The organism is Iodobacter sp. CM08, from assembly GCF_033446605.1.
Classification (GTDB): Bacteria; Pseudomonadota; Gammaproteobacteria; order Burkholderiales; family Chitinibacteraceae; genus Iodobacter.
The window spans coordinates 115,344-173,014 of sequence record NZ_JAWQUO010000003.1 but is presented as its reverse complement, the minus strand read 5'-3'; the positions used below and the strand labels follow the sequence as shown (position 1 = coordinate 173,014).

General features: G+C 47.9%; 49 protein-coding genes (1 of these 49 only partly in view). 29 read left to right on the top strand and 20 right to left on the bottom strand.

Going from position 1 to position 57,671, the window contains the following annotated elements; all coding sequences use genetic code 11:
• Position 1 precedes the first annotated feature (1 nt).
• Positions 2-442 carry a DciA family protein gene (locus tag R6242_RS02630; RefSeq protein WP_318423391.1) on the bottom strand — a complete coding sequence of 147 codons (441 nt, stop codon included), beginning with the start codon at positions 440-442 and terminating at the stop codon, positions 2-4.
• A 27-nt stretch (positions 443-469) separates the two neighbouring features.
• On the opposite strand from R6242_RS02630, the gene R6242_RS02625 reads away from it, so the two are divergent.
• Positions 470-1,369 (top strand): M23 family metallopeptidase, encoded by a 900-nt coding sequence (locus R6242_RS02625; RefSeq protein ID WP_318423389.1) that lies wholly within the window; start codon positions 470-472, stop codon positions 1,367-1,369.
• Positions 1,370-1,469: 100 nt separating this feature from the next.
• A complete protein-coding gene (secA, locus tag R6242_RS02620) occupies positions 1,470-4,214 on the top strand; it encodes a preprotein translocase subunit SecA (protein ID WP_318423387.1) in 2,745 nt (914 codons plus the stop codon).
• Between the two features lie 59 nt (positions 4,215-4,273).
• Here the strand turns inward: secA and R6242_RS02615 are convergent, their stop codons facing one another.
• The 11 genes from R6242_RS02615 to R6242_RS02565 all read right to left on the bottom strand — a co-directional run bounded on the left by R6242_RS02615 (position 4,274) and on the right by R6242_RS02565 (position 17,191).
• Positions 4,274-5,017 carry a type II secretion system protein gene (locus R6242_RS02615; RefSeq protein ID WP_318423386.1) on the bottom strand — a complete coding sequence of 248 codons (744 nt, stop codon included), beginning with the start codon at positions 5,015-5,017 and terminating at the stop codon, positions 4,274-4,276.
• Positions 5,014-6,549 carry a hypothetical protein gene (locus R6242_RS02610; protein ID WP_318423384.1) on the bottom strand — a complete coding sequence of 512 codons (1,536 nt, stop codon included), beginning with the start codon at positions 6,547-6,549 and terminating at the stop codon, positions 5,014-5,016. The genes R6242_RS02615 and R6242_RS02610 overlap by 4 nt, the downstream gene beginning before the upstream one ends.
• Before the next feature lie 2 nt (positions 6,550-6,551).
• Positions 6,552-6,857: a hypothetical protein gene (locus tag R6242_RS02605; RefSeq protein ID WP_318423382.1), complete on the bottom strand. Its 306-nt coding sequence runs from the start codon at positions 6,855-6,857 to the stop codon at positions 6,552-6,554.
• Complete coding sequence (locus R6242_RS02600) at positions 6,854-7,441, bottom strand: hypothetical protein (RefSeq protein WP_318423380.1); 588 nt, start codon at positions 7,439-7,441, stop codon at positions 6,854-6,856. Before R6242_RS02600 ends, R6242_RS02605 begins: the two co-directional genes overlap by 4 nt.
• Complete coding sequence (locus R6242_RS02595) at positions 7,438-8,991, bottom strand: hypothetical protein (RefSeq protein ID WP_318423379.1); 1,554 nt, start codon at positions 8,989-8,991, stop codon at positions 7,438-7,440. The genes R6242_RS02600 and R6242_RS02595 overlap by 4 nt, the downstream gene beginning before the upstream one ends.
• Positions 8,988-10,184, bottom strand: coding sequence for a type II secretion system F family protein (locus R6242_RS02590; RefSeq protein WP_318423377.1), 1,197 nt, complete (start codon positions 10,182-10,184; stop codon positions 8,988-8,990). The genes R6242_RS02595 and R6242_RS02590 overlap by 4 nt, the downstream gene beginning before the upstream one ends.
• 73 nt (positions 10,185-10,257) lie before the next feature.
• Positions 10,258-10,755: a hypothetical protein gene (locus tag R6242_RS02585; protein WP_318423375.1), complete on the bottom strand. Its 498-nt coding sequence runs from the start codon at positions 10,753-10,755 to the stop codon at positions 10,258-10,260.
• A 20-nt stretch (positions 10,756-10,775) separates the two neighbouring features.
• Positions 10,776-12,482 carry a GspE/PulE family protein gene (locus R6242_RS02580; protein ID WP_318423373.1) on the bottom strand — a complete coding sequence of 569 codons (1,707 nt, stop codon included), beginning with the start codon at positions 12,480-12,482 and terminating at the stop codon, positions 10,776-10,778.
• Positions 12,479-13,927: a tetratricopeptide repeat protein gene (locus R6242_RS02575; protein ID WP_318423372.1), complete on the bottom strand. Its 1,449-nt coding sequence runs from the start codon at positions 13,925-13,927 to the stop codon at positions 12,479-12,481. The genes R6242_RS02580 and R6242_RS02575 overlap by 4 nt, the downstream gene beginning before the upstream one ends.
• Complete coding sequence (gene mshL, locus R6242_RS02570) at positions 13,924-15,774, bottom strand: pilus (MSHA type) biogenesis protein MshL (protein WP_318423371.1); 1,851 nt, start codon at positions 15,772-15,774, stop codon at positions 13,924-13,926. The genes R6242_RS02575 and mshL overlap by 4 nt, the downstream gene beginning before the upstream one ends.
• 64 nt (positions 15,775-15,838) lie before the next feature.
• Positions 15,839-17,191: an ExeA family protein gene (locus R6242_RS02565; protein WP_318423369.1), complete on the bottom strand. Its 1,353-nt coding sequence runs from the start codon at positions 17,189-17,191 to the stop codon at positions 15,839-15,841.
• Positions 17,192-17,541: 350 nt separating this feature from the next.
• Between R6242_RS02565 and R6242_RS02560 the strand changes: the two genes are divergently transcribed.
• From R6242_RS02560 to R6242_RS02465, 20 genes are all read left to right on the top strand, one after another.
• A complete protein-coding gene (locus R6242_RS02560) occupies positions 17,542-18,345 on the top strand; it encodes an ABC transporter ATP-binding protein (RefSeq protein WP_412099456.1) in 804 nt (267 codons plus the stop codon).
• The gene (gene mlaE, locus R6242_RS02555) at positions 18,338-19,132 is read left to right on the top strand and encodes a lipid asymmetry maintenance ABC transporter permease subunit MlaE (RefSeq protein WP_293931922.1); all 795 of its coding nucleotides are present in this window, start codon (positions 18,338-18,340) and stop codon (positions 19,130-19,132) included. The genes R6242_RS02560 and mlaE overlap by 8 nt, the downstream gene beginning before the upstream one ends.
• Before the next feature lie 82 nt (positions 19,133-19,214).
• The gene (mlaD, locus tag R6242_RS02550; protein ID WP_412099454.1) at positions 19,215-19,685 is read left to right on the top strand and encodes an outer membrane lipid asymmetry maintenance protein MlaD; all 471 of its coding nucleotides are present in this window, start codon (positions 19,215-19,217) and stop codon (positions 19,683-19,685) included.
• Positions 19,685-20,287, top strand: coding sequence for a phospholipid-binding protein MlaC (locus tag R6242_RS02545; RefSeq protein WP_293931925.1), 603 nt, complete (start codon positions 19,685-19,687; stop codon positions 20,285-20,287). The genes mlaD and R6242_RS02545 overlap by 1 nt, the downstream gene beginning before the upstream one ends.
• Positions 20,284-20,550 (top strand): lipid asymmetry maintenance protein MlaB, encoded by a 267-nt coding sequence (locus R6242_RS02540; protein WP_318423366.1) that lies wholly within the window; start codon positions 20,284-20,286, stop codon positions 20,548-20,550. The genes R6242_RS02545 and R6242_RS02540 overlap by 4 nt, the downstream gene beginning before the upstream one ends.
• Before the next feature lie 186 nt (positions 20,551-20,736).
• The gene (locus R6242_RS02535) at positions 20,737-21,528 is read left to right on the top strand and encodes a VacJ family lipoprotein (protein ID WP_318423365.1); all 792 of its coding nucleotides are present in this window, start codon (positions 20,737-20,739) and stop codon (positions 21,526-21,528) included.
• A complete protein-coding gene (locus R6242_RS02530; RefSeq protein ID WP_318423363.1) occupies positions 21,525-22,415 on the top strand; it encodes an ABC transporter ATP-binding protein in 891 nt (296 codons plus the stop codon). Before R6242_RS02535 ends, R6242_RS02530 begins: the two co-directional genes overlap by 4 nt.
• Before the next feature lie 263 nt (positions 22,416-22,678).
• Complete coding sequence (locus R6242_RS02525; protein WP_318423361.1) at positions 22,679-23,434, top strand: ABC transporter permease; 756 nt, start codon at positions 22,679-22,681, stop codon at positions 23,432-23,434.
• A 7-nt stretch (positions 23,435-23,441) separates the two neighbouring features.
• The gene (locus tag R6242_RS02520; protein WP_318423359.1) at positions 23,442-23,687 is read left to right on the top strand and encodes a BolA family protein; all 246 of its coding nucleotides are present in this window, start codon (positions 23,442-23,444) and stop codon (positions 23,685-23,687) included.
• Positions 23,684-23,863, top strand: a complete 180-nt coding sequence (locus R6242_RS02515) for a hypothetical protein (protein WP_318423357.1) — start codon at positions 23,684-23,686, stop codon at positions 23,861-23,863. The genes R6242_RS02520 and R6242_RS02515 overlap by 4 nt, the downstream gene beginning before the upstream one ends.
• Positions 23,864-23,966: 103 nt before the next feature.
• Positions 23,967-25,217, top strand: coding sequence for a UDP-N-acetylglucosamine 1-carboxyvinyltransferase (murA, locus tag R6242_RS02510; RefSeq protein ID WP_318423355.1), 1,251 nt, complete (start codon positions 23,967-23,969; stop codon positions 25,215-25,217).
• A 46-nt stretch (positions 25,218-25,263) separates the two neighbouring features.
• A complete protein-coding gene (locus tag R6242_RS02505) occupies positions 25,264-25,668 on the top strand; it encodes a DUF4870 domain-containing protein (RefSeq protein WP_293931942.1) in 405 nt (134 codons plus the stop codon).
• Between the two features lie 133 nt (positions 25,669-25,801).
• Positions 25,802-26,449 (top strand): ATP phosphoribosyltransferase, encoded by a 648-nt coding sequence (gene hisG / locus R6242_RS02500; RefSeq protein ID WP_318423353.1) that lies wholly within the window; start codon positions 25,802-25,804, stop codon positions 26,447-26,449.
• Between the two features lie 654 nt (positions 26,450-27,103).
• Complete coding sequence (locus R6242_RS02495) at positions 27,104-27,442, top strand: hypothetical protein (RefSeq protein ID WP_318423352.1); 339 nt, start codon at positions 27,104-27,106, stop codon at positions 27,440-27,442.
• A 411-nt stretch (positions 27,443-27,853) separates the two neighbouring features.
• The gene (gene mgtA / locus R6242_RS02490; protein WP_318423350.1) at positions 27,854-30,472 is read left to right on the top strand and encodes a magnesium-translocating P-type ATPase; all 2,619 of its coding nucleotides are present in this window, start codon (positions 27,854-27,856) and stop codon (positions 30,470-30,472) included.
• Between the two features lie 362 nt (positions 30,473-30,834).
• Positions 30,835-33,621 (top strand): type VI secretion system Vgr family protein, encoded by a 2,787-nt coding sequence (locus tag R6242_RS02485; protein ID WP_318423348.1) that lies wholly within the window; start codon positions 30,835-30,837, stop codon positions 33,619-33,621.
• 3 nt (positions 33,622-33,624) lie between these two features.
• Positions 33,625-35,019 (top strand): hypothetical protein, encoded by a 1,395-nt coding sequence (locus R6242_RS02480; protein WP_318423347.1) that lies wholly within the window; start codon positions 33,625-33,627, stop codon positions 35,017-35,019.
• Complete coding sequence (locus tag R6242_RS02475) at positions 35,013-35,777, top strand: hypothetical protein (RefSeq protein WP_318423345.1); 765 nt, start codon at positions 35,013-35,015, stop codon at positions 35,775-35,777. Before R6242_RS02480 ends, R6242_RS02475 begins: the two co-directional genes overlap by 7 nt.
• A gap of 19 nt (positions 35,778-35,796) precedes the next feature.
• Positions 35,797-36,564, top strand: a complete 768-nt coding sequence (locus R6242_RS02470) for a hypothetical protein (RefSeq protein WP_318423343.1) — start codon at positions 35,797-35,799, stop codon at positions 36,562-36,564.
• 474 nt (positions 36,565-37,038) lie between these two features.
• Positions 37,039-37,593, top strand: coding sequence for a hypothetical protein (locus R6242_RS02465; RefSeq protein WP_318423341.1), 555 nt, complete (start codon positions 37,039-37,041; stop codon positions 37,591-37,593).
• Positions 37,594-38,050: 457 nt separating this feature from the next.
• On the opposite strand, the gene R6242_RS02460 is transcribed toward R6242_RS02465, so the two are convergent.
• Both R6242_RS02460 and R6242_RS02455 read right to left on the bottom strand, forming a co-directional pair.
• Entirely contained in the window at positions 38,051-38,644 is a 594-nt protein-coding gene (locus tag R6242_RS02460; RefSeq protein WP_293931956.1) for a response regulator transcription factor, read from the bottom strand.
• On the bottom strand, positions 38,641-40,539 hold the full coding sequence (locus R6242_RS02455; RefSeq protein ID WP_318423337.1) for a sensor histidine kinase: 1,899 nt from the start codon (positions 40,537-40,539) through the stop codon (positions 38,641-38,643). Before R6242_RS02455 ends, R6242_RS02460 begins: the two co-directional genes overlap by 4 nt.
• A 126-nt stretch (positions 40,540-40,665) precedes the next feature.
• On the opposite strand from R6242_RS02455, the gene R6242_RS02450 reads away from it, so the two are divergent.
• The 7 genes from R6242_RS02450 to R6242_RS02420 all read left to right on the top strand — a co-directional run bounded on the left by R6242_RS02450 (position 40,666) and on the right by R6242_RS02420 (position 47,842).
• On the top strand, positions 40,666-41,661 hold the full coding sequence (locus tag R6242_RS02450; RefSeq protein ID WP_318423336.1) for a TRAP transporter substrate-binding protein: 996 nt from the start codon (positions 40,666-40,668) through the stop codon (positions 41,659-41,661).
• A 425-nt stretch (positions 41,662-42,086) separates the two neighbouring features.
• Positions 42,087-42,689: a TRAP transporter small permease gene (locus R6242_RS02445; RefSeq protein ID WP_318423334.1), complete on the top strand. Its 603-nt coding sequence runs from the start codon at positions 42,087-42,089 to the stop codon at positions 42,687-42,689.
• The gene (locus R6242_RS02440; RefSeq protein ID WP_318423332.1) at positions 42,686-44,071 is read left to right on the top strand and encodes a TRAP transporter large permease subunit; all 1,386 of its coding nucleotides are present in this window, start codon (positions 42,686-42,688) and stop codon (positions 44,069-44,071) included. The genes R6242_RS02445 and R6242_RS02440 overlap by 4 nt, the downstream gene beginning before the upstream one ends.
• 96 nt (positions 44,072-44,167) lie before the next feature.
• Complete coding sequence (locus R6242_RS02435) at positions 44,168-44,785, top strand: nucleoside/nucleotide kinase family protein (protein WP_318423331.1); 618 nt, start codon at positions 44,168-44,170, stop codon at positions 44,783-44,785.
• A 101-nt stretch (positions 44,786-44,886) separates the two neighbouring features.
• Positions 44,887-45,399 (top strand): energy transducer TonB, encoded by a 513-nt coding sequence (locus R6242_RS02430; RefSeq protein ID WP_318423329.1) that lies wholly within the window; start codon positions 44,887-44,889, stop codon positions 45,397-45,399.
• A 112-nt stretch (positions 45,400-45,511) separates the two neighbouring features.
• Positions 45,512-46,807: a histidinol dehydrogenase gene (hisD, locus tag R6242_RS02425; protein ID WP_412099445.1), complete on the top strand. Its 1,296-nt coding sequence runs from the start codon at positions 45,512-45,514 to the stop codon at positions 46,805-46,807.
• 252 nt (positions 46,808-47,059) lie between these two features.
• Positions 47,060-47,842 carry a helix-turn-helix transcriptional regulator gene (locus R6242_RS02420; protein ID WP_293932208.1) on the top strand — a complete coding sequence of 261 codons (783 nt, stop codon included), beginning with the start codon at positions 47,060-47,062 and terminating at the stop codon, positions 47,840-47,842.
• Positions 47,843-47,897: 55 nt separating this feature from the next.
• On the opposite strand, the gene R6242_RS02415 is transcribed toward R6242_RS02420, so the two are convergent.
• The 6 genes from R6242_RS02415 to R6242_RS02390 form a co-directional block, all read right to left on the bottom strand.
• On the bottom strand, positions 47,898-50,099 hold the full coding sequence (locus R6242_RS02415; protein WP_318423328.1) for a carbohydrate-binding protein: 2,202 nt from the start codon (positions 50,097-50,099) through the stop codon (positions 47,898-47,900).
• A 200-nt stretch (positions 50,100-50,299) separates the two neighbouring features.
• On the bottom strand, positions 50,300-51,907 hold the full coding sequence (locus R6242_RS02410; protein ID WP_318423326.1) for a glycoside hydrolase family 3 protein: 1,608 nt from the start codon (positions 51,905-51,907) through the stop codon (positions 50,300-50,302).
• Positions 51,908-52,186: 279 nt separating this feature from the next.
• On the bottom strand, positions 52,187-53,167 hold the full coding sequence (locus tag R6242_RS02405) for an ABC transporter permease (protein WP_293932214.1): 981 nt from the start codon (positions 53,165-53,167) through the stop codon (positions 52,187-52,189).
• A 245-nt stretch (positions 53,168-53,412) separates the two neighbouring features.
• Positions 53,413-54,891, bottom strand: a complete 1,479-nt coding sequence (locus R6242_RS02400) for a sugar ABC transporter ATP-binding protein (RefSeq protein WP_293932216.1) — start codon at positions 54,889-54,891, stop codon at positions 53,413-53,415.
• A gap of 239 nt (positions 54,892-55,130) precedes the next feature.
• Entirely contained in the window at positions 55,131-56,192 is a 1,062-nt protein-coding gene (locus R6242_RS02395) for a substrate-binding domain-containing protein (RefSeq protein WP_318423324.1), read from the bottom strand.
• Between the two features lie 225 nt (positions 56,193-56,417).
• Positions 56,418-57,671, bottom strand: partial view of an ABC transporter substrate-binding protein gene (locus R6242_RS02390; protein ID WP_293932220.1) — the 3' portion only. The gene runs 21 nt beyond the window's last position; 1,254 of the gene's 1,275 nt are visible here — the last part of the coding sequence; the start codon falls outside the window, past its right edge — the gene reads right to left on this strand; the stop codon is at positions 56,418-56,420.

Below are 57,671 nucleotides of genomic sequence, written 5' to 3'. Positions count from 1 at the left end.
GTCAGCTGTCTTTAGGTGCGTGTCGGTTTAATAATGACGTAATTGCCTCCCTTAAAGGCCCATCCTCCAAAGTGGCAGATAGCTCAGAAAAAGCCACGCAAGCACCCGCTTTTAAATGTAAGTCTTTGCTTCGCATGGCCTTTGTGCTTTGCAGGCCAACTTGCACCTTGGGCAAGATTGCGGTAGCTTTCCACCCGCCGGCTTGCAGTGCGGCCAAAATCTGTGGGGCTAATTGACGCACCCTTGATGCAGCAGCACTGCCACTCACACCAATTAATATAGTCTCGCCGGACCAAGCCACTCCAAGGCAATGACTCGCCATCGCTGGCGGTAGCACACCCCGCACTTGGGCTAAAACGCTCGCCAAATCGTCCACCTGATGCATCAGGCTGGCGAGCTGTCGATCATTTCCGACCTGCTTTAGAGTGGTTTTTTTCAGCATTAAGATGGTTCGCAAAGGTTAAATTCAATGAATATCATTGTGATGTCTAATCGGCTAGGCAAAGCGGTTTCGCTCGATAGCCGACAAATTATATGTCTAGCCCTGCTTATGCTTTTGCTAGTGGCATCGATCGCTTTCGCCTTGGGCTCGCTGATCAAACCCAGCTCTAATCAAGCCTTATGGCGATTAATGCCGGGCAACAATAATACCCGCCAGACTGAAATCGACGCACTCGCCATTCGTGTGGGCGAGCTGCAGGCCAAATTACTGCGTTTAGATGGCCTAGCCAGCCAAGTTGGCAATAAAACCGGCATTGATATCAAGCCGTTTTTATCTAACCAACCCGTGCCACGGGGCGGGATCCAACACACTGGCACACCGTTAACGGCCGCAACCCTTGGCCGTGAAATTGATGCGGCGAGCAGCAGTTTAAATGCGAGGCTAGATCAGCTCGCTTTAGCAGAAAGCGTCTTACTGCAGCCAAAAGCATGGCAACTCCCTTCCAAAGCGCCGCTTAATGTAGGATTACAATCCTCTAGCTTTGGCAAAAGGATAGACCCGTTTAACGGCAACCAAGTCTTTCATGAAGGGATCGATTTTGTGGGGGAAACTGGCACGCCCATTATGGCCGCAGCCAGTGGTAAAGTCAGCTTTGCGGCCTTCCACCCCCAATATGGTAATATGGTTGACTTAGATCATGGCAACGGAATCACCAGCCGCTATGCTCATGCATCCAAATTGGACGTAAAAGTAGGTGAGCAAATCAACGCTGGCCAGACCATTGCCTTACTAGGAAGCACAGGGCGCTCAACGGGGCCACATCTGCATTTTGAGATTCGCTACAAGGGAATTGCACAAAACCCTTTACGCTTTATTGGCCCTGCAAACAAAATGATTAACTTTGCTGAGATAAAATCTGGCGATTGATCTTGAATTTTAATTGAAATGGTCGCATATACGGCGGATTAGGATGTTCTAACCGCCGTTGTCACACTAACCGGGCCTTGCCCATTGCTGGTAGCTTTAGATGATTGCAAATTTGCTCAAAAAAGTTTTCGGAAGTCGTAATGACCGCCTGCTCAAACAATATGGCACCATCGTAAAGCAGATCAACGCGCTCGAAGCCGGTATTGCAGCGCTATCTGATGATGACCTGCGGGCTAAAACGGAAGAATTCCGAGCACGCGTCGCCAAGGGTGAGACGCTTGATCAAATTCTGCCAGAAGCCTTTGCTGTTTGTCGCGAAGGCTCTAAACGCAGCTTAAGCATGCGTCACTTTGACGTACAGCTCATGGGTGGCTTAGCGCTACACCAAGGCAAGATTTCTGAAATGCGTACCGGTGAAGGCAAAACACTGGTTGCAACCTTGCCCGCCTACTTAAATGCCTTATCAGGCAATGGCGTGCACGTCATTACCGTGAATGATTACTTGGCCAGCCGTGATGCGGCCACGATGAGCAAGCTCTACAACTTCTTAGGGCTAACTTGCGGCGTGAACTTGGGCCAAATGCAGCACGACGATAAGCAACAAGCTTACGCTTGCGACATTACTTACGGCACCAACAATGAATTCGGCTTTGATTACCTGCGCGACAATATGGTGTTCACCGTGGGTGAACGCGTGCAGCGCAAACTCAACTACGCCATTGTCGATGAAGTGGATTCGATTCTGATCGATGAAGCGCGCACCCCTTTGATCATCTCTGGCCCTGCTGAAGACAGCATCGAGATGTATCAACTGGTTAACGATATCCCTGGCCAGCTGGTTCGCCAAAGCGAAGAAGAATCTGAAGGCGATTTCTGGGTAGATGAAAAAGCCCACTCGGTACTGCTATCTGAAGCAGGGCACGAGAAAGTTGAGGCTATCCTCAGCCAAAAAGGCCTGCTCAAAGAAGGCGACAGCCTTTATTCCGCGATCAATATCAGCTTGGTTCACCACCTTTACGCGGCAATGCGCGCGCATTCATTATTCCTGCGCGATCAGCATTATGTAGTGACCGACGAAGGCGAAATTGTCATTGTTGACGAGTTCACTGGCCGTTTAATGTCTGGCCGCCGCTGGTCTGAAGGTTTGCATCAAGCGGTTGAAGCCAAAGAAGGCGTAGAAATCAATCAAGAGAATCAAACTCTTGCCACGATTACTCTGCAAAATTACTTCCGCATGTATACCAAGCTATCAGGTATGACCGGTACGGCCGATACTGAAGCTTACGAATTCCAGCAAATTTACGGCCTAGAAACCGTGATCGTGCCAACCAATCGCCCGATGGTGCGTGACGATAGACAAGATCAGGTTTACAAAACCGCCGGCGAAAAATACAACGCCATCATTGCCGATATCAAGGGCTGCCAAGAGCGTAAACAACCCGTCTTGGTCGGTACAACCTCGATTGAGCAATCTGAGCTGCTCTCTGAAATGCTAGAAAAAGACGGCTTCAAGCACAATGTGTTGAACGCCAAACAGCACGCACGTGAAGCCGATATCGTGGCCCAAGCGGGCTCGCCTGGCGTGATTACCATTGCCACAAATATGGCGGGCCGTGGTACGGATATCGTACTGGGCGGTAATATTGAGCGCGAAATCAAAGCGGTTGAGCAAGACGCTGAGCTGAGTGACGCCGAAAAACTCGCCAAAATTGCAGCCATGAAAGCCGATTGGAAAATCATCCATGATGCGGTAGTGGCCGCGGGCGGCTTGCATATTATTGGTACCGAGCGCCACGAATCACGCCGTATTGATAACCAGCTGCGTGGCCGCTCTGGTCGTCAGGGTGATCCTGGTTCCAGCCGTTTTTATCTATCGCTAGAAGACTCCTTACTGCGTATTTTTGCCGGCGATCGCGTGGCAATGGTGATGGATCGCTTAAAAATGCCTGAAGGCGAGCCAATTGAAGCGGGTATGGTTTCCCGCGCGATTGAATCCGCGCAGCGCAAAGTTGAAGGCCGCAACTTCGATATTCGTAAGCAATTGCTGGAATACGATGATGTATCTAACGAGCAACGCAAGGCTATTTACGGTCAGCGTAATGAAATCTTAGAAAGCGAAGAAGTCAGCGATACCATTAGTGCCATGCGTGACAGCATGATTGGCGACCTATTCAATTTGCACATTCCTACCGATTCTATGGAAGAGCAGTGGGATGTGGCTGGCTTAGAGCGTGCCTTGAGCGAGCTAAATATCCAGCTAGATATTGCTGACTGGGTTAAAAACGATACCACGCTCACCATTGAAGCCATGAAAGAGCGCGTGCAAGTAGCAGCGGCAGAAAGCTATAACGCCAAAGTTGAATTAGCTGGTGAAACTACTTTCCGCCAGTTTGAGCGCTCGGTACTGCTGCAACACGTAGATCAAAGCTGGCGTGAGCATTTGTCGTCGCTCGATCATTTACGCCAAGGTATTCATTTGCGCGGCTATGCACAAAAGAACCCTAAGCAAGAATACAAACGTGAAGCGTTCGAGCTGTTCTCGCAATTGCTAGAAAACATCAAGCGTGAGGTCATGCAAATTGTAATGACCGTGCAAGTACGCTCGCCAGAAGATGTAGAAGCCGTGCGCCCACAAGAAATCCCAGCGTCGGCACTGCAATTTAACCACGCCGATCTAGAAGCCATCTTAGCCAGTGGTGACGATGAGCAGATCAAAGCAGCCTTAATGCAGGCAATGCAAGCAGAAGGTGGCCCAAAGCTGCAATTCTCTGGCGTAGCCCGTAACGATGCCTGCCCATGCGGCTCTGGCAAGAAGTTTAAACACTGCCACGGCCAAGTTGCTTAAAGCGCTTAGCCCTAAGAAAAACCCCACAGCGCGCTGTGGGGTTTTTTATGCTTCACCCATTAAGGCAACTTACCTGCCGCCAGCATTTTTGCAATCAAGATGGAGGGGCTGATCCAGTCTGTTATATCGTCGTATTCTTCATCCACTGGCGTGGCCGGATTATCATCGACGCGTAATTTACTAATAAAGGTGGTGTTGATACTGGTGTTTTCTTGCTCATCCACCGATCCCGCACCTGCATTAGGTGGGCCGTGGCGAAAATGCATCACGATCACCGCCACCAGCTGTGAAGCCAATGGCGTTGCTGCACCTGAGGTTGGTAAAACAGAAATATCCCCGCGTGAACAAAGCATAAAACTGATGCCAGCCGCAGCCGCACTACCAACCGGGCATCCTCCCAAGGTTTGATTGCTATCCGTAATCAGCGGGGGAGCTGAGGCGGGGCCATTATCGGCAAAGTCGGTGCTCACCCGATAAGTAAACGGCTGGCCATAGGGATCAGTTGATTTGGCGAGACCTAGGCTTGCACCAGGAACGCGGCCTTGAGCACGGTTGCACGTACCGTTAGCCGCGCGATCCTCCACAAAGGTCGTCAGGGCAGGGTTTGCAGGGCAAGGCAGATGGCCATTTTGTACGGCAAAGCCTAGTAAAGATTCTTTAATCTCAGCCAATTGCGCACGGCCCTCATTGCTGCGCTGCGCGTCAGTTTGCGCCTTAAAGGCTCCCAGCCCACCCGCCAGCATAATGCCAACAATCACCAACACAATGGCAATTTCGGCCAGAGTAAAGCCACTCTGCTTCATGGTCTATCCTTTGGGGCATATAGCCATTTGGATGTGGCGGGAAGTGCGCTAGAGGTATAGCGATAATACAAAGCATCATTACCCACATCCGTAGCCTGCATCTTGGCATAGCGGTTGCTTGGTAGCGGTAGTAAATCCCAAGCGCTGCGGTTAATGCTGCTCACAAAGGGCGGTGGTGCAATAGCGCTGGTCGCCAAATCTAGGTAATTACTTAGGCTAGCTCTTTCTAAAACCGTGCTGCGTAGCTGCCCCGTTTGCGCCACGCCTGCACTCATCAATACCGCCTCTACCCCTGCCATATCGCTAGGCAACTGCATATTGAGTAATTGCATAGCGGGCAAAGCGCAGCTTGGCGTATTGGCTAGCGCATAAAAAAACACTTGCTCCCAGCGGTTGCGATACAGCCAATCGTATTCAAGCAGCAAGCTTTGCCAGTTGGCCAAACTAGCGATGCTAGCGGGCATATTAATGGGATTCACCAAATACAAAGGTGAAGCCGCTAAGCCCACACCTGTTAGCTCAACCGATCTAGGTGGACGGCCTCGGCAAATGGCGGGATTAGGCGCACAAGCCGATGGCAGCAAGCTAACCGCTCCCGTTTGCGTGCAGCCCACGTCATCTGGTTTGGCGGGGAAAGGCAAGCCCACATCGAGTGGATTACTGGGGATGGGCAATAGCCGTTTGCTGCCCACCTGCCTAGCCCATAAATCGAATAGCTGCTGGTATTCCTTGGCCGCTCTTTGCTCTAATGGCCCGATTAATTCGCTGCGCCGAATAGTGAGAACTCTATCGTTCAGTGTTGGGTTGCCGCTGCTATCTAGGCGAGGGCCATCTAAAAAACGACCTAGTGTGGCGCTATTATTGGCATAGTTATTGGGTGCCCCAAGGCAAGCACCACCAACCGTTTGCCGGTTACATTCAAAATAATTACTGGGATTACGCTGTTGAGCCGCGGTGCTGCGGTTTTGCCCTGCTAGCGCGGGGCCGGGGGCTAGAATCACCACCACAATAGGATCACTCGCACTAGACAAAGCCTGCGCACCGCTATTGGCGGCAGCAAGAAACCAAGGATTAGGCGCTTGGGGAGCGGTATCGCTATTAAGCGGCAGCGTTATTCTTTCTTGAAAACCATCGGCCACCGCCATCCATAAAGGCTCGCCCGAGCTATCGCGTAATTCTTCGGCATGGTAAGTCGCCCAAGGAATTCTGCCGATATGGGTAGCGGGCTGATTACTAGGGCAAGATGGCGTGGCTAAGCCTAAGCCACTCTGCCCATAGCCCGCCTCACCTTGCACATTACGATCTGGGCAATAAAATTCACCAGGGCGAACCAGAGCACCTCCGCGCTTTGCCAAGGCATCGGCCAGCAAAATTTGCTTAGCTTGCTGCAAGGCATTGAGCGTTTGCTGCTCACGCCGTAGCTCAAAAATATGATGGCTAAAGCGCGATAAAACCGCAGCGGCAATACCTAGCCCCACCACCATAAGCAGCATCAAGGCAATCGCACCACGCTGATTAAATACGCGCTGCATGCTTATTCCTGCGGCGGCTGATAGACATCGCGCTTCGCACCCGTTTCCCGCGTCAGCGTTTGGCCAACTTTCAGCCCAGAGGGGAGCGGAACGCGGCTAAGCTCGCCATTCACCCAGCGTAGCTTTTTACCATTACGCGTTATTTCACCATCTAATCTAAACGTATCAACCACCGCAGATGCTTCTGCCTGCGGCCTACCATCGCCTCTTGATAAGGCACGCTCAGCAGGGCTAAAAAATAACTTGCCCCAATCTGCTTGCGCCACAAGGCAAGGAAACAACAACATCAACAAGAAGCCGTATTTCATTGCGCCACCTCCGCCACGGGCTGAGCAATGGGGCCGATACTCAGCCATTCAATATCGCACGCCACTTTTATTCTAGCCTCTTCACTACGGGCTAAAACGCATTGCTCTGGAGCTGGCCAGCCAGCCAGCTGCTGCAACCCTGCTAGGACATCTGAAAATACCTCTTCATTTTTAATCTCAAAGTTCAATTGCATTTTGCTGCCGTAAAGCTGCACATTTTCCACCGCCGCACTTAAAGGACGCTGCGGCTCCAGCCGAAAAGCAATCTTTAATTGCGGCACTTCACGATTTAATTCAGTTAAGTATTCAATCCAATCTAGGCGATGCTCCACATTGATAATGCCTTGTCGGCTTAAGCGCTGATAAAGTGCACCATATTGCACGGCATTATTCCACGCTGTTTCTTGGGCATCGGCTTGCAGGGTTAAGCTTTGCAAATGGCTGCGCAAAACCAGCTGCTCGGCTTGCATATAGCCTAAATACGTTTGTGCAAGGCCAATAAACAGCAGCGCACAGACCAGCGCTGCGCCACTTAGGATTAAATCGTGGCGAATAAATTGCCAAGCTTGCCCAGCTATTTTCATGGTGCTTTTGGCTCCCAGCTTAAGCGCAGCACAAAATCAACCCGCTTCTCATCATCCCTAGTAGCCAGCACCTGCCCCTCTACTTTGGCTGTGGAGCTGATATTTAAAGGCAATTGCAACGTATCCACTTTTACATTGGGTAAGGTAGATAAGCGGCTACTAAGGCGATTGACACTGTTTAAAGCTTGCCGATACTGCTGTGAAAACGGCTCAACCCGCCCTTGTAGCTCCAACACAACGGGCTGCTGAGTGGCCACAGCCGAGGCTTCAGCAGCAGGCTCTACCGGTGAGCGGCCAGAGCGCCAACGCAGCTCATCTAAGCTTAATTCAGGAAATTCCAGCAAAACTTGGCTGACTTGCTGCAGCGTTAGCTCGATATCAGGCCAAGTTAGCAACTGCTGGTTATATAGCTCATGCACGCCTTTCATAGCAGCAGGATCACTGGCATTGCTTTGCTTAAGCAAACGGCTAAATCGACGTAAACGCTCATCAATTTGCGCGGTTTTTTTCAAGGATTGGTTAATCGAGGCCTGCACATCGCTTGCCTCTTGCATCGCCAATCCGCTCCAAATCAGCACAAAAAACAAGCCTGAAAACGCGCCATAACGCAGCATCCGCCCCCATTTTTGCCAATTGGCGTGGATTAAATGCTTGACTTGCCCATAGTGATTAGCAGGTGGCCGCAGCATCAGCCAGCTACATAAAATGCTCAGCAGCGAATCGCCAGCGGGGAGCCGCAGTTTTTGTGCTAATAAGCCCAGCGGCACATCACTAATCGTAAAATGCCCAGCATCTCCACTGGTTTGCAAACGCTGGCTGATAGCCGCTTGGCAATCTAAACCATTGGGTGCCACCACGGCCAATTGCACTTTGTCGTCTCGGCCCAGCAAGCGTAAGGTTGATAAATATTGCCTAGCGCGTAAAGACTCAAGCACAATCACCTCGGCCATACGCGCCACATCTTGCAAATCTATCCCTTCCGGCAAGCTACTCACGCGGCTAAATTTAAGCCCTTCGGCCGATAAATACGTCTGCCGCATACCGCCATCAGCGCTAAATGAAATCAACAAATAATGCGCAAGCCCCAATCCCGAGCGATGCATCATTTCCCCAACCAATAACGCCGCCGAGTAAATCCCTTGTAACACTACTTTTTTTTCTAATATGGCATTAACCACCGCATCAATCGGCGCAGCCGCGCTTAAGGCCGATAGTAGTACTTGGTCTTGCTCGCCTTTTTTAGCTTCTTTTTGCACAATAAAGCGGCGATAAGGCGTGGTACGGTAGCTTTGCTCTACGCGGCGCATCAATAAGGCATGGCGATCTTTTTTGCCTAAATGGGGAATAGATTCTAATTGAAAGTCTTCTTCCACTACATCCACTAATAAACTAAAAACAAACTCTTTTCGCTGCTCTAAATAAATTAAAAATGCTTCTTTACCCATATTATCTAAACCAAAACAAGCCTCTTCAACTAATTGCTCTTGCTCTATATACAAGGCAATCAGCTGTGTATTCGATAATAAAAGGGTGCGGTGAATATAGCTCATCGTATTTTGCTAATTGTATCGAATATCGGTCCCAGCACTGAGGACATAATCCACGCCAAAATCAGCCCCAATACCACGGTAAGAGAAGGCTCAACGAGGGCTTGCACACGCTCAATGGATTCTTTGACATCACGGTTATAAAAATAGGAGATATTCAGCAGAGCATGGTCTAGCTGCCCTGTGCCCTCGCCCACTTTTAACATGCGCAACACCAAGGGAGGGAACATTTTTTCCTGGCTAAAACTCGCCGTCACCCCTTGCCCTTCACGAATCTGCGCCTGAATACGTTGTAAAGATTCGGCTACGACGCTATTGCTAACAATCCCTTCTGAAATTTTAATACAATCCAAAATAGGAATGCCCGCCGCATACATCAGTGCAAAAAAATTAGCAAAACGCGCTAAAATAATTTTATGCAAAATAGGGCCAAATGGCTTAATTGATAATTTCCATCCATCAAATTGATGCCTAAATTTTTCATCGTGGCGCAGGCGAAAACGAATCGCAAAAAATAAAATTATGGGCGTACTAAATATCGCCCACCAATAATTAATAAACACATTTGAAATAGCAATCAATATTCTGGTATTTAATGGCAGCGTTTGCGACATTGCGGCCACAAAAGAAACCAATTGAGGGACAAGGTAAATCATTAAAAAAGTAATGACTCCCAGCACCAACACCCCCACAAAAGCTGGATACATAATTATTTTTTTAGTTTGAGAAACCAACTCATCTTGCCACTTTAATGAATCGGTTAAATTAAGTAATACTTCAGGTAATTTACCGCTGGCTTCGCCTGCCTTAATTAAATTCACATAAATAGCATCAAACACTTGTGGATGCGCCGCCAAAGCCTGTGAAAACTGGCGACCCCCTTCGATATCTTCAATTAAATGGGCAATCACAGCACGAAAGTGCGGCTCTTCTAAGCTATCCCGCAAATCAGATAGCCCTTCCAAAATAGACACCCCTGCCCGTGTTAGCTGCTCCATATGAAAAGTAAACGTAATCAACTCCCGCCGATCTACTTTTTTACCCCCCAAAACACCGCCAACAGAGGCCTCACTAGCGTGAATAAGGCTGAGGCCCAAGCGCTCTAGACGCAGCTCTAAATCTGCTAGGTTATTAGCTTCTGACTTACCCTTTTTTATTAAGCCAGTGCTATCTACAGCACGATAGATAAACTGCATCTGATTCCCTTATTTGCTCGCAATCAACCCCTACAAAGAGGGTTTAGCCAGCGCCCATAGAATGGTTGCAGGCCTAATCACGCAAATTCAAACCACGCTCTAGAAAAATACCTCCGCCTCCGCGTGGAACGTCTTTTTCATAAAGTATTTTTTCTAGCTTCAGCAAGCAGTAGGCGTTGAGCGTTAAATTATGTTTGGTGGCTTGCGCTACCAGTTGCGCCTTGGTCATTTTGTCGATCCGCAGCGTTAAAGTAGTGAGGTTTGCCTCGCTATTGGTCGAAAAAATTTTTTCCTTGCGCCAAGGACAATATTTTTCGACCCACTCCTCGGCCTGCTCTAGCGAGATGGGTGTCAGCACATCTACCGCAGCAGCTTTTTCCTTTTCCATATAGGGATGAGGAATATTGTGCTCAACCAAAAAATATTGATCTTTTTTGGTACGATAAAGATCAATGATATAAGGGACACCCTGATCGTCTTTCGATTCGGTATGCATATGGCAATTTAAGGCGGTGCGGGTGTTATAGGTTTTGCCATCAATCACTCGTGAGATATGTTCGCGTACATACATTGCTATCCTCCTTATTCAACTTAGCCCACTCGGTCGGTCAGATCGATCACGCGGGAAATCTCGGCCAGCGAGGTCATGCCGTCAATGACGTGGCGGCATGCGTCGTCAGCCATGGTTTTAAAGCCCTGTACTTCGGCAGCTTTTTTCATCTCTAGCCGAGTGGCACGTCTGGCGATCAGCTCATCCAGCTCTACGCTCATTTTTAAAACTTCCATCACCGTAATCCGGCCCTTGTAGCCTTGGTGATCGCACTTGGGGCAGCCTGCTGGGCGATAAATTGTCAGCTCTCCCACCTCTTCAGCCACGCCAAGTAAGCGCCGTTCAAAGTCATCTGGCTGATAAGGCTCACGGCAAAGCGGGCATAATTTTCGGGCTAAGCGCTGGGCGATAATGCCGATAATATTGCCCGCCAACACATCGGGCAGCACGCCAATATCCAGCAAGCGCGGAATCGAGCCGATGGCGGAATTGGTGTGTAAGGTGGAGTAAACCTGGTGGCCGGTCATGGCGGCGCGAAACGCCATATCGGCAGTATCGCGATCGCGGATTTCGCCCAGCAGGATGATGTCTGGGTCTTGCCGCATCATCGAGCGAATACCGTTTACAAAATCCATTTTGGCCGCTTCGTTCACCGAGGTTTGCCGCAGCATGGGAATCGGGTATTCCACGGGGTCTTCCAGCGTCATAATATTGACGGCTTCGGTATTCACGCTGCTTAAGATTGAATAGAGGGTGGTGGTTTTGCCAGAGCCAGTGGGGCCAGTCACCAGAATAATCCCTTCCGGCCTAGCAATCATCAGCTGCAAAAGGTAGAGGTTTTCTTTGCTTAGCCCCAGTTTATCTAGTTTTACCAAGCCTTTTTGCCGATCCAAAATCCGCAAAACCACATTCTCGCCCCAAGTAGTGGGCTGCGCTGCCACCCGAAAATCCAGCGGGCGGCCCGCAAGGGTGAGCGAGATGCGGCCATCTTGTGGCGAGCGGGTTTCGGCGATATTCATATTGCTCATCACCTTTAGCCGCACCACCATCGCCGGCCAATAGGTTTTGTGCAGGGCGCGAATCTGCCGCAGTACGCCATCAATCCGATAGCGAATCCGCACAAACGACGATTCAGGCTCAAAGTGGATATCCGACGCGCCGCGCGTGCAGGCATCGGCCAGCAGCGCATCAATCAGCCGCACTACCGGCTGGTTGTACTCCGCCTCGGCGTTTTGCAAGCTGGCGTAGTCGATCACACCGGTTTCAATCTCATTCAAAATGCCATCAATAGACAGCTCAAAACCATAGTACTGATCGATGGCATGGTTTAAATCAGATTCTGCTGCAAGCAGTGTTTCCAGCTCGTACTTGTCTTTCAGCAGCATGCGCACCTGATCGAGCGCCACCAGATTATTGGGATTAGACATCGCCAGCGTCAGCTTATTGCGCTCCAAATCTAGCGATACTGGCAGCAGCATATGCCGCTTGGCCACATCCTTGGGGATGAGCTTAATCGCCTGTGTATCCGCCAATATTTTGGATAAATCAACGCTGATTTGGCCTAGGTTTTCTGAAAGCGCATCGCGCAGAATACCTTCAGAAATAAAGCCCAGCGACACCATCAGCTTACCTAAGGGCACACCGCTACGGCGCTGCTCAAACAAAGTAATGCGTAGCTGATCTTCTGAGAGCAGGCCTTTAGAAACCAGCAACTCGCCCAGCGGCAGTTTTCTGACTGGCGCGTTCATGGCAACTCCAGCTCCTTTAATCTGGCTTCGGCAACCGCCCGATCAAAAGAGCCTCGCCCTGCCAAGGCTTGGCGGTAATACCTAGCAGCGGTTTTATTCTCTTGTAAATGCTCTAGGCTAATCGCCAAATTAAAGGCGTAATCGGCATTATTGCTATCCAAAGACAAAGCTTGAAAATACGCGCTCTGCGCCTCGCTCCAGCGGCCTTGCCCTGCGTAAAGATTAGCCAAGGCAAACGCGGCTCCTGATTGCTGGCTGGCTAATTGGCGTAAGCCCGCTTCTGAGCCTTCGCTGCTTGGTGTGAGCGCATACAAGCCCGCTTGAGCGGCCTCATCCCGCGGATTAAGCGCCAAGACTTGCCGATAAAACTGTGCTGCCTCACTGCCCGCGCCCCGCTTCACCGCCAACACCGCCATGCCTAATAAAGCGTCCCTATTTCGACCATCAAGCTGCAGCATCTGCCGATATGCCTCCTCTGCACGGCGGTAATCCCCTTCTTGAAAGGCGCGGTAGGCCATCATCAGCGGCAGCGGCACCGTTGCCTCATTATTTTGTGGATCAAAGCGCACACCCGCCCCATCAGGCCCACCAGGCCCACCAGAGCGCTCTTTTACACTGGCTGCATCGTTCTTGAATTGGCGCGGTATTGATGTAGGCACAATCTGTGCGGGTACTTTCACCACCACGGCAGGCTCATTCAGCTCTGGAGTAACAGGCGATGGGGGTGGCGATAAAACAATGGGCGCTGACGCAGCTGGCGGCGACGCAACCTCCACCGCCGCAGCGGCAACAGCAGGTGCTTGCGTAACCATTAAGGATTGATATTGCCACCAAAAATATCCCCCCATACCCCCCGCAATCAACACCCCTGCTAGCACTAGCCAAGGCAGGATTTTGGAGCGTGAAGCCGCTTTAACTAAGGGCTTTGCAAAAGGCGCAGGCGGAGTAGGCGTTAATGTTGGCGCAAGCATAGGCTCTGCTGGCTGCACGGGTGTAACTGGGGGAAGGGGAGCTGGAACAGAGGCTGCTGAGGCTTGCTTTAGCCAAGTTAAATCGTCCTCGATTGGAGGAGGAATCTCTGCAGCAGAAGCTGTAGGCTCTGCGGTTATTAAGGGCTCAGGCGAAGGGATAACAGGGTTTGATTTGGCCTCAAGCACCGCCTCTTCAAGCAAGGGCAGTGGCACAAACTGCCATTCTTCTACCGGTGGGCTGGCCTCTATCGGCAATGGTGCTGTTGTTACCTCACTAGCCGGTGGGCTCAAGTCATGCGGCGACTCAATCGGGGGCTCCAGCTCCAAGGCTAGCTCACTTAAGCTAAGCGCTGCGGCCACTGGCTGGCTGGCAGCCACGGCCTCTTCATACTGTGGCCCCCCTTCCAGAGCGGCAGCTTCGCGTAAGCGTTTAGCCTCTTCCGCTTTTTTAAGTGCCTGCAGTAATAAACTCATGGCAATGACTCTAACGGCGTACTGCCCGACTGAAATGCCGATAAATCATGATCCATACTGCCTTTAAAAAATTGATCATTAGGCAAAAACTGCTGATAATCTTTTAAATCACCCTGCGTGCTGGCATCTTTAATTAAAACTGGCCGCAGAAATATCACCAATTCAATTTTTTTAACTTTATCGTTCCGATAGCTAAATAAATCGCCTATATAGGGCAAACGCGAAACACCTGGCAATCCCTGTCTATCATTATTTAAAGAGTCTTGAATTAATCCACCTAAAATAGCCACCTGCCCACTGGCCACTTTTAATGTTGAATCAAATTCTCTGACTTGCAAAATAGGTACTAAGCTTTTAATTGGCGATGAGCTACTGGCGGCCAAAATAGCAACCGCAGGGTCTTCCACAAAAGAATTAATATTAGTAATAGTTGGCCTCACATTTAAGGCAATTTGGCCGTCTTCAGATATTTGCGGCGTAACCTGCATCACCAAGCCAATCGGCACGGTGTGTAATTCGCTGTCATAGGTAGCTTGAGTGGTTGGTTTGCCATCGGTAATCACAGGTGGCGTTACTTTAATTGTAAAATAAACCTGTTCTTCTACTACCTTCATCACCGCCGTTTGATTATTCAGCGCCATTATTTTAGGGCTAGATAACACGCGGGTACGACCAAATTGCTCTAACATCTTTATAGTAAAATTAAACGTGCCATTAAATACCCCCCCTGTTTTAGCGTAACTCAAGAGACTAAAGGGTGGCGTAGCCATATTACTAGCAACATTAGATTGAGTGAAATTCAATTGATTTTCAGTGGTGCCAATTCGGCTCCAATCCACACCGGCTTGATATTGGTCAGAAAGCAATACCTCTACAATTGTTGCCTCAATCAAAACCTGCCGCAATGCGCCTCCCTGAATAGCGCTTAAATATTCGGCTACTTTTACATGCTCAGCTTGGCTGGCCTTTATGGTGATAATTCCTGTTTCTGGATTCATAATCACAAGGCGACTATTATTAATGACCACAGGGCTAGTAATTTTATTGATGGGCTGTGATTCACCTGCTTTTAATTTTTCTGTTTCTGCGTTTATTTTATTTGTCTGCGCAACGTCTTTGGCGGCTTTTGCTGCTTCTGCGGCCGTTTGCACCACTTCTTTTTTATCCGCAGAGCTATTGGTTTTTACGGCGATCGCACTTTTCTCCTGCACAATACTTCCAAGCTGTGATCCATTAGACTGTGCATCATTTTTTGCCACATTTAAAAGATCTTTTAAATTTGCCTCTATTTGCTTCCACAATTGATGCTCGGCCACCATATCAATTTGCGTGCTTGAGCTATTACCAGAACCAGAACCACTGCTCCCACTACTTACCGAATTAGCCAAGGTAACATTAGATTTTACATTTCTAGATAAATTAAAATAATTCATCTTATATATTTTAAAGTAAGGGATATCTGGAGTAATAATCAAAACACCATTTTCTAACTCCCAGCGCAAATCCACTTGCCGGCTCATTCGCTCTAAAATTTGCGGCAGCGTTTGATTAATAGCATTCAAGGTTACATTGCCGCTGACCCCTGAATGCACATCTACATTAATTTTAGCATCGCGCCCTAAGGCAAATAGTATTTCAGCCACCGGCACATTGTGTACCACCACACTATAAGTAGCCGTCTTAGCTACAGCTTGTGGCTTAGCTAAAATAGGCGTACCTGATATTGGTTTAGGTATATTACTGGTTACGGGTTTTGATTCTAAATGCCGCCCGCTTTCAACTTGCAAGCCCGTTTGATTAGCGCATGCACTAAGTAATAACAGCAGAATAAGAATTTGCCACCGCATTGATGAGTACTCATGCAAATACCACAGATCAAATAAAGCAGATAATTAATCTGCAAAGCTTAAGCTATAAATTCCACAATTCATCACGCATTCCTGCTACGGTACGCAAAATGGGTTTATTTTTCTTTAATCGATCTGGTAAAGCTAGCATGGCTACTTGTGCACTAGCTTTATCTGTAAATAAACCATAGACTAAACCCCAACCTTTCTTACCGCGTATTTCTGCCGGATAAATAAGCAATTGATCTTTTGGCAGTAACTGGCTAATTTGCATAAAGTATTTTTCTAAATCTTCGCTATGCTCACGATCAGTCACTAATAGCATGATGGCAATATGATTTGCCTCTGCATGATTAAATTTGTACCTTGATTGAGCTATTTTATTTTTTAATAGCTCTGTTAATTTAATACTAGGTATAAACACTTCAGCCGAGCTAGCTGATTGCAAAGGCGCTGGGGCTGCCAGTGGAGCGGAGGCCATTTTTATATTTGGCTGCTGAATTAAACTCGCCCCAACTCCCCCGGCTAATACGCCCATAAAGAGCACCCACGCCATCATGGGCCTTTTTTTAAGCGATTTAAAACCACTGTCTTTAATTGCAGCTTTTACATGCTGCGCATTCACTAAATGCTCGCCACGGCTAAATGCGGCCATTAACGATTTGTCTGCCAAAATATTAATTCGCCGAGTTAAACCTTCTGATTCAATATAAATTTGCTTAAGCGCCTGAGTTTGAAATAGCTCAGGCCCACGATAGCCCGCAGCCCGCATCCTAAACTCTATATAGGCTTCAATATCATCACTTTTTAATGGCGCAAGCTGAAAAGCATGGGTCACGCGTTCGCGTAATTGACGTAAATCTTGCTGCGCTAAACGGCTATCTAATTCTGGCTGGCCAAATAATACAATTTGCAATAATTTATGATGGCCATGATCTAAATTAGACAGCAGCCTAACCGCCTCTAAACTGGCAGTTGGCATAGCGTGTGCTTCATCAATCAAAATCACCACTTGCCGCCCAGCGGCAAAGCGCTCTAGTAAGGCGGCTTGCAAATCTCTGACTTTAGCGCTGGTATGCGTTGCATCGCTGGCCAAACCTAGATCATCTGCAATCATCAACATCAACTCATCCGGTTTCATGGCCGGATTAGCGATGTAAACACTATCAATATTGGCAGGTAAGCGCTCAACTAAAACGCGACATAGCATCGTTTTACCACTACCCACCTCACCTACCACTTTGACTAAACCTTCCCCTGCCAGTACGGCATAAATAAGCGCGTCTAGAGTTGCGCCACGCTCAGCACCCGCAAAGAAAAACTCTGGGTGCGGTGTAATTCTAAAAGGGGGTTCATTTAAGCCAAAGTGCTCTAAGTACATAAGTAATCCTGCCAGAATATGAACACTGGCTTTCATACTAGTACGCGAATTGCTTAAAACAAACAGTGAACTGGCAGGGTGCAGACAGTATTGCCCAAATAAAGCAGACCGCAAGCTAAGTGCTAGATATTGCAGCGATAGCAAACGAGCCAAATTTAAGTGTTGTATTTAGGGCTTTTTTATACGCACTTTTTAGCTAAAAACATTAGAAGCAAATGCAATAAAGAACCGCTACAAGCTTGTCATCACAGCAAATTATCAACTCCCACCTATTACTACCTTTGCTGCATGGCAATAATTCCGTACCATTTCATACAAAGTTCATCTATCTGATTAAGACAGAGCAACCTACAATAGCGCTCTTTATGTCAGGAGTATCTTGCGAAATGCCTCTGGTGCAATTTGAGAATGTAAGCTTTGCCTACGGCGAACGGGCGGTGCTCACCGACGTATCCCTTAGCATTAAGCGTGGGCAAGTGGTCGCCATTATGGGTGGATCTGGCTCAGGCAAAACCACGCTCCTCAAACTCATTGGCGGGCAAATTCGTCCAGACCTTGGCAAGCTCAATGTTGCGGGTGACGATGTTGGCAGTATGAATGAAGCTCGCCTCTACAAGATGCGCGAAAAGCTTGGCTTGTTGTTTCAATTTGGCGCTTTATTTACCGATTTATCCGTCTTCGATAATGTGGCCTTTCCACTGAGAGAACGCAGCAATCTGCCCGAAACGATGATCCACGATTTAGTGCTGATGAAGCTAAACGCGGTTGGCCTGCGTGGTGTCAGCGAGCAGATGCCCTCCGAATTATCCGGTGGGATGGCACGCCGCGTGGCGCTAGCCCGCGCCATTGCGCTAGACCCTGCGGTGATGCTGTACGACGAGCCATTTACAGGGCTAGACCCAATCTCATTGGCCACAATCGGCAAACTTATTCGAGATTTAAACGATGCACTGGGCACGGCATCGGTGATTGTGACCCACGATGTAGAAGAATCGCTTTCGATTGTCGACTATGTCTACTTTTTAGCCGACGGCAAAATTGTGGCAGAAGGCACGCCAGAGCAGGTTCGCGCCTCAACTCACCCCTTTGTAAAACAGTTTATTAATGGTGAAACCGACGGCCCTGTGCCTTTCCACAAACCCGCCGTGCCTTATGCTACGGATCTTGGTCTGGAGCCGCGCCTTGCCTAATTTTTTATTTAAAGCCCTTTCAGCATTAGGCCGACCATTTAGCAACGTCATCATCAAACTGGGCTTTGCCTGCCGCTTTATGCTGGCTATTCTGCGTCATTCTCCTACCTCGCTGATCCGCTTTCAGCTTACAATGCGTGAAATTTGGTTTGCAGGTGTGCTGTCGGTATTGATTATTGGGGTATCGGGCTTATTTGTTGGCATGGTGTTAGCCCTGCAAGGCTACGACACGCTGCAGCGCTTTGGTGCTACCGAATCCTTAGGTATTTTAGTTGCACTGTCCTTAGTTCGTGAGCTTGGCCCCGTGGTTGGAGCCTTACTGTTTGCCAGCCGAGCAGGTTCTGCCATTACCGCAGAAATCGGCCTAATGAAAGCCACCGAGCAATTAGCCGCCATGGAAATGATGGCGGTTAACCCAATTGCCCGTGTCGTTGCTCCGCGCTTTTGGGGTGGCGTAATTTCTATGCCGCTACTGGCGGCTATGTTTAGCGCGATGGGGATTTTTGGTGGTTATTTAGTCGGCGTAAAACTGCTGGGCTTAGATGAAGGCGCTTTTTGGTCGCAAATGCAAAGCGCCGTTGATTTTCGTCAAGACGTCATCAATGGCGTGATAAAGAGTGTGGTGTTTGGTGTTGCCATCTCACTGATCGCCGTTTTTGAAGGCTACGACGCACCGCCCACCGCCGAAGGCGTATCAGGAGCCACCACCCGTACCGTGGTGACAAGCTCGCTGGTGATTCTGGCACTGGATTTTGTACTCACGGCCTTTATGTTTAGAGGCATCTAAAGCAGCAAGCTTAGGTTTTTTCATGATGTGTCAGTTGTCGTTACGTGTCAGATTAAGGGGTTTTTAAAGAATGAAACGAGGCATGATTGATTTTTGGGTAGGCCTATTTGCCGCTGCAGGCATTGCCGCCTTACTGTTTTTATCTTTACGTGTCAGCAGCCAAACCACACTGCCGGCATCGAATAGCTATGAGCTAATTGCAAATTTTGAAAATGTGGGTGGCCTGAAAGTGCGTGCGCCAGTGAAAAGTGCCGGGGTTTTAGTAGGCCGTGTGAGTAGTATCACTCTAGATACAGAGCGTTACGTCGCAAGGGTGAAGCTAGATATGGATAGCCGCTATCATTTTAGTAAAGATGCTTCAGCAGAAATCCTGACCTCTGGCCTCTTGGGTGAGCAATATATTGGTGTGACCTCGGGTGCAGATAGCAAAATGCTTGCCGATGGCAACAGCTTTACCATTACCTCTTCAGCGATCGTGCTGGAGCAATTAATTAGTCGTGTACTGTTTAACAAAGCAGAAACCGCTGGTGAACAAAAATCGGAGCAAAAATAATGAAAAAATGGATCCTTGCCCTCTCAATGGGTTTTATCGCCACCTGTAGCTTAGCTGCAGCAATTGAAGCACCTGAAGTCATCGTTAAAAATGTGAGCCGCGATGTGCTTGATATCATTAAAAAAAATGATAAAGAGCCCCTTAAAGCACGCGATCTTGTTGATGCACGCGTTGCCCCTTTGGCCGATTACAATCGTATGACCATGCTGGCCGTTGGCCGTTACTGGAAAACAGCCACACCAGAGCAGCAGCAAGCCTTAACCCGCGAATTTAGAACCATGCTAGTGCGCACTTACCTATCCGCACTTTCTATTTATAAAAATGCTCAAGTGGATGTAAAAGGCACTCGCCCAGGCAACGATGCAAGCGAAATGGCCGTGCGTACCGAAGTTAGCCTACCAGGGCAAAAACCGATCCCACTCGATTTTAGCTTTGAAAAAACCGATGCTGGCTGGAAAACCTACGATATTGCCGTAGATGGCATTAGCTTTATCAATAACAACCGTAATCAATTTAATACGATCATCCGCAAAGACGGCATTGATGGCTTAATCAAGCAGCTCTCTGATCGCAATAACGCACAGCGTAGCGCAAGTAAATGAAAGTGTTTCAAGCCAGTGGCAAGCTCACTTTAGACACGGCCGCAGCACAGCTGACCACCTTGCCAACGCTCAGCCAAGGCGAGCTACTGGAAGTAAATCTTAGCCAAATAAGTGCAGCAGATTCCTCCGCAGTGGCGGTACTACTGCACTGGCTGCGTAATGCACGTAAGCAGGGGGCCGAGCTATGCTTCTCAGAGCTGACTGAAGGCCTAGCTGGGCTGATTCGCCTCTATGGTGTAAGCACAATACTGCCCTTGAAATAGCAGTCTTAAACCACAGAGTAATACGCCGGATTCAGCCTGTGCAGCAAAAAACGGCTAGCAATAATGGTCGATATTTTGTGGGCAGTGCTGTGTTCTGCTTATCCAGCGGGCAGATAATAATTTATCGGCCCGCAACAGGCCAAATCAGCCTAGAATATCGACCTTAATCACTGAATAAACACACACATGCGCCGCCTTCTCCCCCTATTTGCTCTCTTACTTGGCGCATGTGCGACGCCACAGAATAACTACGATCCTATCGAGCCGGTCAATCGTGGCATTTTCGCCTTCAATAATGCGGTTGATAAAGCGGTTCTCAAACCTGCTGCTGAAGCACACGAGAAATATTCACCAGGCCCTATCAAACAAGGCGCGAGCAATTTCTTCGCCAATATTGATGACTTTTTCGCCTCCTTTGGTGCTTTATTACAAGGAAAAGGCTCTGAGGCTGGTCATAGCTTAGGCCGAGTCGCCATCAACAGCACCTTGGGCATGTTTGGCTTAGTCGATTGGGCCAGTGATATGGGGCTGAAAAAAAGCGATGAAGATATCGGCCAAGCCTTAGGTAGCTGGGGAATGGGTTCCGGCCTTTATTTAATGATCCCACTACGTGGCCCAACCACCCTGCGCGATAGCAGTGACCTTGCTGTACGCCTCTTTGCCGATCCTTTAGATATTTGGAATGGCACGCAAGACTTTGGCACACAAATTGCCCGCTATGGCGCTTGGGGCGTAGAACAACGCCGCCAACTGCTGCCTTTAGATCCAATGATCGATGCCCAAGCAGATCCATATGCTTTTTTGCGTGACTCCTACCTACAGCGGCGTTATTACCGTGTATGGGATGGCGCGCCACCTCAACCACTGCAATTAGGCCCAACGGATGCAGAGTTGGATGCTATGGATGCAGCTAAAGCACCCAATGCAAGTGCACCAGCCAGCGCACCAGCCAGTGCCGCAGTTGGAGTAGCTCCTTGAGCGCTATCGTTTTTGATGCCGTAGCCAAGCAATACGGTGATTTCCACGCCTTAAAAGGGGTGAGTTTCACGGTAGAGCAGGGTGATTTTTTTGCGCTACTCGGCCCTAATGGTGCAGGCAAAACCACACTGATCTCTGCTCTAGCAGGGCTTTCCCGCCCAACATCGGGGCAGATCTCGGTGATGGGCTTTGATGTACAAAAAGACTACCGCGAAGCACGCCGCGCCGTCGGAATTGTGCCGCAAGAGTTGGTATTCGATCCCTTTTTTACCGTGCGTGAAACACTGACGTTTCAGTCTGGCTATTTTGGTCTCAGAAATAATCATGCTTGGATTGATGAGATCCTCCACCATTTAGGCCTTACCGATAAAGCCAACAGCAATATGCGTGCGCTCTCTGGTGGTATGAAGCGCCGAGTGATGGTGGCGCAGGCCTTAGTGCATCGTCCACCAGTGATTGTATTAGACGAGCCAACGGCAGGCGTTGACGTTGAGCTGCGTAAAACACTCTGGGATTTTATCCGCCGCCTCAATAAAGACGGCCACACCATTGTGCTGACTACGCATTATTTAGAAGAAGCCGAAACACTGTGCAATCGCATCGCCATGCTCAAAAAAGGTGAACTCATTTCACTAGAAGACAAAGACACGCTAATGAGCCGTGGCGCTGCGCGTGAATTGTTCATCAAGATTAAGCCTGCCGTACTGCCCGCGTCCTTAGCCCCCTTGCTGATTTGCGAAAGAGACAGCGGCTTTGAGCTAAAACTAGCAGATTGCACAGACCTTGAAGCCATCTTAAGCGAGCTTAGAAATAACGCCGTGCAGCTCAGAGATATCGAAGTCGGCAAAGCCGATCTGGAAACCATTTTTGTGGATATGATGCAGTAAAGCGGGCACGATATTGTACCCACGCGACTTCCAGATACTTAGACTGAAAGCCCAGATCTTGAACCACGGAGGACACAGAGAACGCGGAGCTACACGGAGAAAACCTGCAAACTAAGCGTGGCTGATATTTATCACACTCTTGCTTTACCCTCCTTTTCCTCCGTGGTTCAAGATTTGGGTTTTATACAAAACTCTGGCGCTCAAATGCACAAGGTTTCTCCTAAATAGTTTTTTACAAATGCCCAACCCGCCAAGACGAGATTATGCAAGGCTTTTACACGCTGTTTTATAAAGAAGTACTGCGCTTTTGGAAAGTTGCTTTTCAGACCGTTGCTGCGCCCGTGCTCACTGCACTGATGTATCTGCTGATCTTTGCCCATGTACTTGATAGCCATGTAGAGCCTTATCCTGGTGTGCAATACACGGCGTTTTTGATTCCTGGCTTAGTGATGATGTCGATTTTGCAAAATAGTTTTGCTAACTCTTCATCCAGCCTGATTCAATCCAAAGTCACCGGCAGCCTGATTTTTGCACTGCTACCACCGCTATCCCACCTAGAGTTTTTCCTAGCCTACCTGCTTGCCGCCATGGTGCGTGGGCTGGTGGTAGGGGCAGGCGTACTGGTGATGACGATGTGGTTTAATCTGCCCGCCTTTGCTCATCCTTTATGGATTTTAGCCTTTGCACTGACTAGCTCTGCACTCATGGCCGCGCTTGGCATACTGGCAGGGATTTGGGCAGAAAAATACGATCAGCTTGCCGCGTTTCAAAACTTTTTGATCATGCCGCTCACGTTTTTATCTGGCGTGTTTTATTCCATCCATAGCTTGCCTGCTTTTTGGCAGAGCATCTCGAGCTGGAACCCAATTTTTTATATGATTGATGGTTTCCGCTACGGCTTCTTTGGTGTGAGCGATGTATCGCCTTGGCATGCTTTTGCTGTCGCGCTGCTCTCACTAAGCGTTTTATCAAGTGCGGCTTACGCATTAATCAAATCTGGCTATAAATTAAGGCATTAATCAATCTATGACTCCCGAATCAGTACAAGCCTTGCTTGCCGAGCGCCTCGCCGCAACTGCCGTTGAAGTAAATGGCGACGGCCATCACTTTTATGCCCGTATTGCCTCCCCTCGCTTTGAAGGTCTTGGTTTATTAGCCCGCCATCGTTTGGTTAAAGAATCGGTTAAACCAGAGCTCGACTCTGGTGAATTGCACGCCCTGTCGCTAGAAAAAACGCTGACGCCTAACGAATGGGCAGAGCAATTCCAATGAGCCAAGAGGATCGCTTCAATCTAGACGCCATTGAAAATAATCGCGCCAAGCTTGAGCAAGCCATCGTTGAAGCCAGAAAACCACTGGATCACAGCTCGCAAAAGCTGGCGGCCCTGACCAATCTACCTTGGCTGATCGCAGGCCTTGCCGCGCTGCTTTGGTATTGCTTTAAATAACAACCCTAATGAAATCGGTGTACAAACACTGCACACCCTAAACGACCAAAAAACCACAAATCACGCTTTTGTGCTTTTAGTGGACAACAACTGAGTTAGAAAAATGGACAAACTAAGAATTATCGGTGGCAACCCAATCTCCGGCGAAATCTCAATTTCTGGTGCAAAAAACGCCGCCCTGCCGATTTTATGCGCTAGCTTACTGACTGCAGGCACTTTGCGCCTGACCAATGTTCCGCAATTAGCTGACGTTAAAACCACGCAAAAACTGCTGCAAGGCATGGGCGTGCGGGTAATGACCGATAATGTCCACGAATACGAAATCACCGCCAATGAAGTCACCACCCTGATCGCCCCTTACGAGCTGGTTAAAACCATGCGCGCATCGATTTTGGTACTTGGGCCTACTTTAGCTCGCTTTGGTGAAGCTCAGGTTTCCCTGCCAGGAGGATGCGCCATTGGCGCACGCCCAGTAGATCAGCACATCAAAGGCCTGCAAGCTATGGGTGCAGACATTGTGATTGAGCACGGCTATGTAAAAGCCAGCGGCAAGCTCAAAGGCGCACGCATTGTTTGCGATATGGTCACCGTAACCGGCACAGAAAATCTGCTGATGGCGGCCACACTGGCAGACGGCATTACGATTATCGAAAACGCCGCGCGTGAACCCGAAGTGGTTGATCTGGCAGATTGCCTAATCAAAATGGGCGCAAAAATCAGTGGCCATGGCACAGATACCATTACTATCGAAGGTGTGGCCGAGCTGCATGGCGCAGAACACGCCATTGTGCCGGATCGCATCGAAACCGGTACTTTCCTGATTGCTGCGGCTGTGGCGCAAGGCAAGCTGGTATTACGCAATACCCGCGCCGATATCATGGAAGCGGTACTAGAAAAGCTGCGCGAAGCTGGTGCGTATATCGAAGCAGGTGACGATTGGATCGCTATCGATATGAAACAACGCCCTAAGGCTGTAAATATCCGCACCATGCCCTACCCTGCCTTCCCAACCGATATGCAAGCACAATTTATGTTGCTGAACTGCGTAGCGGAAGGCACGGGCATCATTACCGAAACCATCTTTGAAAACCGCTTTATGCACGCCCCTGAGCTAATCCGCATGGGTGCAAAAATCAATACCGAAGGCAACACCGCGATTGTGACTGGGGTAGAAAAGCTAGAAGGTGCAACCGTAATGGCAACCGACCTTCGTGCATCGGCCTCTTTAGTGATTGCAGGGATGATCGCCACTGGTGAAACCATTGTTGATCGCATCTACCACCTCGACCGTGGCTACGAACATATCGAACGCAAATTGTCGGCGGTTGGTGCGCAAATCGAAAGAATTTCCTAAATGTTTGTTGGGCACGGCGTGCCGTGTCCCTACTCCTGGGTACCCCATGTTGATCTTCAATCCCAAACCCGCAGCAGAAGAGCAGGACGATAAGCCGCGTCCTCCTTCACAAAACGAAAAAGGCGCTGCCGCACTGGCCCATCTAGCTGGGGTATTTTGGCTGCCCATTTTGCCGATGGCGGTGCTGGCGTTGTTGATTCCAGTGCTGGTGCTGCAATTTGCGCGCGTACATTCAGATTTTGTTGAACAACATGCCATTAACGCCTGCAATTTTCAGCTTTTAATGGGCTGCTTTTATGCCTTGGCAATGCTGGCAGGTTTTGCCCTACAAAGCCCGCTCCCCCTTTGGTGGGTGGCCATAGGCTCCGCTATTTTTGCACTATGGGAAGGTGCAAAAGCCATCAACGGCTGGCCTTCTAAATACCCCGTTTCGCTTAAATTGTTTAAATAATGACCATAAGGCACGGCATGCCGTGCCCCTACATTGCAAAATAATCACCTGAGGCCACGGCGTGCCGTGCCCTTACATTACAGAATAATTGCTACTGGGCTCGGCTGCCGCGCCCCCTACACGGGTACACACCATGATTACCATTGCACTGTCTAAAGGTCGTATCTTCGAGGAAACGCTGCCGCTGCTGGCCGCCGCAGGCATTGTGCCCAGTGAGGCTCCAGAATCCAGCCGCAAGCTGATTATTGGCACCAATATGGACGATGTGCGGCTCATCATTGTCCGTGCAACCGATGTACCAACCTATGTGCAATACGGCGCTGCCGATTTAGGCATTGCCGGTAAGGATGTGCTGCTAGAGCACGGTGGTGCGGGCCTCTATCTACCGCTCGACTTAGATATCGCCAAATGCCGCCTCATGGTGGCAGTGCAACAGGGCTTTGATTACGAAGGTGCAGTTAAGCAAGGTGCGCGTTTACGCATTGCCACCAAATACACCCAGTGCGCCCGTGAGCACTTTGCTAATAAGGGCGTACACGTCGATCTAATCAAGCTCTACGGCTCGATGGAGCTGGCCCCACTGGTGGGCCTAGCCGATGCCATCGTTGATCTGGTGTCCACAGGAAGCACGCTTAAAGCCAATAATCTGGTGGCGGTAGAAGACATCCGTGAGATTAGCTCACGCCTGGTGGTAAATCAGGCCTCGCTCAAGCTAAAACACGAGCGCATCCAGCCCATGCTGGATGCCTTTGCCGCAACGGTAGCCGCGCGTAACGCTTAAATACCGCCTCTCGCACGTAAACTGAATGCCCTCATCACCGTGAGGGCATTATTTTTGCGAGTAAGTAGTGAATCACAAGTTTTCATAAATTTTAAGCGGGCTAAAAAAGCGTCACACACACGTGCTTTTGCCAGGGATCCAGTAACCTAGCGGGAGTGACAATGCTGATTTTCGAAATACTCGCGAACGGATGACCCAGTACTTATTGATATTTGAATCCACTGATTTCAAGCAGATGAATACGCCTGATAATCTGCTCAATTCCAAATCAATATTTAATGCTCAGCGCATTGAATAATCACAAATACAAAGTAATTAATTAATTCGCATTGACATTAATTAATTATTGGGTAGAATCCGCCACATATTAACTATCTAAGAGGCTGTCTGTGGACAACGACGGATGTAATCAATCTGTGTTTGTAACCGCGGTATAGCAGGATAAAGTAGATTCAATCTGCCATATCCTGTTACGCAGGGTGTGGTGTCTTTTGGCTTTTGGCCGCCCGTACTCACCTATTCCATTGTTGCTGAAAAAATCAGCGCTTAATAAACAGCCGCTACGCTTATGCGTACGGGGTTTAATGGGCCGGTACATGCTTATTGATTTGGCTCTTCAGGAGCCGCGCATCCTCCCCTAACCGGAGGAAAATCATGCATTATCTAAAAAAACTCATCCTTGCCCTAAGGGCTGTGCACGGCCGTAAAACCAATAACTCACAGTATTTTTTACAAATTACCAGTGCAGAATCCAGCATCAGCAATCTGCGCAAGCTATTGATTCAAAATCTAAATCATTTAGGCCTGCACGCGCAGCAGCTGAAGATCTTTCGCCTGCCCGAAGGAAAATACTGCCTGTCGGTCTTGCTGCATCTATCAGCTCATCTGCAGCAAAATTTTAATCAAATGGCCATCAGTCTCAGCCAGCACCACGATGTAAACCAAATCAAATGGGGCTTAAGGCGTAGAGCGATGGCTAGCCAAGCACATTAATCAGTTGGTGTTAACTAAGTAGATAGGCAAAAGTTTTCTTGCATCGTTGTCTTGCCTTGTCGTACTAACTGTACTGCCTGCGGCTTCGACGCCTTGCCATAAAACTTTTGCACAAGTACTTACCTTAAGTTAACGGCCAATTATATTAATTTATAATTAATCCATTTAATTAATGGAGAGGATATGCTCGTTCTTAATATTTGATATGGGCTTTTAATCTTTCTATTATTTATTTCTAAGGAATAAAACCATGCCTGACCAACCGATACCGCTCGCTGAATTGCAATTAAGCAATTCAGCGAGCGAATTAAATCTCCGTATTCATTTTAGCGCCACATCTGTGCGCAAGGGGACTGCTTTGCTTAAATAATGCATCGCACCCCTGCACGCTGGTGAACAGGAATAAGCAGCATGACGCAAAATCACACACCAGCTCATCCGCAACACCCCAAAGCCTTAAGCGACAGCCAAGCTGCCGAACTCTTACATACACATGGCCTTAACGAAGTAGCTCACGATAAGCCGCCACACGCCATCATCCAGCTCTATCTCGCGTTTAAAAACCCTTTTGTAATGGTGCTCTTGGTCTTGGCCATCATCACCTATATCACCGATGTGCAAATGGTTGGCCCAGAAGAACAAAGCTGGATAGGGATTATCATCCTCACCACCATGGTGACCTTAAGCGCCTTATTACGCTTTTTTCAGGAATACCGTACCGGTAAATCCGCTGAAAAACTCAAATCCCTCGTCAGCAACACCGCCACCGTATTACGCACCAGCGCCACGGGCCAAGCACGCAAACTAGAAGTGCCAATGAGCAATGTGGTAGTTGGCGATATTGTTTATTTGCAAGCGGGCGATATGATTCCGGCCGATATCGAGCTGCTAGAGTCGCGTGATTTATTTGTCAGCCAAGCCGTACTCAGCGGCGAAGCGCTGCCGGTGGAGAAATACGATACCTTAGGCGATGTCGCAGAAAAATCAGCCGAGTCCAGCAGTAGCGAGGCAGAAAGCCTACTCGATAACAACAATATCTGCTTTATGGGTACCAATGTGGTGAGCGGCACAGCCTGCGCTAGGGTGGTTGCTACCGGCAGCCAAACCTATTTTGGCGCTCTAGCCAAAAACGTGCTGAGCCATAAGCGGGTGGAAACCAGTTTTGACCGTGGGGTAAGCAGCGTTTCATGGTTATTAATTCGTTTTATGCTGGTGATGGTGCCGATTGTCTTTCTGATTAATGGCCTCACCAAGGGCGATTGGCTATCTGCCCTGACCTTTGCCATGGCGGTTGCGGTGGGCTTAACCCCAGAAATGTTGCCGATGATTGTTTCTGCCAATTTGGCCAAGGGCGCAATCGCCATGGCCAAGCGCAAAGTGGTGGTTAAGCGGCTTAATTCGGTACAAAACTTCGGCGCGATGGATGTGTTATGTACCGATAAAACCGGTACCTTGACCCAAGATAAAATCATTTTGGAAGAGCACTTCAACTGCCAAGGCAAGCTTGACGAAGGGATTTTGCAACTGGCGTGGCTCAATAGCGTTCACCAGAGCGGCATTAAAAACCTGATGGATATTGCGGTGCTGGAACGCGCCAAAGATGTGAGTGATTTACCTAGGAATTACCACAAGGTAGACGAATTACCCTTTGATTTTATCCGCCGCCGCTTAACCGTCGTTGTCGCCGATCAGCAAGATCAGCAGCTGATGATCTGCAAAGGCGCAGTAGAAGAAATACTGGCGGTATCGACCCACTATCAAGCGGGCTCTAATATCCTTGCCTTAGATACCGCCGCTAAAGCCCACTTACTCAGCCAGACTCAAGCCTATAACGAACAAGGGTTCCGTGTTTTATTAGTGGCGACTAAAGCCATTGCAAAAAACAAACAGCACTATCTGGTCGCAGATGAAACCGATCTAGTCGTGCGTGGTTTCCTGACCTTTCTTGACCCGCCTAAAGCCTCGGCGGCACCTGCCATCAAGGCGCTGCGTGATTACGGCGTCACCGTTAAGGTGCTGACTGGCGATAATCCTATCGTCACCAGTAAAATTTGCCGCGATGTGGGCTTAGAGCCGGGCATCCCGCTGCTAGGGCCAGAAATCGAAGCGATGGACGATATTGCCCTCTGCCAAGCAGTAAAGGGTTGCACCATCTTTGCCAAGCTCACACCACTGCATAAATCACGGGTGGTAAAAGCGCTACAGGCCAATGGGCACACCGTGGGTTTCTTGGGTGACGGAATTAACGACGCCCCAGCGCTACGCGATGCTGACGTGGGTATTTCGGTGGATAGCGCCGCCGATATCGCCAAGGAAACCGCCGACATTATCTTGTTAGATAAAGATTTGATGGTGCTAGAAGAAGGTGTAATTACTGGCCGAGAAACCTTCGGCAATATCCTGAAATACCTAAATATCACCGCCAGCTCTGCGTTTGGTAATGTGTTTTCGGTCCTGGTGGCATCGGCTTGGCTGCCTTGGGAGCCGATGCTGGCGATGCAATTGCTGATTCAAAACTTAATCTATGATATTTCCCAGATTGTTTTACCTTGGGACAAGATGGATAAAGAATACCTACAGCAGCCACGTAAATGGGAGGCGGGCAATATCCGCCGCTTTATGATCTGGCTTGGCCCAACCTCATCGGTATTTGATATCACTACGTATATTCTGATGTGGACGGTCTTTGGCGCAGGAGCGGCCTATTACGCCCACGGCGGTGGTCAGCTGATTATGAATTCCGGCTGGTTTATTGTTGGCTTAGTCTCGCAAACCTTAGTGGTGCATATGCTACGCACCAAGAAGATTCCTTTTCTGCAAAGCCGCGCAGCATGGCCAGTGATGCTCTCTACCGTGATTGCCGTTGCCATTGGCTGCTGGTTACCCTTTTCGCCCATCGCCGAATCGCTAGGCTTTGTCTCACTCGATTCGTCCTACTGGTACTGGCTAATCGCCACCATGATCGGCTATATGGCACTGGCGCAATTCGTTAAAACCGTTTACATCCGCCGCTATGGGGTGTGGTTTTAAACAACTAAGCGTATCAAAATGCAAACCATAGCCCAATTTTTTTAATATGAAAAAAGGCTTCAGCAGCAAATATGGCGAAAGAATGCCTTTTAACCATATAATTTCATTACCATGATGCAATCAATGTTCTAATGTTTTCTAGGAAAAATGCGGCTCACAAGGCCGCATTTTTATTGGCAAAAAACAGGGGATTAGAACAATTTCAACCCCTGCCACTTTATTGAGCCGTGTGCGGGTAGTGTATATTACTTACATCAATCATAAAAATTCTTAGGTGTTGTGCAGTAATCACAAAATACCTACAGCAGCATGGAAAAAGCTTCATGTAATATATGACCCTCCTCGTAAGACCTTGGTTTAACATGCCCTTTGATCTACTTGCCTCTTTCGCCGCTGCTTTTAATCAAGATCAGCGTCTTATTTCTCTTCAGCTAGGCGACGGGGCAGCATGGGGCCAGCAATTATTGCCCCAGCGAGTAACAGGTAGCGAGGGGATCAATCAGGCTTATTGCTATCAGATTGACTGTCTCTCCCCCGATGGTACTTTAGAACTCAAATCGCTATTGGGCTTGCCGGTGGTATTGGCGATAGAAAACGCCAATGGTGATGCGATTGAGCGTTGCGGGGTGGTTAGTCAGGTAAAGCTTTTAGGTTCTGACGGAGGCTTTGCAAAATACGCACTGACGGTAGAGCCGCCTTTTGCCCTGCTTAGATATCGCCGTACTTCGCGGGTATTCCAAGATTTATCCGCCGTCGATATTGTGAAACAGATACTGGCCGAACATCAGGCTAAGAATCCTGTGTTTGCCTCAGTGCAAACGCTGGATTTCAAATTGTCCGGCGAATACCCGCCCCGCTCTTATTGCCTGCAATATCGCGAAGACGACTACGCCTTTCTATGCCGCTTAATGAAAGAATGCGGTCTATCGTGGCGCTTTGAACATTTGGCGGGTGATTCTCCGCAAGTGCAGCTCGTGATTTTTGATGATGTATTCTCCATCCCCGAAGCTTTAGAGCCCATCGCCCGCTTTCATCGTGCATCAGCAACAGAAGCAAGCGATTCACTCACCGCGTGGAATACGCAGAGGCAAATTGGCAGCAGCTCTGTTTCTCTTGCCAGCTTCGACTACAAAGCCAGCAGTACCAGCCACATTTCAAGCGATAGCGCGATCGACCAAGGTGAAGGTGGGCAACAAATCCAATCAACTCTGGAATATTACGACCCGCAAACGCATTACTACGCCAGCGATTTAGACCAGCTCAGCCACGATGCCAAGCTGCGCCAAGATGCTTTAGACGGGCAAAAGAAATCGTTTACTGGCTCTGGCACTTTACGCAGCTTACAAGCAGGGCAATGGTTCCGCTTAGAAGATCACCCCGCGCATGAATGGGATAGCGCAGAGCAACGCGAGTTTGCCATCACTGAGCTTAAATTCACTGCAAACAATAATTTGCCAGCAGATTTAACCCAGCAACTTGGCTTAGTTGCCCCTAGCCTGCTTGCCACGTCAGCCAAAGATAACGCGCCTTATCAAGCGGACTTTACCGCGCAAAGACGCGGCCAGCCTGTGCTTAGCCATCTGGGCAATCAAGAATTTACCAAGCCCACTAGCCTAGGCGTACAAACAGCTACCGTAGTCGGCCCTGCGGATACAGAAGTCCATACCGACGAGCAAGGCCGCATAAAAATTCAGCTCCATTGGCAGCGTGCCGCTGAGCATCCCGAGTTTGGCGCTAATCTCGACGATAAATCCTCCTGCTGGATACGCGTTTCCATGCCATCTGCCGGTGCAGGCTTTGGCCACCAGTTTATCCCACGTATCGGCCAAGAAGTTCTGGTGGATTTTATCGAGGGAGATATCGACCGGCCCATCGTTACCGCCGTGGTTCACAACGGCAGCCAACCTGTACCCACATTCAGCGGTGCAGGCAGCTTGCCCGCCAATAAAACCCTATCTGGCATCAAGAGTAAAGAATTTGAAGGCGGCCAATACGGCGAGCTGCTGTTTGATGATACCAAGGGCGAAGTCCGCACCAAGTTATCGTGCGAGCACGGTAAAACTCAGCTTAACCTGGGCTATCTGATCCACCCGCGCACCGACGGAAAAGGTGAGCCACGCGGCGAAGGCTTTGAGCTACGCACCGACAAACAAGGTGCGATTCGCGCCAGCGGCTTGCTGATCAGTACCGAAGCCAAGAATGGCGCCTCGGGCAAGCAGCTAGACTACAACCCAGCCCAAAGCCAGCTTGAATCAGCTTTAGCGTTGGCCCAAAGTCTAGGCGAAACGGCCACCAACCAACTCGCTGATACTATCGAAACCGGCGAAGGCGATAAAACCGTCAAGCCAGACAATAGCGCAGGTGGTAAAGCCACCACCGGCCACTTGCACCACCACGTACACGCAAGCAAAAGCTTTGAAGCGGGCAGTAATACCGATAAAGACGGTAAGAGTAAATCCCAAGGTCAGGCAGGTCAGCAAAAGATCATCTTGCTGCACGGCGAGGACGGCGTAGCCATCACCAGCCCGCAAAGCCAGACCATCAGCGCAGGCACAAACTTAGACCTTATCGCCCAAAGAGACAGTAACCAAAGCACCGGCCGCCGCTGGATACACAACGTGGGGTCGCACATCAGCCTGTTTACCGGCGGCATTAAAGACAAAATCACCATGAAACTGATCGCCGCCAAAGGCCAGCTGCAAATGCAGGCCCAAAGCGACGATATCGAGATCACCGCCGACAAAAACGCCAAGTTCACCGCAATCAAAGGCAAGGGCCTGTTCAACGCCAAGCAAGAAATCCTGCTCACCGCCGGTGGTGCTTATATCCGTATCAAAGACGGCAAGATTGAGCTGCATGCACCGGGGAAAGTGAGCATTAAAGGCGGGAGCCATGATTGGGGTGGGCCTGCATCTCTAACTTTACCAAACGCTCCATTTAACCTTGCTGACTTGGATAAGAAATCTGACTTGGAAATTTTATACGAAGATGCAGATGGAAATAGCGTACCAGCCGGTGAAGAAATTAAACTCATCTTTGGTGATGGTAAAAACGAAAAAATAGCGCTTGATGAGTCTGGAAAAGCAACAGTCAAAAATGCGCCATGGGGCGTTTTAAAAGCAGCTCAAACTAAACGTCGTGGAAAATAAATAATGCCAAAAACGTCTTCTAATAAAGAACAAGATGAATTTCAATGTGTAAATATAGACTTGCCAGGTGAAGCAATACAATGCACCCGCTCTAAAAGCAAAATAAAAGTTATCCTTAGAAAGCATCGTGATGTTGTTTTAGACATCAAGCTTCTTAAGGGATTGAATTACACTATAGAATCTGAAGCAAGCCCCTTTTATTCAGTTCGTGATAAAAAGTTAATTACTGCGGGGAAGAAAGTCACTCTAAAAAATGAAGAGCGTCTGCACCTTTGGGTGGCACGTGACTTCAAAGGCCACTTAGTGCTTAAAGCCAGCAATAGTATTATTGGGAAATACAATATAGAAAAATTAGACCCAATCAAGTATGGAGATCTCCCCAAAGAAAAACCCGCGCCATTTATAATTTCATTAAAAAACGACGTTTCCCAAGAGGAAAACAAATCAAGTTCATCAGATGATTTTTTACCTAAGAAAACAGCTCCATTTTCCAGTTCAATTAACCCGAACTCAGAAGCTGCAAACTTTAGAGATAGTTTTATTGAAGAGCCTCATCCAGTTATACAAGTAGTTCAAGTTAAAGAAGAAGGAGCTCCTGAGAAAATTTTGCAATACTTTAGTAAAGGAGGAGGAAAAACTGGGTTAGTTGATTTAGATATAAATGAAGTAGCAACAAGAAACTGGTTATATGGGCAACTTGCAGGAACAACAGCTTACGTTGCAGATAACTGGGAATGGTTAAGAAATAGTGTAGATACAAAAACGGCCAAAGGCACTCGACTTGTAAAGGCTAAATTTCATAAAATAAATGGGAAAATAAAAGTATATTTTTCCGGCTATAGCAAAGTGAACCCCGTCTATAAGCAAGGTGGACATGGCTCATCACACGCTAAGATAATGCAAATATTTTCAGGGACTGGAAGCATAAAAAGTGCTTTTTCTTCCGCTTGGAATACAATCAAAGGATCATTTAAAAGCAATGCACTAATCAGCTTATGTTTTTCAACTGTAACTGCATTTTTAGAATGGCAATCGGACTCGAAAAATGATGCTTATGATTTCATATCAAATGTAATAATATCTTTAATTAAAACTGTATTAGCGGCCGCGTTAGCATCGATAATAACAGCGATAGTTGTTCTTTTACTATCATTTTTATTAACGGGGGCTATTCCTATATTAGCGATTGGTACATTTGGAATATTTGCATCAATTTTTATAAATTATAATTTAGACATTATTGACAAAAAAGCAGGCATGAAATTAAATGGTGAGAATAATGGGATTTCCGGTTATGCAGCCCCAAAATTAAGAATGGCTGGAGCGGCCATAAGCGAGGCATGGAGCTATTTAAAAACAAAATCAGAAAAAGAGTACGAGGAGTTCGTTTTATGGTAAGCAAAAAAAAAACTAGCCTTTATGGCCCAGAAGATATTAACTTTGTTATTAAAATATGTAGTATTGGTACCTTTATGTTTTTTTCTTTAGGCATAAGTACAGATTTTTTTCTATACGGGGACAATACTACTACCGACAATAAAAAATGGATTTTTGGATTTACTTTTCTGACCATTTGTTTATCCGTTCTTACGTTTCTTTTTTTCTCTAAAAAAACGTCTTTAATACAGAAATGGGGTGGATCAACAACGATATGCCTGTTTTCCGTGTCATATTTAGTAACTAATTCAGTAATAAACCCATATATTTTCAACTCCATGCCTTGGCATTTTCAGCTTTTAGGGCTATTTATTGGTATTGGTGCTAATTTGTGGTGGACTGCTTATACAGCTAAAAGTATTCATAATATATTTTACAATCCAGCACTAGCGGCCATTTTGTACAAAGAAGAGGACAACCAATTCATATACAAAAATGGAATCCAACAAATTATTATTGAAAATAAATTAAAGCGGCATTACCTCCCTAACCCTATTGTCTGGGTAATTCTTATTCCGCTACAACCTCTTTCATTTTTTATACATAAAATAATAATCAACAATCTTGGAATTAATTATTTCACTGTATTTATTTCTGCCCTCGCACTGCCTCTTTCTTTAATGTTTAACGGACTAATTGTAACTACGGTACTCGTATATTTTTACTACCCTTTAAAACTGAGAAAGTTAACTGGAAAATATGTTGGTATTGAGTTTTAGAATACGAGGAGTTCATTTTATGGCAAAAATAAAAATCAGTAAAGAAAACTTTCACAGTCCTGACGATGTAGATTTTATAATAAAATTAGCGGCAGTTGGAAGTACTCTTTTTTTTCTTATTGGTTTAGGTTTATCTGCAACCTTATATAGCGATGACATTGGAGTAGAAAATAACGACTGGTCAATTGGCGTGTGCCTATTAGTAATAAGCTTATTAATTCTTACATATTTATTTTTTTCAAAAAAAACACCACTAACAACAAAATGGGCTGGAGCAACTATCGTTGTTTTCTTTTCTGCATCATACCTTTTCACTAATTCTGTTATAAGTCCTTATATCTTCACCCCTTTGTCATGGCAGTTAAAATTAACTGGGTTAGTTATAGGAATTGGTTCTAATATTTGGTGGATGCTATATGCTGCAAAAAATATACATAAAATATTTTACGATCCAGAATTAAGAGCAACTTTATTCAAAGAGGAAGACAACATATTTGTATACAAAAATGGCATACATCAAACCATTATAGAGAACAAACTAAAGCGTCATTACTTCCCCCACCCAATGCTGTGGATAATATTAATTCCGCTTCAGCCATTTTCTTTTTTCATACACAAAATAATTATAAATAGCTCCGGGCTGAGTGTTTTCTCAATATTTCTTTCCGCAATCTCACTGCCATTATCATTAATGTTTAATGGATTGATTGTAAGCTTAATTCTTATATATTTTTATTACCCATCCATATTAAAAAAGACGACAGGAAAAGAAGTGCATGTGATTTAAAAAATAGGAATTTTTAATAAATACCTTCCTATTTATGTCTCTTTCTCAAACAAAGCCATATGTCGTATAGCTGGTCTATACTGTAGGGGAGCAGCAAGCAGCTCCCCTACAAGGGATCTCTCTGACAAACAACAAAAAAATGCGAAAAAGGTACAATCAGTAATTTAAGTTATGGGAAAACTAAAAAAAAGAAGAATGCCTTTTCACAGCTCAGATGATATCGACTAAGCGACTAAGCGACTAAGAATAAAGAATAAGAATAAGAATAAGAATAACTGGGGTCAGAGTAACAGAATAACTGGGGTCAGAGTAAAGTTAAATCCGCTTGCTTCAGCTCTGATGGTATGAAACATAGCAGGAATTAAGTTTGCCCTGCCCCAGATATTTATTGCCCCAGCGCGTAGCAGATAATCACCCCGCCCTGCCCCCCCTCTCAGAAGAAATAATTAAATAAATAAGGCAGCTAATACATCTATGGAAACATCCATCATCACCCAGATTATTACCGCTTCATCAGTATTATTTGGTGTCGCACTGACTTCGTTTGCTCAGTCGCGGACTCAACGGAGAAATCAACAGTTTCAGTACTCCCTTGAAACAGAAAGACATGCACGTGAAGAAATCAAAAGCGAAAGGGCACTCGCACTTGACCGGCTCGCAACGGCTCATCGACAGTTAAGCGCTATTGGCCGAGAGTTTTCCATCACAAATCTCGACATTATTTGGCGTGCAAAGATGGAAGACCTTGAATACGACCAACGATACTTGAATGTGTGTCAAGAAGTTGATGAATTGCGCGTCATCGCTGGCCTATATGAAACATCAATAGGCAAAGATGTCGAACATATCTACGGCCAGATGAACATATTTTGGGGAAGCTTTAAGAACGTGCTTCGCTTAACGGCCCTAGGGGAGAACGTAGCATCTAATATCTCAGGCTTGGACAAAGCTCACGCCGCCGCTCTAGAAATTGAAAATAAAACAGCCTCGATTAAGCACCAACTAACAGAACTAGCGAAACAATATTAAGTAGGAGTCTGAAACAACACAAAAACAGGGGGGTAACTTTCAGGTGAAACCGTAAAAATAGCGCTAAATAGGGGGAATCTTGAGGTGATTATTTTATGTGCAACAATCGGCAAGAAATCCGCAAATAGTGCAAGCTTTCATCGGGGCATTTTTTACCGTTTAGGGACATATCTGGCGGGGCTTGAGCCTTCATCATGCAGGTGCATAAAAAATAGTGTGTTAAGTGAATAAAGTGAATAACTAGAATAGAATAACTAGGGTCAGAGTAAAGTTAAATCTGCTTGCTTCGGCTCTAAGGATATGAAACATAGCAGGATTTAACGTCACACCTGCTCACTAACCGCCGTCGCATAAGTGCCCTTTTGCTAGGCTAGCAAGTTTTACATCGAGCTGTACGTGGTCTGCTTTAGCTGAAGCTTTTTTATACGGCCAGCTGCATAGCTGCAGTGATCAATCTTTACCCCACCTTCAATAACTGCGATAAATCCAAAGCCGAGCGCACGCCCATTTTGGCGAAGACGTTGGCGCGGTGGACTTCTACCGTGCGGATGGCGATTTGCATTTCGTCGGCGATTTGTTTATTGAGCTTGCCTTGTAAAATCCAATCCATCACTTCTCGCTCACGAGGGGTAAGCGAGCCAAGGCGTTTTTCTAGTAATTGTTGGTTGTTTCGCAGCTGATGGCGGCCAATCGCTACATCTAGCGCATCATTAATCCGCTCCAGCAATTGTTTTTCGCTACATGGTTTTTCTAAAAAATCGAACGCGCCTTGGCGTATGGCTTGCACTGCCATCGGGATATCACCGTGACCAGATAAAAACAGCACTATCAGCTCACTGCCCATTTCATACAGCAGCTTAAATACATCTGGCCCACTTAAGCCAGGCATGCGCACATCCAGCAGCACCACGCCTTCACTTTCTGGATGAATCTCGGCCAAGAGCTGCTCGCCACTCGCAAAAGAATGCACGCTATAGCCATGCGAGAGCAGTAGCAAGCCTAGTGAATCGCGCACGGCGATATCGTCGTCGACTAAATAAACAGTTTTCATCGCGGTAAGCTCATATAAAAATAGGTGCCGCCTTGCGGGTGGGCTTCAAACCAAAGTTTGCCTTGGTGCTGCTCTAAGATAGAGCGGCAAATATTTAAGCCTATGCCCATGCCTAGCGATTTGGTGGTGAAAAAAGCATCAAATAAGCGGTTGGCTACTTCGGGTGGAATGCCCGCGCCACGGTCACACACCGAAAGATACACGCCATCCTTATCGCAAGAGGTTGCCAGCCATACATCGCGGCGGCTTTGTGGTTGCTCTCCGCTGGCATCCAGCGCATTGCGTAATAAATTAAGCACCACCTGCCCCAAGAGCACGTCATCAGCATGGATTTGCGGTAAATCGGCCGCCAAATTAAAGTGCAAACGCACGCCTTGGCTGCGTGCGCTGGCATCGATTAATTCAAAAGCATTGCTCGCAATATCATTCAGATCGCAGTAAGAGCGAAGTGGTGTGCGCTTTTGCACAAACTCGCGAATACGCTTAACCACGGCGGCGGCACGCTGGGCTTGCCCAGCAATTTTGCTAAGCGTTGAATCCAACATTTCCTGATTATTTTGATTAGCAAACTGGCGGGCGGCGCTGGCGTAGTTGCTCATGGCCATTAGCGGTTGGTTTAACTCATGAGCCAAGGTGGATGCCATTTCACCCATAGTAATCAGCTTGCCCGTATGGCGGAGCATTTCTTCCTGCTCTCTTTCCCGTGCTTCGGCTGCTTTTAAGGCCGTGATATCGACCACCGAACTCATCCAGCCACGCTGCTTACCCGTAGCATCAATCAACGGCGTGGTGTAAACACGCGTCGCCACCAAATGGCCATCACGATGGCGCACCATCGATTCAAACCCTTCGTGCGGGGCGAGGCCACTGAGCACAATATCGTTTTGTGCCTGATGCCCTGCAATATCTTCCTGCTTCCAGTATGGGTAAGGCGGCAGCTTGCCGATCAACTCTTCCGCGCTATAACCTACCATGCCGCAAAAAGCTGGGTTTACATAGACAATACGCCCATCCATATCGCGGGCGCGCATCCCTACCGAGAGTGAGTCTTCCATGGCGGTGCGAAACGCATGCTCTTCACGCAGGGCGTTTTCTGCTAAAAGCCGCGCCTGCATTTGGCGGCGCAATCGCCACCAGCTAAATAATACGATCAAGGCTAAAGCCACCACGCTCGCCGTCAGTAGCTTTTGCACGAGGCCGGTAGGATGACGATAAGCCGTAATACGCAGCAACATGCCGCTGCCTAAAGAATCAAAGGGCAGTTGATAGCTCAAGTTTTCATCATCGGCAGTAATGCTAGATTTGCTCGCCAACTCATGCCCATCCGCATTCAATATTGCAAGGCGATACTTGTAAGCAAACCACCACGGCACTTGCTGCTGCAATAGCTGTGGCAAGGCTATGGTTGCGATTAATTCCTGATCGTGATCGGCAATCAGCAGCGCCACCATCCCTTTGGATTGGCTGGGTACGATATAACTAGGGCGGCGATTAGAACGGGTCAGCAATAAGGCATCGCGGCTCACTTCATTGGTCAGCACCTGCCCATAATTAAGCAGCTGCTGTTTAGAGCTGAGATGAATCCCGGTAATCGCCGAATTTGCGCCAATAATCAAACGCGCCCGATCCCGAAACTCCGCCTCAGAGAGATCGCTATCTATCGCCTGCTCCAGCAAGGCCGCCAAGCGCTCTTCTGATTGCCCCAGCACAAAACGCAGGTTTTGCTCTACCCACAACACATCATTAATCAGCACTAAGCGGGCTTCTTCATGCTCGCCATGACGTAAATAGGCAAATAAACCGAGCACCGTCACCACAAACAACAGCAGTGCCAGTCTTGGAACAAACCATGGGTGCGCGCTTAGACGCTTTGAAATAGTAGTCAGTAAATGCATGCGCTAATGCTAGCACAAGCCTTTCATAAGCTTACTGTGGTTTACCACAGTCGTGACAACCACAATTGAAAAGATGATCTCGCTCGTCAACAATCATCAATACATTCAACAGCTTTGGAGATTGTAATGCGTACTTTTCTAGCGGCCATCTTGGCACTTACTATCACTTCTTCCTTTGCGGCCGAAGCGCCGATCGTGATCAAGTTCAGCCATGTGGTTGCCGTGGATACCCCCAAGGGCAAAGCTGCTGATTACTTTAAAAAAATAGCCGAAGAGCGCACCAAAGGCCGCGTCAAAGTAGAGGTTTATCCAAACAGCCAGCTCTACAAAGACAAAGAAGAAATGGAAGCGCTGCAATTAGGCGCAGTACAAATGCTGGCCCCTAGCCTAGCCAAATTTGGCCCACTGGGCGTGAAAGAGTTCGAAATTTTCGATCTGCCGTATATTTTTGATAACTATGCAGAAGTCGATAAAGTCATGAAAGGCCCGATTGGTGCCAGACTATTTACCAAGCTGGAAACCAAGGGCATTAAGGCGCTGGGCTTCTGGGAAAACGGCTTTAAAAACTTCTCTAGCAATAAAGCCGTGCGCACGCCTGAAGATTTACGCGGCATGAAAATCCGCATTCAATCATCCAAAGTACTAGATGAAGAAATGCGTACCTTGGGTGCATTGCCGCAGGTGATGGCGTTTTCTGAGGTTTACCAAGCGCTGCAAACCGGCGTAGTGGATGGCACCGAGCTAGAGCCATCCAACCTCTACACCAGCAAAGCTTTTGAAGTGCAAAAAAACTTAACCCTAACTGGCCACGGCTTCTTGGGTTATGCGGTGATTGTGAATAAAACTTTCTGGGAAAGCCTACCGGCAGATATTCGCACCATCCTCACCACGGCGATGAATGATTCCTCCACTTACGCCAATCAGATCGCCAAACAAGAAACCGATAAAGCGCTTGCCGCCATCAAAGCCAGTGGCAAAACCACCATCTACACCCCAACTGCAGCCGAACGCGCGGCTTTTCGCAAAGCGCTCATCCCCGTCCACCAAAAAATGGCCTCCCGCTTTGGCCAAGATTTGCTGACAGAGATTTACAAAGAGACAGCGTTTAAACCGGTTGAATAAAGAACTTGTGGGGTAGATGTTCACCGCGTGGGCATTAAAACTTGCCCACCCTACGAAAATACTTCCTAGCCCCGCTATCGGCATAGGGCTTAAGAGTCCCCTTGAAGCACGCCGAAACGAGGAACAAGCGGGGTGGAGTAGTCGTCAATTCGTGTTTGAGCGAAGCGAGTTGAATTGACGCCACCTCGATTGTCCGCAGTGAGGGGCCTTCGTGCTGGTCGGGGCGGCCTTCTTTTGGTTCTTTTCTTGGCCGTTCAAGAAAAGAACGCCCCCGCGGTGGCTACCGCTCCTTAATCACCGTGCCGAAGGCACTAAAAAGACTTTTTTGACCTTACTTAGCAATCAATAAAAACGGCGGCTTCCACCCGCCCAACGAGGGGCAAACAGCTCCTCTAAATAAAACCACCGTCCCTTCGGAGACTTTCATGAAAATACTCGATCACCTTGAAGAGTGGCTGATTGCCTCGCTGATGGCGGTGGCAACGCTGGTGATTTTTATTGCCGTGGTGCATCGCTACGCCTCTGGCGCTCATTTGCCCGTGATACAAAACTGGCTGCTCAGCATCAACCTTTCTTGGGCTCAAGAGCTGTGCATTATTTTATTTGTTTGGATGGCTAAATTTGGCGCGGCCTATGGAGTGCGTACCGGCATTCACGTCGGTGTCGATGTGATGATTAATCGGCTAGAGCCTAAGTATCGCACCGCCTTTGTCATGATCGGCCTGCTTGCTGGTGCACTATTTACCGGCATTGTTGCCATCCTCGGCACGCAGTTTGTGTGGGGAAATGGCGCGCATTACGCCTTTAGCCATGCTTTTGGTATGGCAATGGGCAATCTCTACGAAGGCCCAACCACGCCAGATCTAGAGTGGCCAACGTGGATGGTGTACAGCGCAATTCCACTAGGCACCAGCCTGATGTGCTTCCGGTTTTTACAAGTTGCCACCGCCTTTATGCGTACCGGCGAGCTGCCTCACCATGACGTGGCCCACGTTGAAGGCTTAGAAGAAGAAGGAAAACCAGCATGAGCAACACGCCCAGCCTTATCCCTGTTGCAGAGGCAAACTGGTCTATAAAAATCCCTGCCCTGTTATTTGGCTCCCTCGCCATTATCGCCATCGTGGGTGGCAAAAAAGCCGTTGTGTTCTGCTTACTGCTGGCGCTGATGGCCACCGGCATGCCGATCTCCATCGCGCTGGGGCTGACCGTACTCACCTTCTTATTTACCATGACCAATGTGCCTATCGAATCAGTGGCGCTGAAATTGTTCACGGGGATAGAGAAGTTTGAAATTATGGCGATTCCCTTCTTTATTCTGGCCGGTAATTTCTTAACCCACGGTGGGGTCGCCCGCCGCATGATCGATTTTGCCACCAGTATGGTGGGCCACTTTCATGGTGGCTTGGGCCTTGCTGGTGTGTTGGCCTGTGCACTTTTTGCAGCAGTTTCTGGCTCTAGCCCTGCCACAGTGGTGGCGATTGGTTCCATCCTCTTGCCCGCCATGATTAAGCAGGGCTTTCCTCGCCAGTTTGGCGCAGGCGTGATTACCACCGCCGGTGCGCTGGGAATTTTGATCCCCCCATCCATTGCCATGGTGATGTTCTCGGTAGCGACCAATACCTCGGTGGGTGCGCTATTTATGGCAGGGGTGATTCCAGGGCTGCTACTGGCGTTTTTCTTGGGGCTAACAACTTGGTGGCGCGCACGTAAATTTAATTATCCACGTATGCCTAAAGCCACTGCAGGCGAGCGCTGGGCTGCTTTTCGCCGCTCGGTATGGGGGCTAATGCTAATCGTATTGGTGCTGGGCGGGATCTACACCGGCGTATTTACCCCAACCGAAGCCGCTGCCATTGCCGCCGTTTACGCCTTTATCATCGCCGTATTTGTTTACCGCGATCTACCGCTAAGCCGCGTACCCAAAGTGCTGCTGGATTCGGCCAGCATGAGCGCCATGCTGCTCTACATCATTACCAACGCCGTATTGTTCTCGTTTGTAATGACCAACGAAGGCATTCCGCAAGCCATGGCCGATTGGCTGCTAGGCATGGGCCTTGGCCCGATCACCTTCTTGCTGGCGGTAAATATCCTGCTGCTACTTGCGGGTAATGTGATGGAGCCATCGTCCATCATCCTGATCATGGCCCCTATCCTTTTCCCTGTAGCGGTTAAGCTGGGTATCAACCCTATCCATTTTGGGATTTTGATCACTGTAAATATGGAAGTCGGCATGTGCCATCCACCGGTAGGCCTGAATCTATACGTGGCTTCCGGTATTACCAAGATGGGCATTACCGAGCTCACCATCGCCGTCTGGCCATGGCTGCTCACCATGCTAGCCTTCCTGATGCTCATCACCTATGTGCCCGCCATTTCGCTATGGCTACCAACGGCAATGGGCATGATGTAATCCCTTACTGACAAGTAAACCACACAGGCCCCAGTCGCATTGATAGCGACTGGGGCCTGTGTTAGTTTTGATTCCCCCTTGCTGAGAAAAACGCTAATGATCCAATCCCGATATCAAGCAAGAATCAACGCCCTATTAGCCAGCGGCCAGCGCAAATTACTCGGCATCGTTGGCCCGCCCGGATCGGGCAAATCCACATTGGCGCAAGAGATTCAGCGTCTTTATCCAGAACAAAGCATCGTGGTGCCTATGGATGGCTATCATCTGGCCAATAGCGAGTTAGCCCGCCTTGGCAAAGCAGAGCGCAAAGGCGCAGAAGATACCTTTGATAGCGCTGGTTTTGCTGCTCTGATTCAGCGCTTAAAAACCCAGCCAGCAGGCGAAACCATCTACGCCCCCGAATTTCGCCGCGAAATCGAAGAACCCATCGCCAACGCCATTCCTATTCAGCCAGAAAACCAGCTCATCATCGTCGAAGGCAATTACCTGCTGCTCAATACTGGCCATTGGGCCAAATTACACAACTTGCTCGATGAAACTTGGTATGTAGACGTAGACCACGCGCTCAGAGAGTCCCGCCTTATCCACCGCCATATGCAATTTGGCCGCAGCGAAGCCGCAGCTACCGACTGGGCTCACAACACCGACGGCCCCAATGCAAGTCTGATTGAGGCCAGTAAAGAACGGGCAGATTTAATATTTAGCTGGGATTAATCTGCAGAAACAAGATTGCCCTGCGCAATAAATCATTCATTTGTCATTAAATGCAAGTTTAAGGTAAGCTAACATCATTCCTTAGTTTAAAGTTTCTTGCTATGCACCGCATTCTTACTTTAATAGCTTTAATATTATTTGCCTCGCTCACAAGCTCAGTTTTTGCTGGCACAAATCTGCACGATAATGAAATCAGCAAAGACGACTCTACTGGCTCAAATATCAAAAAAACTAGGCTTTGGAATGGGCTGCCATTAAATAAACGCTATCACGAGCTGAGTGATGATGAGAAAGCCAGCCTTAACCGCGCCTATGAAAAAATCAATCTAGGTGATGAGCCCCCCTACCCTCAAGATGGATTACGGCAAATTGTAGAGGCTGTGGATCAAATTGCGAAAAAGCTACACCCCACGGGCAAGCTGCAATTGTTAGTTGATATCGATGAGCAGGGCAAAGCCAACAATGTTAGCGTACTCACCTCACCCAACCCACAATTAGCCGAGCTAGTTGCCTCCGTTTTATTACTCAGCCCATTTAAACCGGCAATCTGCAGCGGCCAGCCCTGCAAGATGCAATACCCGTTTAATTTGGTTTTTGAAAAGAAATTAAGGTAATACAGCGATTAAATAGTTTGCAAAATCAGATTAATAAGCACAGCAGATGATTTTCAGATCATGGCAAAGCTTTGGGTATAATCGAAGCACGAAAATATTTCTGGACTAAGCTATGTTGCGTCGCCTTGATTCTCGTTCTGCTGATTTCCAATCTCAACTCTCCCAGCTACTGGCCTTTGAAACCTCGCAAGATCCTGAGGTAGACAGCCGTGTGGCGGCGATTTTGGCCGACGTCAAAACACGTGGCGACGCGGCCGTATTGGAATACACCCAGCGCTTTGATGCCGTACCCGCACAAAGTATGCAAGAACTAGAGCTTACGCAGGCCGAGCTAAAAGCCGCTTTCGAGCGCCTACCTGACGTGCAAAGAGATGCGCTGGTGGCCGCAGCAGAGCGAGTACGCAAATATCACGAGCACCAAAAAATGGCGTCTTGGCAATACACCGAGGCCGATGGCACGGTGTTAGGGCAGCAGGTGACCGCCTTAGATAGAGTGGGGATTTACGTACCGGGCGGCAAGGCATGCTATCCATCGTCGGTGCTGATGAATGCCATTCCCGCCAATGTGGCCGGTGTGGCCGAAATTATCATGGTGGTGCCCACCCCGCGCGGTGAAAAAAATGATCTAGTGCTGGCCGCCGCCTTTGTCGCCGGTGTTAGCCGCGCCTTCTGTATTGGCGGCGCGCAAGCCGTGGGCGCGCTGGCTTTTGGTACCGAAACCGTGCCTGCTGTGGATAAAATCACCGGCCCTGGTAACGCCTATGTGGCCGCCGCCAAACGCCGCGTGTTTGGCGTGGTTGGCATTGATATGGTGGCTGGCCCTTCAGAGATTCTGGTGATTTGCGATGGCACAACCGACCCAGATTGGATTGCGATGGATTTATTCAGCCAAGCCGAGCACGATGAAATCGCCCAAGCGATTCTGCTTTGCCCTGATGAAGATTTCATCCAGCAAGTTGCCGCCAGCATTGAAAAGCTACTCCCCAGCATGCCACGCCAAGACATTATTCGCGCCTCGCTCACTGGCCGTGGTGCGCTTATCTTAGTTAAAGATTTACATGAAGCTTGCGAAATTGCCAACTATATCGCCCCAGAACACCTAGAATTGTCTATAGCTACCCCAAAAGTCTACCTACCTGAGCTGCGCCACGCGGGTGCAATCTTTATGGGGCGATTTACCAGTGAGTCTTTAGGCGATTATTGTGCCGGGCCAAATCATGTATTACCCACCGCCCGCACCGCCCGTTTTGCCAGCCCGCTGGGGGTATATGACTTTCAAAAACGCACAAGTTTGATTGAGGTTTCCGAGGCCGGTAGCCAAACCTTGGGCCGCATCGCCAGCACTCTTGCTCATGGCGAAGGCCTAACAGCCCATGCACGATCTGCGGAATATCGTTTAAAAGATTGATATGTAAGAAACGTGTGGCGGGTTAGGCAAGCTATTTTGGTTTACCATCCCCCGCTCAGACCCAACCTTAGGGGGCCTCTAAAAACCTATATTTCTAAATAAAACAAGGCGCATTTTAAAAAAACCGACGCTGCATATGTTTGATATGTAAGGAGATTTTTTTAAAACGCAACGCAGTATTATGACGAAAGATGAGTTTTTCGAGGTTCCCCTTAATAAAACAGCGGACTCAAACCGCCCATAAGCAGATTAATGAGCACCGAGCAAACCCAGCAACTGATCGAACAACTTGAAATGAAGATTAGCTCATTTCAATACGTGCTCGCCTATCGCAATATTTTTGTGATTAGCTTTTTTAGCTCGGGCGAAATCTTAGATCACAATTATCCTTCACACGAAACCGCCACCCAACTCGATCATTTCAGCTTTTTAATTGGCACCGATAATCTGGCGGCCATTAAAGCGCTGATTAAAACCTCCGTCAGTGGCTCGGATGGTTGGAAATTTTTTAATCGTGATTTAAAACTGCATTTATTTAGGGTGCAGCAAAATCTGTGGCAGATCGAAGTAGGATCAATCGAAGAAGAAAACGATAGCCACTATCCAAACCCAGATTTTGCTAAATTCTATAGCCTGACCGAAACGCTAACCGAATTCCGAGAATGGCAAGATAGTGGCGAAATTGATGAGGTATTAGAGCGCATCCGCAGCCAACACTTGCCGCAAATCCGCCAAGTGAAAGCCACTATTTCTGATCCTATTTTAATTATGTGCCTCGATTTAATCGAAGGGATTGTGGCATCGGCAATCAATGACAATGGCGAGATTGATAGCAGCCTATACGCCCTGCTCACGCCTTCTGAAGTGCAAGTGGCTAAGTTTATTAAGGTTGGCATGTCTACCAAAGAAATCGCGCAAAGCTTAAGCGTGGCCTCTAAAACAGTTGAAAACCACCGCAATAGCCTAAGAAGCAAATTAGGGATTACCAACAAAGGTATTAATCTGCGTAATTACCTAATCAGCTTATCCAGTTAAGCATAAACGCAAAAAAGCCCTGCTAAAAGCAGGGCTTTCTCATACCACTACAAAATTACTGGCAAGCAGCACCCTTAGTCCAAACATCGCTCACATCAGGCTGATTACCTTGAGTCCACCATTTATTGGTGTATTCAAAGCCCTTGTATGAAACCTTAGTGGTGGATGCATACACCTGAGTGGCAGACCATGCAGCAGCAGCGCAAGTGTTTGAGCTACCCGCCTCAAAACTTACAGCAACGGATTGAGCCTTAGTCACATTGCTCAGGGTAAAACTGCTGCTGATCGCTTGTGCCACGCCATCTACCGTAATGCTCTTGATTTTAAAGTTAGCATTAGGTGTGATAGTGAAAACTTGATTGGTTTTTTCACGCACTTGCACCACACCAGATGGAGCAATCGTGCCGCCTGTACCTGCAGATGCAGTAACAGGGAAATAAACCGCAGTCGATGGATCATCAATCTTTATATCGCTGTAATTGCCAGTTACACCGTAGAAGTTCTTGGCGGACAAATCAGAGATTTTAGTATTGAGTAAACGCAACGCCTTAGTGTCACCACCATTGGAAGCTGGATTTAACGTCAGTACAACATCAGCGCCCTCTTGTTTCAAAGCTAAGGCACTAAAATTGTAAGCAAATGCAGCTAAATTAACCGTGGTATTTGCAGCCTTAAAGTAATCCACGCTCTTTGCCTTGCCCCAGCCCCAAGTGGTTGGATTAAGCAGCACTGTGTATTCCAACCCAGCGTAACTACCTGCCATATTAGTAAACATATCTGCACTAACTTGAGCACGCGTTACACCTGGCAACTCAATCCAAGAATAAATCCCACCGTCAGCAGCTTGTGTACCCACAAACAGGCTGCCATTGTCTTGGAATATTTTTAGGTGCTTAAAGCCCAAACCTGCCGTGCCTTGGATTTGATCTAGAGCAGGGTTAAAGCCCGTTGCAGTTTGCTTGCCCGACCATGCTAATTTATACACGGTAGATACAGCAATCACCGCAGCAGGATTTGCTTTTACAACTGCAGCACTTACTTTTTCAAGCAATACAGACTGACCAGCAAATTGCAATAATGCGCCGCCTGCGCTATCTGTAACGGCTAGATTTGCCAGCGGATTAGAGCCTGTCCAGTTACGCAGCACAATCTTATCGTTGCCAACCACAAAGTCTTTCACTGTGGTGGTGCCATTAGGGTACTGGCTCAGATAAATTGTATTTTTGCCGCCACCAGTATAAACGGTGTCATTTCCCAAACCTGCAGACAACACTTCATCTAGCGGGCCACCGCTGATGATGTCATCACTTGGGGTATCAATCAGCGTATCGTAATTACCAAATTTATCGATATACGTAGTCACGCAAGTGCCTTGCTCATCGCAAGCCACTTTATTGGTAATCAATAAATCAGCGGCACCCCAAGCACCGCCCAAATGGGCCGCTGCCAATAAACCAGACATGGTCGCTTTAATGGTGATCGGATTACCCTGCTCGTCTTTACCCGGCCAAGTTTTAGCTAAAGCCTGTGCCCAAGTCATATTGGCAGCCGCCAGTTTTTCTGACATCACACCGTAATTAAAGCGCATGGCATCGCGGATAACGTATTCTTGTTTTGCTGGGATTTTTAAATCAGCAAAGCTATTTACGCCATTTCTGCCAGAGAAAGTACCATCCCAGCGATTATTGTGCGTACCGCGAACTTTATTACCGCCAGAGCCAGGGATTTCAATCGTGGCTTCAGTTACGCCATTGGCCCATGTTGAATCAGGCGCAAAAATATAAAATTTATCTAGATTTTCTGTGGCAGAAACATATTTCACCGGGGTGTAATAGCCGGTATCAATCATTAATGCTTCACCAAGCTGATAACCAATAAAACCCCATGCATTTAACGAGCTATATTGCATGGTTTTAAACATGGCAGCTTGATCAGTGGCATTTTGATTGTAAATAGTATTTAAACCAAGCTTGGTGAAATACTGATTTACCGTTGTTGCTTCAATAATCAAACTACCCGTTGCTGGATCACGGACTGGCACGCCAGGTGTAACTACTTTGGCGTAACGTAAAATAGGTGAGTTAAAGTTTTGCTTATAAAAATCAGCTTTAGCCGGATCAATACCCGATTCAAAAGCGCGCATATTATCAAGGAAATTTTGAAAAGACCCTTTAGTGGTTGCAGGCGCGGCAGCCGCAATCATTGGTACAGAAACTAATAAAGAAGCTAATATGGTTAAGCGGCATTTCATTTTCATTTGTCTCTCAGGTTGTTTAAGGTAAATGCTATAAAAAGCACAAACTTTTATTTATATGAAAAATTCAATTTGCTCTAATACTTAGCCTATTTCACTGCTACACCTCCCGATAAGAATGACCTAAAAAATTCTACAATCAACAACACCCCCAGCAGATGAATATGGCCAAATCACGCTATATTCATCTGCTAAGTTAGCTCTTAAAGACAAAGCTGAGCCGCGGCCCTGGCGCTGCATTCACGGCTACCGTAGCTGCACAAATGGCTGGCTAATTCTGGCACGGCTTCATAGGCGTTTCTTAAACCAATCACCACCAATTGCGCGCCAAATTTCTCTGCCAATTGGGCCAGTAGCGCTTTGGAGGCCACTTGTTTAAAGTCTTCGCCGGGTAATGGATAATTTTCGATTACCGCCAGCACCACTTGCTGTGGCTGCACCTCCACACTGGCCAGCCAAGCTTGTGCTTCTTGATGATTCAAAATATTGAGTTGCTCACTGGCAACGCCTTGGCTTAGTTCGGCAGCAAAGTAATCAAAGGCAGGCACTGCTTGATTGGGGCCAATGCCGCGTGGGTTCACCAAATTGGCGTAATCAGCCAGCGGCGTGGTTTGCACCACAAACACCTCTTTGCCCGCTTGAATCGGTAGATTGTGGGCGCTATCGCTAAGGATTTTGACGGCGGCCTCGGCCGCGGCTTGCTCTACTTTACGATTGGCGGCGATATTGATTTCTTGATACATCGGCATCGTTGTAAGCCTTGCCAGCTTAAAGGCCACAACTCGCTCAACGATTTTATTTAGATCCGCCTCGGGCATGCGGCCATCTTCCACTGCGCTTACAATTGCACCGATCATGGCCAACTGGTTTTCAAGGTAATTATCGTTGTGATCGTAATGCTCTTCAGAGAGCATCATCATGTCGATACCTGCTTTAAACGCAATAATCGCCGCTTCTACTGGCGGGAAATTCCGGCGAATCGCGCCCATATTCATGCTGTCGGAAATCACAATGCCTTTAAAGCCCAGCGTATCGCGCAATACGCCCTGCAAGATAGCTCGGGATAATGTGGCTGGATATTCAGGATCAATTTGTGGATAGCAGATATGTGAGGTCATCATCAGCTCTACACGCGCATCAATCGCCGCCTTAAAGGGCGCCAAATCTTCGATCAGCAAAGTGGCCAGCGATTTATCCACCACGGGAATTTCGCGGTGCGTATCGCCCGTGGTATCGCCGTGCCCTGGAAAATGCTTGGCACACACCACAATGCCACCATCGTGCGCACCGTGTACGGCAGCGCCAACTTGGATCGCCACCTCGGCAGGTATTTCACCAAAGGCACGGGTATCAATAATGGGGGAATTAGGTTGCAAATTGACGTCAGCACAAGGGCCAAGCACACAATTAAAACCTGCCGAGCGCATTTCTAGCCCAAACACGCTATACATCTGCGCCGTTAGCGCAGGATTATCTGCCGAGCCAAGTGCCAAATTACCTGGCCCAGTGGAAGACTCAGGGGTGAGTACGCTCCAAGCACCTTCCTGATCCACGCCCAGCAGCATTGGCACGGAATCTACTCGCTGATTCACAATCGCCGTCATAGCACGGGTTAGTTGCTGCGCTTCTGCAAAGGTGCTGGCATTATCTTGGCTAAGATAACAGCCACCCAAGTTATAACGCTCAATCAAAGAACGAGCCGCTTCTGCGTCTTTGCCTGGAAAAGCCAAAATAAATAATTGACCGACTTTTTCTTCTAAAGACCAGTTACTGATCTTCTCAGCAGCTTGGCTTTGATACGATTCAAACATACAAAACTCCAAATTTAGGCAATAAGGGGCCAGAGGCCGTGCAAAACACGGTCTGAGCTCAATAAGAAATAGGTAATTCAGGAAAAAAGATCTGTAGACACAAAGAACAGGCAGAACCAAAAGCGCACTGAATAATAGAAAACTGTAGTGCTCACAAAAAGTCAGAATTAAATATGCTCTTTTGGTTTTCTCCGTGTCACTCTGGGGCCGAAGTATTCTCTGTGGTTCAAGATTTGGGTTTTATGGCGTCACGCGTGGGCACGAGTGCACCCTATACGTTTAACGCTTTTTCTTGCGCAAATTGCCCATCGTCAATGTCACGGCAAAGATGATAATTAAGCCACGGAAGATCAGCTGTTGATCCACGTTCAAGCCCATCAAGACCAGCCCGTTATTCACCATGCCCATAATCAGTGCGCCAATAATTGAGCCCATCACCGTGCCCTTGCCGCCAAATAAGCTGGTTCCACCGATAATGACGGCCGCAATAACCATCATTAAATCGTTTTCGCCCAAGGTGTAACGCGCACTTTGCAGCCGGCCCGCATACAAAATCCCCGCTAGAGCAGCAAGCGATGCATTCAGCACCAGCACATATAGCTTGATGCGATTCACATTAATGCCTGAATACATGGCCGCTATTTTATTGCCGCCGCTGGCTAACACCTCTTTACCAAAGGCGGTGCGGCGTAATAACACATGACCTAGCACGGCAATAGCGATCATCCATAAAAACAGCACCGAAACTGGGCCAAAATCGCCGGAGCCAAAGACAAAAACAAAGCCTTCGTGTTCAACAGGGATGGATTGCAAAGCGGTAATCCAGCGGGTAACGCCGGTGATAATCCCCGCCATACCTAAGGTCACTAAAAAAGAAGGGATGCCTACTTTGGAGACAAACAGGCCATTAATCAGCCCACACAAAGCCCCTGCCAGCAGTGCGCCCAGCACGGCCCAAACCACGCCATAAGGCATCAGCAGCGCAGCAGTAACGGCGGATAAGGCGACAATTGCGCCAAAAGATAAATCAATTTCTGCTGCCGATAATACAAAGGTCATCCCCACCGCCATGATGGAAATCATGGCGGTTTGCCGAGCAATATTCATTAAATTGCCAGCGTTTAAAAAACCTTTATCGTGCAAAGTAATCGAAAAAAATAAGAAAATACCAATAAAAACCAAGTAGATAACAAAGTTCTTCCACTCTATTTGGCGTTTTGGCAGCTCGATGGCGTCCGCTTTATTAACCGTGATATCCATACCTTGCCTCTTAACTGAAGGTTATTCACAACGATTGTTAGTCCACGAAAACCACCAAATCCACGAAAAAACCATTGAAATCGGCATGATTTTTGGCTGAATTGTTGGCCACTCAAACATTTACACCCATCAAACAATGATAGGGATACTGCATTTTTTCGTGTGTTTCGTGGGCTGTGTATTTTTTAATCTTGCTGCGTCACATCCGCCTATAAAAAAGCCACGCACGCAGCTCAATTTAAAACTTACTGTACTGCCGCAAGCAGCCGCTCTTCAGATAATCCTTCGCTCATTTGCCCAGCAATCCGGCCTTTGTTCACGATATAAGTGCTATCGCAAAAGCTGGCGATTTCGCTGTATTCGCTAGAAACAAACACCACCGCATTACCCGCTGCCGCGTATTCATTAACGATGCGCATAATTTCGTATTTAGAGCTTAGATCGATACCAAAGGTAGGATCATCCAGCAGCATAATGCGCGCGCCAGTGCTCATGCATTTGGCGATGACTACTTTTTGCTGATTACCACCGGATAAAAACCTGACTTGCTGCTCCGGCCCACTGGTTTTTACGTGTAAGCGCTTAATCAGGGACTCAACCAGTTCTCGGCTACGCACCTCATCAATAAGTAAGTTTGGAGCCAACTTATCAAATAAGGACATTAACATATTGTCAGAAACACTAAAATCTAAAACCAAGCCTTGGCTGCGTCTATCTTCAGGCACAAGATTGATTCCTAACTTAATTGCGTCTTTAGGCGTGCGGATTTTAACTTCTTCGCCATCTAACAAGATCTGCCCTGAGGCGATGGTATCTAGACCAAAAATAGCTTGCAGAATTTCGGTGCGGCCACTGCCCAATAAGCCAGCCAAACCCACCACCTGCCCTGGGTAAACGGCAAAAGACACTTCATTTAAGGCCGTAGTGACCACGTTTCTTAGCTCTAGTAAGGGCGTTTGCTTGGTGTTTACATTACGCTGCCAATTTTCATTGGCTTGGCGATGATGGCCCAACATATCAGCCACCAGCGCTTCTAGATTAGTACTCAGCACCGGCGAGCTACGTACCAGATGGCCATCTCTTAATACGCTCACCGTATCGCAAATCTTAAAAATATCCCGTAAATAATGTGTGATATAGATGATGGAAACCCCTTGGGATTTCAGCCGTTTAACCACCGTAAACAGCTTTTCGATTTCCATATCGGATAAAGAAGCAGTTGGCTCGTCCAAGATAATCATCTTGGCCTCTTGCGAAATGGCTTTGGCGATTTCCAATAGCTGCTGTTGGCCCATCGTCAGCTCGCCTACCGCCTGCCGTGGGTCGAGCGTTACACCCATTTTTGCCAGCACCGCCAAGGTGGCCTGCTCCATCGCGGCGTGATCGACCAAGCCCCAACTACCTTGCCAATTAGCCATAAACAGGTTTTCTGCCACGCTCATGGTGGCAACAAGGCTTAAATCCTGATAAACCATCACAATGCCTGCTGCACGCGCATCCCGTGGTGATTGAAAATCAACCACCTTGCCAAATACCTCCAGCTGACCTGCATCACGCTGATAAAAGCCATTTAACAGCTTCATCAGGGTGGATTTACCCGCACCATTTTGCCCAACAATCGCGTGAACTTCGCCTTGTCTTAGGGTGAAATCCACCCCTTTTAGCACGGCATTGCCATCAAACGATTTAGTCAGGCCGCGTGCTTGAATCGCTATTTTATTCATTTGTTTTCCAGGGCTTACTGTGTAGGCAACTTCACCAAGCATAATTTAGGCGCTTATCACAAGACCATCACGGGTCTGTTAGCCTTGAATCATCGTAGGGTGGGTGCAATCCACCGTTTTCTAGCACTTCATGCCAAAGTCTGGCTGGTTTCACCCACCCTACGAAAGATGCTCTACATACCATTGGCTTTTGTGGACTTCAGCTGTACGCGTGGGCAAAAATATTGCCCACGCTACAATTATTTTTTTGCGGCCAAAGCTTTCACAACGGCATCTGGCGGCTGGCGAAATAAGGCTTTTTGCCACTGCGTAGATAGATTATTGGAGGTGACCTTGATGGCATCCACGGTGACAAAAGCTGGAGTTGGCTTATTCAGTAGCGATAAAGCGCCCATGATGGCAAGCGTTTTGCCCATGTCATACGGCAGATCGCTCACAATCCCCGCCACATTGCCGCCTTTCACCATATCCAGCGCATTAGCCGCGCCTAAGTCCATAGTGATCACTTTTACATCTTTACGCCCTGCAGCACGCACTGCGGCGGTAACGCCTTCGGCAATCGCATCCCAAGGAGCATAAATCGCTTTTACTGATGGGTTTTGCGTCAGAATGGCTGAGGCAATCACTTCGCCATCGTTTGGATTGGCAATGCCCTTATCCGCCACTACTTTGATATTTGGGTAGCGTGCTAATACCGCCTTAACCGCGTTATCACGTTGATTGGTTACATAGTAATTAGCCGCATGGTGAATCACCGCCACATCGCCCTTGCCGCCAATGCTGTCAGCCATTAGCTCTGCAGCTGATTTACCCATGCCAAATAAATCATCCGTCACAATACCTGCGTAATCTTTACCAACCTTAAAGCCCTGTGGTGCATTGCTAATAAATACCAGCTTCACGCCCTGCTGCACCGCTTGCTTAAATGCTACCGCGCCCGAAACCGGATCAATCACTAGGGAAATAATAATATTTGGCTTGAGCGCTAAAACAGTTTCTAAATCGGTGCGCTGTTTTTTAGGATCCATTTCAGCGTCTGTCACCGCCACTACTTTAATCCCTAGCTCATCAAATACTTTTTTTGCACCTGCAATCAGCGCGGTCGAAAAATCTGAAGTGGTATGCATCAAGATGGCCGCTTTGTAATCTTTGCCCTTTAACTGAGCCAGATCTTGCGTTGCGATCTTTACTTGAGCGTAAGGTGTGGGTGTTTCACCATTTGGCCCAACGGTGTGATCCACGGCTGCCAAGGCATTTGTACAGAACAAAGCAAGCAATAGACCTTTTAGACTTGTGCGCATTTTACCGACCTCACCTTAGGTGTTAATAGGTGTAGTTTAGGTGTTTTATAGGTGGTGTCAACAGTCAAATACAAATAAATGCCAAATAAATAAGTAATCAATGATTTAGCAACACAAATCCTCGTTACTAGATAAATAACGGCTAAAAAACAAAGGCATAAAAAAATTCCCCTGACTAAGCAGGGGAATAAATGCCGAGAAACCGGCAGAGGAAAACATTAAGAATTACTTAGCAGCAATGCGCTCATTCCACTTTTTAGCAGCAGTATTCAAAGCTTCTTTAGCTGATTTACGGCCTTCAATTGCGGCTTGAACTTCATCATTAAATTCTTTATTCATCGATGTTGCATCTGGCATTAGCGCAGCTGGCAGGGTCAAAGTACGTGCAGCACCCATTGATTTAGCTGCGGTCGCACGTGCTACGCCAACCGGATCACCACTGGCTGCGCCAGACATAAAGAATTCGCTTTCAGCCGCTTTGCGAGCAGATGGGAAAGTAGTCCCAGTTGCTTGTGAAAAGCCTAATTGCTGTTCGCTATTAGTCAGGAACAAGCCCAATTTAGCTGCAGCTTCTGGATATTTGTAAGCTTTAGGCTGAACAAACGCCATCAACCAAGCTCCCAGAGCCATTTTGCCGCCGCCCGATGGGAAAGCCATCACAGCAGTGCGATCATAAGCTGGCTTATTATCAGTCACCAATTTACCCAAGGCGGTTGGGCCTGTGGTCATCATGGCGATTTTGCCAGCGCCGTAACCGGCAATTTCTTGTTCAAATTCAAGGCGGAAGCTGTCTTTTGGCAAGACGCCTTCTTTGTAAAGGCTAGCAAACAATTCAACCGCTTTAATATGCTTAGGGCTATTAAACACAGCTTTGCCATTTTCGAAAATTGGCAGGCCCATATACTGGAACCAAGGGATCATGCCGCCATCGCCGCTCTTGGTTGCCAATTTAGGCGAGAATGCAACTACGCCCGTTTTTTTAGTAATGGTACGAGCCGTCGCTACAAATTCATCAAAATTCTTAGGATCAGCCTTAATGCCACTCTTGCTTAGAATTTCTTTGTTATACGCAATCACAGATACTGCGTTATAGAAAGGATAGCCATAAACCTTGCCATTAACGGTTAAGTCTTGCAGAGCGCCCGGCTGATATTCAGCTTTATTTTTGCCCATCAAACCATCAAGTGGTTGCAGCAAATCTTTGTGCGCATATTCATGCGTCCACGGGGTATTAAAATTAACCAGCGCAGGTGGATTACCCGCAGCAATGGCCGAAATCAGCTTAGGCTGAATTTGATCCCAGTTCATATCAACCCAAACGGCTTCTAGATCTGGGTTAGCCTTGTTGAAGCGCTGAACTGCATCGTTCCAGTAAGGGGCAAACTTAGTAATGTTAAATGTCCAGAATTCAACTTTAATAGGATCTGCTGCGTGAGCAAAAGTTGACGACAGCATGGCTGCCAGCAATAAAGGACGTAC

What these genes read in the sequence shown, in the direction of transcription:
- R6242_RS02630 (WP_318423391.1), bottom strand. Translation starts at nt 442, where the DNA reads ATGCTGAAAAAAACCACTCTAAAGCAGGTCGGAAATGATCGACAGCTC.
- R6242_RS02625 (WP_318423389.1), top strand. Translation starts at nt 470, where the DNA reads ATGAATATCATTGTGATGTCTAATCGGCTAGGCAAAGCGGTTTCGCTC.
- secA (WP_318423387.1), top strand. Translation starts at nt 1,470, where the DNA reads ATGATTGCAAATTTGCTCAAAAAAGTTTTCGGAAGTCGTAATGACCGC.
- R6242_RS02615 (WP_318423386.1), bottom strand. Translation starts at nt 5,017, where the DNA reads ATGAAGCAGAGTGGCTTTACTCTGGCCGAAATTGCCATTGTGTTGGTG.
- R6242_RS02610 (WP_318423384.1), bottom strand. Translation starts at nt 6,549, where the DNA reads ATGCAGCGCGTATTTAATCAGCGTGGTGCGATTGCCTTGATGCTGCTT.
- R6242_RS02605 (WP_318423382.1), bottom strand. Translation starts at nt 6,857, where the DNA reads ATGAAATACGGCTTCTTGTTGATGTTGTTGTTTCCTTGCCTTGTGGCG.
- R6242_RS02600 (WP_318423380.1), bottom strand. Translation starts at nt 7,441, where the DNA reads ATGAAAATAGCTGGGCAAGCTTGGCAATTTATTCGCCACGATTTAATC.
- R6242_RS02595 (WP_318423379.1), bottom strand. Translation starts at nt 8,991, where the DNA reads ATGAGCTATATTCACCGCACCCTTTTATTATCGAATACACAGCTGATT.
- R6242_RS02590 (WP_318423377.1), bottom strand. Translation starts at nt 10,184, where the DNA reads ATGCAGTTTATCTATCGTGCTGTAGATAGCACTGGCTTAATAAAAAAG.
- R6242_RS02585 (WP_318423375.1), bottom strand. Translation starts at nt 10,755, where the DNA reads ATGTATGTACGCGAACATATCTCACGAGTGATTGATGGCAAAACCTAT.
- R6242_RS02580 (WP_318423373.1), bottom strand. Translation starts at nt 12,482, where the DNA reads ATGAACGCGCCAGTCAGAAAACTGCCGCTGGGCGAGTTGCTGGTTTCT.
- R6242_RS02575 (WP_318423372.1), bottom strand. Translation starts at nt 13,927, where the DNA reads ATGAGTTTATTACTGCAGGCACTTAAAAAAGCGGAAGAGGCTAAACGC.
- mshL (WP_318423371.1), bottom strand. Translation starts at nt 15,774, where the DNA reads ATGCGGTGGCAAATTCTTATTCTGCTGTTATTACTTAGTGCATGCGCT.
- R6242_RS02565 (WP_318423369.1), bottom strand. Translation starts at nt 17,191, where the DNA reads ATGAAAGCCAGTGTTCATATTCTGGCAGGATTACTTATGTACTTAGAG.
- R6242_RS02560 (WP_412099456.1), top strand. Translation starts at nt 17,542, where the DNA reads ATGCCTCTGGTGCAATTTGAGAATGTAAGCTTTGCCTACGGCGAACGG.
- mlaD (WP_412099454.1), top strand. Translation starts at nt 19,215, where the DNA reads ATGATTGATTTTTGGGTAGGCCTATTTGCCGCTGCAGGCATTGCCGCC.
- R6242_RS02545 (WP_293931925.1), top strand. Translation starts at nt 19,685, where the DNA reads ATGAAAAAATGGATCCTTGCCCTCTCAATGGGTTTTATCGCCACCTGT.
- R6242_RS02540 (WP_318423366.1), top strand. Translation starts at nt 20,284, where the DNA reads ATGAAAGTGTTTCAAGCCAGTGGCAAGCTCACTTTAGACACGGCCGCA.
- R6242_RS02535 (WP_318423365.1), top strand. Translation starts at nt 20,737, where the DNA reads ATGCGCCGCCTTCTCCCCCTATTTGCTCTCTTACTTGGCGCATGTGCG.
- R6242_RS02525 (WP_318423361.1), top strand. Translation starts at nt 22,679, where the DNA reads ATGCAAGGCTTTTACACGCTGTTTTATAAAGAAGTACTGCGCTTTTGG.
- R6242_RS02520 (WP_318423359.1), top strand. Translation starts at nt 23,442, where the DNA reads ATGACTCCCGAATCAGTACAAGCCTTGCTTGCCGAGCGCCTCGCCGCA.
- R6242_RS02515 (WP_318423357.1), top strand. Translation starts at nt 23,684, where the DNA reads ATGAGCCAAGAGGATCGCTTCAATCTAGACGCCATTGAAAATAATCGC.
- murA (WP_318423355.1), top strand. Translation starts at nt 23,967, where the DNA reads ATGGACAAACTAAGAATTATCGGTGGCAACCCAATCTCCGGCGAAATC.
- R6242_RS02505 (WP_293931942.1), top strand. Translation starts at nt 25,264, where the DNA reads ATGTTGATCTTCAATCCCAAACCCGCAGCAGAAGAGCAGGACGATAAG.
- hisG (WP_318423353.1), top strand. Translation starts at nt 25,802, where the DNA reads ATGATTACCATTGCACTGTCTAAAGGTCGTATCTTCGAGGAAACGCTG.
- R6242_RS02495 (WP_318423352.1), top strand. Translation starts at nt 27,104, where the DNA reads ATGCATTATCTAAAAAAACTCATCCTTGCCCTAAGGGCTGTGCACGGC.
- mgtA (WP_318423350.1), top strand. Translation starts at nt 27,854, where the DNA reads ATGACGCAAAATCACACACCAGCTCATCCGCAACACCCCAAAGCCTTA.
- R6242_RS02485 (WP_318423348.1), top strand. Translation starts at nt 30,835, where the DNA reads ATGCCCTTTGATCTACTTGCCTCTTTCGCCGCTGCTTTTAATCAAGAT.
- R6242_RS02480 (WP_318423347.1), top strand. Translation starts at nt 33,625, where the DNA reads ATGCCAAAAACGTCTTCTAATAAAGAACAAGATGAATTTCAATGTGTA.
- R6242_RS02475 (WP_318423345.1), top strand. Translation starts at nt 35,013, where the DNA reads ATGGTAAGCAAAAAAAAAACTAGCCTTTATGGCCCAGAAGATATTAAC.
- R6242_RS02470 (WP_318423343.1), top strand. Translation starts at nt 35,797, where the DNA reads ATGGCAAAAATAAAAATCAGTAAAGAAAACTTTCACAGTCCTGACGAT.
- R6242_RS02465 (WP_318423341.1), top strand. Translation starts at nt 37,039, where the DNA reads ATGGAAACATCCATCATCACCCAGATTATTACCGCTTCATCAGTATTA.
- R6242_RS02460 (WP_293931956.1), bottom strand. Translation starts at nt 38,644, where the DNA reads ATGAAAACTGTTTATTTAGTCGACGACGATATCGCCGTGCGCGATTCA.
- R6242_RS02455 (WP_318423337.1), bottom strand. Translation starts at nt 40,539, where the DNA reads ATGCATTTACTGACTACTATTTCAAAGCGTCTAAGCGCGCACCCATGG.
- R6242_RS02450 (WP_318423336.1), top strand. Translation starts at nt 40,666, where the DNA reads ATGCGTACTTTTCTAGCGGCCATCTTGGCACTTACTATCACTTCTTCC.
- R6242_RS02445 (WP_318423334.1), top strand. Translation starts at nt 42,087, where the DNA reads ATGAAAATACTCGATCACCTTGAAGAGTGGCTGATTGCCTCGCTGATG.
- R6242_RS02440 (WP_318423332.1), top strand. Translation starts at nt 42,686, where the DNA reads ATGAGCAACACGCCCAGCCTTATCCCTGTTGCAGAGGCAAACTGGTCT.
- R6242_RS02435 (WP_318423331.1), top strand. Translation starts at nt 44,168, where the DNA reads ATGATCCAATCCCGATATCAAGCAAGAATCAACGCCCTATTAGCCAGC.
- R6242_RS02430 (WP_318423329.1), top strand. Translation starts at nt 44,887, where the DNA reads ATGCACCGCATTCTTACTTTAATAGCTTTAATATTATTTGCCTCGCTC.
- hisD (WP_412099445.1), top strand. Translation starts at nt 45,512, where the DNA reads ATGTTGCGTCGCCTTGATTCTCGTTCTGCTGATTTCCAATCTCAACTC.
- R6242_RS02420 (WP_293932208.1), top strand. Translation starts at nt 47,060, where the DNA reads ATGAGCACCGAGCAAACCCAGCAACTGATCGAACAACTTGAAATGAAG.
- R6242_RS02415 (WP_318423328.1), bottom strand. Translation starts at nt 50,099, where the DNA reads ATGAAAATGAAATGCCGCTTAACCATATTAGCTTCTTTATTAGTTTCT.
- R6242_RS02410 (WP_318423326.1), bottom strand. Translation starts at nt 51,907, where the DNA reads ATGTTTGAATCGTATCAAAGCCAAGCTGCTGAGAAGATCAGTAACTGG.
- R6242_RS02405 (WP_293932214.1), bottom strand. Translation starts at nt 53,167, where the DNA reads ATGGATATCACGGTTAATAAAGCGGACGCCATCGAGCTGCCAAAACGC.
- R6242_RS02400 (WP_293932216.1), bottom strand. Translation starts at nt 54,891, where the DNA reads ATGAATAAAATAGCGATTCAAGCACGCGGCCTGACTAAATCGTTTGAT.
- R6242_RS02395 (WP_318423324.1), bottom strand. Translation starts at nt 56,192, where the DNA reads ATGCGCACAAGTCTAAAAGGTCTATTGCTTGCTTTGTTCTGTACAAAT.